We start from the raw sequence: 57,671 nt of genomic DNA, 5'->3' as shown, positions 1-57,671 counted from the left end.
TCTGCTCTTTCTTGGGCACGGTTATATGCAGTACACCGTGCTCGGCACGGGCTTCAACAGCGTCCTCGTCAGCTGTCTCAGGCAGCGTGAACCGGCGCATGAAACGCCCGTAACGTCGTTCGACATGACGCGCCGGGGCGCGTTCGCCCTCGCGTTGAACCGACTTCTCGGCATTGTCGGAGCGCTCGACCCGCTCACCGCTCAAGGTCAGCACGTCATTATTCAAAGTGATTTCGACGTCCTTGGGATCGATTCCCGGCACTTCCACGTCGATTAAGTAAGCATCGTCGTTTTCATGAATATCCACAGCCGGCCGCCACGCACCCCCGGACAGGGGCGACCCCATTGGCAGTGTGCCGGTTGCATCGCCAAACACGCGGTTCATCTCATCATTGAACTGCGCCAGCAGACTACGCGGTTCATAGCGTTCCAGTGCCATGTTCCACCTCCTGATGTTTGCCGTATTTGTCTCTCGTTTACCTATATAAGAATGACATTATTCATTTCAACATTTGTTTTACTGTTTTCCTGATTACACGCCGAAGCTGAGTTGTGTTGCCCACCCAGAACGTTATCGCGCGTGTTCGCATCGACATATCCGGAATGACACGCAATCGGCGCGCAGCACGCGCGAGGAAGACCGATATGGGTACCGAAACCGCATTGCTGCCTGGTCTTACCCTTTACGCGTCAATCTCACGGTCGCATGCCAAGCCGAAACGGCTGTCGATCACGACGGGCCCGGACAGGTGACAGGCCCTAGTCAAGCCGGGTCGGCGGCCAACGACATGGTCAAACTCGGCCTACGACCTGTTCGCGCTGCTCACGTGCGAAACGCGATGAACGTGCGCCCAAAAAGCGGGGCGCGAGGCCCCGCCCGTCGTCGATCAGTGCTTACTGATCCGAGGCGACTTCGATGCGACGCGGCTGGCTCTGGGCTTTTTTGGGCACCGTGATCTTCAATACGCCGTTATCCGCGCGTGCGTCGATCGCGTCTTCGTCGGCCGTATCGGGCAGCGTGAAGCGCCGGACAAAACGGCCATAGCGACGCTCGACCAAGCGCGCCGGCTCGCGACGGGAGGCCGACTCAGCGTTCGATTCATTGTCCTGCGCGCTGTCGTAGTGATACGAGCGTTCACCGCTCAAGGTCAGCACGCCGTTGCGCAGGGTAATCTCAATATCCTTCGGATTGATGCCCGGTAATTCGGCGTCAATCACGTACGACTGTTCGTTTTCATGGATATCGATGGCCGGGCGCCAGTTGCCGCCGGAAACGGCCGGTACATCGTCGGCCTGACCATAGAACATCCGGTTGATTTCGTCATTGAACTGCTGCAGCAGAGTCGACGGTTCATAACGTTGAATAGCCATGATTGCCTCCTTATTGCTTGTTCAGGAAAGCCTCCTTCGCCAGAACGGAGATTGGGTATGTCAGTTAACGTTTCAACAGTTGCTTGATCGTTTTTTTGGCCTGAGGTGCACCGCTACAGAGGTCATACAGCCGTATCGGTTCCAACTACCGATGAGGCATACTGCGGCGCTCGCCAGCGACCCGGGTAGCCGCCCTAGCTGGCATGGATCGCGCGGCTCATACGCGGCAGACTGTCGCTGAATTCATCGTTTATCATGCGCGGCTGGCCTTTGGGGCCGCCGGTTTCACGCCACGGAGACGAACGCTGTGTCCACGCCCGAGTTTTGCATCCGCCCGACGACGACGCCGGTTGTCACCCATGTACGCGACGAGATTCTGGACAACCCGGGATTCGGGCAGCATTTCACCGACCACATGGCGCACGTCCGTTGGACCGGGGCCAGCGGCTGGCACGGTGCCGAACTCCGGCCTTACGGGCCGTTGACGATGGATCCGGCCTCGCCGGTGCTGCATTACGCGCAGGAGATCTTCGAAGGGCTGAAGGCCTATCGTCACGCTGACGGATCCGTCTGGAGCTTTCGCCCAACGCGCAACGCGGCACGCTTTCGCCGGTCCGCCCGCCGGCTGGCCCTGCCGGAACTCGACGACCAAACATTCGTCGAATCGATCCGCGTCCTTGTCCAACAAGACAGTGCCTGGGTGCCCACCCCGCGCGACGAACGCGAGGAATGCAGCCTCTATATCCGGCCGTTCATGATCGCGAACGGCCGTTTTCTGGGCGTGAAGCCGGCCGCGGAAGTGGATTACTACGTTATCGCCTCGCCTGCCGCGTCCTACTTCAAGGGCGCCGGCAAGCCGATCTCCATCTGGCTGTCGTCGCATTACAATCGCGCCGCCCCCGGCGGCACGGGCGCGGCCAAGTGCGGCGGCAATTACGCCGCCTCGCTGGTCGCCCAGCAGGAAGCGATCGACCACGGCTGCGAGCAGGTCGCGTTTCTCGATGCCGCGGAAAACAAGTGGGTCGAGGAACTGGGCGGGATGAACCTGTTCTTCGTCTACCGCGACGGCCGTCTGGTCACGCCCGCCCTGACCGGCACCATTCTCGAGGGCGTGACGCGCGATTCGGTGCTCACGCTGGCCAGGGAAATCGGCCTGCAGCCCGAAGAGCGCGCCATCAGCATCGACGAATGGCGTGAGGGGGTGAACAGCGGTGAGATCAGCGAGGTCTTCGCCTGCGGCACCGCCGCCGTGATCACGACCATCGGCGCGTTGATGAGCGAACAAGACACCATCGGCGACCCCGAGCGCGGCAACGGCGAAGTCGCCCAGCGGCTGCGCAAGGCCCTGCTTGACCTGCAGTACGGCCGCACCGAGGACAAATACGACTGGCTCACGCGTCTGGCCTGATCGCGCCATCGCCCCGGTCGTCGACCGCCGGGGCGATCTCATCATCCCGCGCGAGGGCCGGCACGGTGTCGTTCGCGCGATGGGTGTCGAGGCCTCGTTGCGTATCCCGCAAGGCGCGGCGACGCAGCGTATCCGATCACGCGGCGACAGACCGCCGCAGGTCGAAGCCGAGCGTCATCCCATGGCCGTGATCCATGGCAGCCGGGATCGGCCGAGCGCACCGTTCACGCTCGCCACATCGCGCTTCTTGCCACGGCGGTCGGCCGGAATTCGTATCCGGCGCCACAGTCGTTTCGGCTCAATATTACGAAAATAAAACGAAAAATAAACGGAACGCGCACACATTACCCCCCAGTATTGCGCACCCAGCACGCTCGGGAGGACCGTCATGACCCATGCGAAGCGCGATACGTCACGCCCGTCGCCCCGTCGCAGCGCCGGCAAGGGCACGCATCGAATCTATCCCGACGAGAACTCGATGCAGAACGCCGATCTCATCACGCGTCTGCGGGCGCGCCGGCTGACGCCGCGGGTACTATTGGCCTACGTCGCCGCGGTGGGGCTGTTGCTGTTCGCCGCGCCCTGGCCGCCAACGTTTGCGTTGGGCAGCGTGATCGTGGGTCTCGGGCTGCTGTTGCGCATCTGGACCTTCGGCCATCTGCGCAAGAACCAGAACGTCATCACGACCGGGCCGTATGCGCACACGCGCAATCCGGCGTACGTGGGCTCGGCGCTCGTCATGACCGGCCTGTTCATCGCGGCCGGCAACCCCTACGACTATCAGGGGCTCGCCATCTGGATGGCCGGGATCGCGGGGCTGTATGTGTTTTTCAGGCACTACATGCCGCGCAAGTATCGTCGCGAGTACGGCAAGCTACGCGAGCTGTTCGGGCCCGCCGTGGATGAACACGCGGCCCACGTGCCGAATTTCTTCCCCCGGCTGACGCCCTGGCGCAGTGGCGACACCCAGCGTTTCTCCTGGGCCTGCGTGCGCGCGAACCACGAGCTGATCTGGCCGGTGGCCGGAATCGTGGCGCTGATCATCATCGGGCTCGGCTGAAGCCGGAAGTCGCAGCGCCGAAAGCCGCCCTGGCCGAACGGCCGACAGGGGCGCGGCCCTTGCCCCGTAGGTTCGGCGCCGCCGGATCCCGGCGACCGTTAGGGGCAACGCCCCGCGGTCGGTCTCGCGATCATGTTCGGTGTGCTGGCCGCGCCGCCGATGACGAACCGGTTCACCCGTTCCTGTACTGGGCGACGCCGCGCATCGGCGTTGATCTCGATCAACAGCGCCATGGCGCGACGGCGATAACGTCGATGTCGGATTTTGTCTCTCCAGAGGATGACGACATGACGCAGATGATGAACGCCGCTGTGGTGCGCACCTTCGGCCAGCCGCTAACGCTCGACGAAATTCCGATTCCGGAACCCGGCCCGAACGAGGTGCTGGTCAAGATCATGGCCAGCGGCATCTGCCATACCGATCTGCACGCGGCCAACGGCGACTGGCCGGTCAAGCCCACGCCCCCGTTCGTGCCGGGCCATGAAGGCGCCGGCATCGTCGCTCGCGTGGGCCCGGGCGTGACGCATCTCAAGGAAGGCGACGCCGTTGGCATTGCCTGGCTGCACGACGCCTGCGGACGCTGTGAACACTGCATCACCGGCTGGGAGACGCTGTGCGAAACCCAGAACATGAGCGGCTACACGGTCAACGGCAGCTTCGCCGAATACGCCATCGGCCACGCCGACTACGTCGCGCGCCTGCCGGACAACGTCGATTTTCTTTCCATCGCCCCCGTTCTCTGCGCCGGCATCACCACCTACAAGGGCCTGAAGGAAACCGAGGCCAAACCGGGCGAATGGGTGGCCATCTCCGGCGTTGGCGGGCTCGGCCATGTCGCGATCCAGTACGCCAAGGCGATGGGGCTGCACGTGGTCGCGCTCGACGTGACCGCCGACAAGCTCGCCCTGGCGCGCGATCTGGGCGCGGATGTTGCGGTCGATGCCACCGAGGCCACGGCCGTCGAGCAGGTCATCGATGAAACCGGCGGCGGCGCGCATGGCGTGCTGGTGACCGCGGTGTCGGTGCCGGCCTTCAACCAGGCCTTGTCGCTGGTCCGGCGGCGCGGCACCATTGCCCTGAACGGTCTGCCGCCGGGCGAGTTCAACACGCCGATTTTCGACGTCGTGCTCAAGCGTCTCACGATTCGCGGCTCAATCGTCGGCACCCGCAAGGACATGGCCGAGGCACTGTCCTTCGCGGCGGATGGCCACGTGCGCCCGCATATCCATGAAACGCGACTGGAAAGCATCAACGATGTGTTCGCCGACCTTGCCGCCGGCACGGTCGATGGGCGTATGGTCATTCGCATGTAGCACAGGGCTCCCATCCTGAAACCCAGCCAGGAGGATGCGATATGCGCGCCATGGTTCTCGATGCGCCCGGCCGGCCGCTCCGCCTCGACCACGCACGCGCCCGGCCCGAACCCGGTGCCGGCGAGTTGCTGATCCGGGTGCATGCCTGCGGGGTCTGCCGCACCGACCTGCATGTCGTCGACGGCGAGTTGCCCGAGCCCGCCGCCGCACTCGTGCCCGGACACGAAATCGTCGGCACGGTCGCGGCTGTTGGCGATGGCGTGGCCGACATCGGCATCGGCACCCGTGTCGGCGTGCCCTGGCTCGGCTGGACCTGCGGCGAGTGTACGTTCTGTTTGAGCGGGCGGGAGAATCTTTGCGACCGCGCGCGCTTCACCGGCTATCAGATCGATGGCGGGTACGCCGATTATGTCGTCGCCAACGCCGGCTTCTGCTTCCCCATTCCGGCGGTATTCAGCGACCAGGCCGCTGCGCCGCTGCTCTGCGCCGGGCTGATCGGCTATCGGGCCTGGCGTATGGCCGACAAGGCCCGGAATATCGGCTTCTACGGCTTCGGCGCGGCGGCCCATATCGCGATCCAGGTGGCGCAGTTTCATGGTCAGAACGTCTATGCCTTTACCCGCCCGGGCGACGCCGCGGGCCAGGATTTTGCCCGCGGGCTCGGTGCCGTCTGGGCCGGCGACTCGGAAACACAGCCGCCCGAAAAACTCGACGCCGCGCTGATCTTTGCCCCGGTCGGCGCCCTCGTACCCGCCGCGCTCGCCGCGACCAACAAGGGCGGCGTAGTGGTCTGCGCCGGCATCCACATGAGCGACATCCCGAGCTTCGCCTATCGCCTGCTCTGGGAGGAGCGCACGCTGCGCTCGGTCGCCAACCTGACACGCCGCGACGGCGAGGAATTCTTCGAACTCGCGGGCCGGATCCCGATCCAGACCACGACCACGGCCTATGACCTGACGCAGGCGAACGAGGCCTTGAACGCGCTGCGAGACGGGCGGCTCGAAGGCGCCGCCGTCCTGCTCACCAATGGCCACGACGCCCAGGATCCACGCGCGGAGGAATCGCGATCATGACCACGGACGATAGCCTCGACCACCATGACGGCCTCGACGCCCGCGCGACACAGCAGCAGGTGATCGATGCCCTCTGCTCGCCGGCATGCTATGCGCACCCCGTGGATACGGTGGTGCGCATAGACACCCATATTTCGACACTGCTGCTGGCCGGCGACTATGTCTACAAGATCAAGAAGGCACTGAAACTGGCGTTCGTGGACTACAGCACGCTGGCGCGGCGGCGCGCCTGCTGCGAGGCCGAAATTCGGCTGAATCGGCGGTTCGCGCCCGACCTCTATCTCGGCTGCGTGGCGATACGCGACGGCGACGACGGGCCCGGCTTTCGCGGTGACGGGCCGGTGCTCGAATATGCGGTCCAGATGGCGCGATTCGCCCCGGAAGCCCAGGGCGACGCCTGTGCGCGAGCCGGACGGATCACCGCTGAAGCCGTGGACGGTCTCGCCGCCACCATTGCCCGCTACCACGAAAACGCCCCGACCGGCCCGCCCGAAACCCGCTACGGCAGCGCGGACTCGATCATGGCCGCCGCGCGGGCCAACCTCGACGAGCTCGCCGCGCTGCTCGATCCGGCCGCCGACCCCGCATTCGCGTCATTGAACACCTGGCTGCGCGACTCCTTCGCCGACGCGGCGCCCGAACTCGCGCACCGCCGGGCCGACGGTTTCGTGCGCGAATGCCATGGCGACATGCATCTGGCCAACCTGATCTTCCGGGCCGGGCGCTGGGAGGCCTTCGACTGCGTCGAGTTCGACCCCGCATTGCGCTGGCTCGACGTCATGGACGACATGGCGTTCACGCTCATGGATCTGCATGCCCACGGTCTGGCCGAAGCCAGGCATCGGTTTCTCAACCACTATCTCGAGATCACCGGCGATTACGACGGGCTGGCCGTGTTGCGTCCCTACCTCGTACATCGCGCGCTGGTGCGCGCGAAGGTAGCGCGACTCACCAGCGACAGCCCCGATCACGATCAGCCACGCTATCTCGACACCGGGCATGCACTGTCGATGGAGCGGCCGCGGCTCGTCATCACCCACGGCGTCTCCGGTTCCGGCAAGAGCTGGGCGGCGCAACGCGTGGCCGAGCATTTCGGCTACATCCGCATTCGCTCGGACATCGAGCGCAAGCGCATGCACGGGATTTGCCCGCTCACCCACCCGGCCGACGCGCCCGGCCACGGCCTGTACGACGCGCAGACCTCGGCGGCCACCTACCAGCGCCTGTTCGCACTCGCACAGGCGGCGCTGCGCGGTGGATGGCCGGTCATTCTCGACGCCACCTTTCTCGATCGCGATCAACGACAGGCCGCGCGCGATGTCGCCCACGAAGCGGGCTGCCCGTTTCATATCCTCGACATGGATGTGTCGCCGGAAACCGCGCGTCGCCGTATACAGGCCCGCGGCACGTCGGATGCCTCCGATGCCGATGCGCGCATTCTGGACCATCAACTCGCCAACTATCGCCCGCTGGCGCGGCACGAGCGCGAAGACGCCCTGTGTACCTCGGGCGCATTCAGCGAATTGAGCGCGCTATTCGAGTCGCTCGAAGCCCGGGCCAGCGCTTGATCGACGCCGGCAGCTCAAGCGTCGCCGTCGGCTGCGATCAGGCGCTCGCAGTGACGTGCGATCTGCTGTTCCTCGTCGGTCGGGATCACCCAGGCGCGCACCGCACTGTCGTGGGTGCTGATCCGCAACGCATCGGCGGCATTCGCGGCGCGATCGATTGCCACGCCCAGCCAAGCCAGCGCAGCGAGGATTCGGTCGCGGATCGGCCCCGCATGCTCGCCGATCCCGCCCGTGAACACCAGCGCATCGACACCGCCGAGCGCTGCCGCCATGGCACCGATCTCGCACACGCAGCGATGAACGAACAACGCAACCGCTTCGGCCGCTTGCGGTGTGTCGCTGGCCAATAGCGCTCGCATGTCGTCGCTCAAGCCCGACACACCCAGCAGGCCCGAACGGTTATAAAGCATATCGTCGATATCGCCCACTGACTGCCCCGCCTGCTGCAGCAAGTACAGCAGAACGCCGGCATCCAGCGCGCCGCAGCGCGTGCCCATCGGCAGACCGTCGAGCGTACTGAAGCCCATCGACGTGGCCACACTGCGGCCAGCGTCCAGCGCGCACAGGCTCGCGCCGTGCCCCAGATGCGCCACGATCACGCGTCCCCGGGCCGCCGCCGGATCGATCGCGTGCAGACGGCCGACGATGTATTCGTATGACAGACCGTGAAAACCGTAGCGCCGGACCCCCTGCTCGAACCAGTGTCGCGGCAATGCGAATCGTTGCGCCACCATCGGCTGGCTGCGATGAAACGCGGTATCGAAGCACGCAACCTGTGCCAGCCGGGGATGAAGGCGCGCGATGGTGCGGATACCGGCCAGGTTATGCGGTTGGTGCTGGGGCGCCAGCGGCACCAGCGTTTCCAGCGCGGCCAAGCTGGCGGAATCGATGCGCACCGGCGCGGCAAAGCGCGTTCCGCCATGCACCACGCGGTGGCCGACCGCCGTCAGGGCCGCCCCACCGGCGCTGTCTTCGCATGTGGCCAGCACCCGTTCGAGCGCCGCGGGGAGACGTTCGGGGCCATCGGGCAGATCCGTTTCCCGGCGCAACCGTCCCTGGGCATCGCACAAGTGCAGGCGGGCGGGAGTGTCGTGATAGTCGACGAATGCGCGCAGATGACGCACCAGCGCCCCGCCGCGGACACGGCCGAACAGCGCCATCTTCAGCGACGACGAGCCCGCATTGACGACCAGATAGCTCACGCGCGACTGCCGGCGGTACCGCGCCGACGACACACCGGGGCGGCCATTCGCGCCGCCCATTGACGCACGTCAACGCCCGGCGAATGCACACGGCCTATCGTTGGATTTTCGCACCAGGTAGAGCGTCCCATGCAATCACTTCCTCATCATTATAACGTCCATGCCCGGGGTTCGGCGGAAGGCGAGATTCGCCTCGGCGCCGATGGGCTGCCCGAACTCGCGGCCACCGCGCCGCCGGAATTCGATGGCCCGGCCGGCTACTGGTCGCCCGAGACCCTGTTGATGGCCGCCGTGGCCGGCTGTTTCGTGCTCACGTTCCGCAGCGTTGCGCGCGCCTCCAGGCTCGATTGGGCGCGCGTCGAGTGCGACGTCCACGGCGTGCTCGAACGCCACGAGGGCCGCAACCATTTTTCGCGCCTCACCGTGAACCCGCATGTGGTGGTCCGCAACGCGGCCGACGAGCGCCTGGCGCGTCAGTGTCTGGACAAGGCCGAAACAGCCTGTCTGGTCACCAATTCGCTGACCGCCGACATCCAGCTCGAGCCGCGTATCGAGGTGATCGAAAACGCCTGATCGGCCACAGTACCCACATCCGCGGGCGCCCATCACGCCGCGCGATCCGGCGCGGCGTGATCAGCCAATACCTTGATCGCCTGGACCATCCGGGTCAGCACCGCGCTACCGCGAGTCGAATCACCAAGTCACCTTTCGGGCCGGTACAGAAATCACGATCGATCATGCCGCGTACCCGCGGTGAGACCTTGATTTCAGTCAAGTCATGCCGTGCCCGATCGCCCCCGCCGGCGCGACGCGCCAACGGAGGCCGCACGCGTGGCGATTCCAGCGACTCAGACGATTAGGGGCGACCGATGCCGGGACTGATTACCACGTGGCCTCCAGTGCGACCGCCGGTGCCTGAACGCGGTGTTGTGGCGCCCGCACCCCGCGGGGATCAATCGCCCCGGGCCGGGCGCCCCGACACGCCGTCATCGATTGCGTGTGGCGCCGACGATAAAAAATCATGGATTGCGATAGTATCGGAGTTGCGGTGCGGAAAAGTTTTGATCCAGATCACAAGTCCATTTCCCAGAACGCCTACATTCGACACATATTCATCGTCTCGCAGGGCTCAGGCCCAGGAGAAGTCAGATGTCGATTCCCCGAATGGCTACGGTCTCCGATCGCCCCACCACGGCCGAGCCGAGCCGCCCCTGGCCGCGGCCGACGGGGCGCACCACGGCCGCGCACGGCAAGTGTGTGGCCTGCATCTTCAAGCCGCACTGCCTGCCCGCCGATCTCGACGACAACAGCCTCAGCACCTTCGAGCACCAGATATGGCGGTACTCGCGCCCGGTGAAAGCGGGCCAGACGCTCGTTCATCAGGGCGATGCAATCGATTCGCTCTATGCTTTGCGGGTCGGCTCACTGAAGGCCTATATCGATGAGGCCGACGGCACCGAGCGGGTCATGGCCTTCCGGTTCCCCGGTGCCATCATCGGCCTTGCCGAACCGTACCAGAAGCAATGGGCGCGCAGCTTTGCGGCCCTCGAGGACAGCTGGCTGTGCCGCATCCCCTTGAACGCAATACACGATTCGCTGCAGCGCCAGTTGATTCGGCTGATGAGCGACTGTCTGCGGCGTGAGTACGAGTCGCACCTCACCCTGGCGCTGACCAGCGGCAGCCGAAGAGTGGTGTCGTTCCTGCTGGAGCTGAGCGCCATATTCAAGGCGTTGGGCCAGTCGCCGGTACATCTGCGCCTGCCCATGACCTATCTCGATGCCGCCAGCTATCTGGGCATGCGACATGAGTCGCTCTCGCGCACGCTTTCCCAACTACAGAAACAGGGCCTGATCCGGAAAAGCGGCAAGGAGATTCATATCGACGATCTGCCCGGGTTGAACCGCCTCAAGAACGACGATGCCCTCGTGCCCGCCGCCGACCGCTTCATCACAAAGCCGAAGCCTGCCGGCGGTTCATCCGGGGCCGACCCGGGCCGCGCCAATACCCGGCGACGTCGCATCGTCTGATATCCGGCGCACGCGACCCCCGGGCTCAGGAGTCGTCGTCGTCCGTCCGTTCCAACAGACGGTGGCCATTGAAGGCATTCACCCATGGCGGTTGCGCTTGGTTGTCGCCTTCCGGGTCGAGTCCCTGCAGCCGCTCGGCAAATGCCTGCAGCAGGGCCTCGCTCTGCGGCAGCGCCTCCAGCAGGTAATGCCCCGTGCGGCCATGCGCAGCGAACAGCCTGATCAGTGCGGCGAGTTCGCGGCACGACGACTCGGCCCGCCTCGCCGACACATACGCCTGCAGACGCTGCCGGCGCTGCAGGATGTGCTGTTGCTGGCGCCGCAGACGCAGCCATCGATGCCGATGAACGGGTGACGCCGTGGACGGCTGCGGTTCAAGCAACGCCGTTTCGGCCGACAAGTAGGCGTCCGCCCGGACGCTGAATACCCGGAGACGCTCGCCCGCGCGCGGCCATTCCGACGCTTCGATCGCCGTCTGCATCTCCTTGAGCAGCGACACGCAGTAATGATTACCAAGCATCGCCAGAACTGAAAAAGAGGTCATCGATGGATTTCATCATGGAACATTCGATTATTTTTGCGCTCCGGGACGCGGATCTCATTGACTTCGCTCAATAATCGGTCGTCTATGCCCGTATTTCGGACACTCGATCAACGGTCGCAGGTAATCGGCACATCCGGCATCCCGTCAAGCGCGTAGCCCCCGCCCGCAAGCATACGCGCCCGCAGCCAACGGTCGCGCAAGACGCTACACCGGCGGCGCCGCTTAGTACGTCTCGGACCAGCCCTCGGTGGCGCATCGTGTCAGGCGTGCCGGATCCGTAAGGGTCACGTTTTTGACTCGCACGGTGAGCATTCCCGCCGTCTGCAAACGGCGAAAGGCGCGGGATACGGTTTCCTGGGTCAAACCCAGATAGTTGGCAATCTCGGCACGCGACATCGGCAGCCGCAGCACGGTCGCGGCGCGACCATTGCGGCCCAGCCGACAGCTGAAACTCAGCAGCAGGATGGCAAGGCGTTCTATCGAGCGTCGCTGGTTGACGACCAGCAAGAGCTGCTCGTGTTGTGCCAGGGCACGACCGACCAGATCCACGAACGCATCGCGCAAGGCTGGTGCCTGGTGCATCGCTTCCTGCAGGCGGTGCAGCGGGAGGACGCGGACCCGGCTGGCGGTCACCGCGCTGGCCATACAGACGTGTTCACGTCGGGGCAGCGCATCCAGCCCTACCAGCTCGGTGGGAAAATGAAATCCGGTGATTTGTTCGCGCCCTTCATTATCGACAATGACGGTTTTGAGCAGCCCGTACGTGACGCAGTACAAGGCGTGCATGCCGTGGCCCTGGCGGAACAGCGTTTCGCCGCGGACCAATTGACGCTCGCGCCACACTTCGTCGCCCAGCTGAGGCAGCGCAAGCGGGGACAGCGAATGCGGCAGGCAGAGCTCATGGATGCTGGCGTTGCGGCTGTAATGCAGCAAGTCGGCAACGCGCAAACCCGGGTCGGATGCATGCTCGGTCATGCCTCAGCACGCCACTAGCGTGGGCACCATCATGTTGCGCATCAGCGCCCGGCTCGTGGCGCCGACCACCAGTTTGCGCAGCCTGGCGTGTCCGTATGCCCCCATGCAGAGCAGATCCCCGCCCTTGTCCGCGACCACGGAAAGCAGTACCTCACTGACTTCCAACGCACCCGCCGCAACCGTCGTGATCGAGGCCTCGACCCGATGGCGCGCGAGATACGATCCGATGTCATCGCCGGTCACGGGGGCGACGGTTCCGGGCCGGCGCGGTGTTTCGGTCACGATGACGATATCAACGGCTCGGGCATGAACCAGCAGGGGCAATGCCGCACAGACCATGCGCGCCGATTCAGCTGATGCATTCCATGCCAGCACTACGCGGCTGCCCACGCGGGAAAACCGATCCGCACGCGGGACAACCAGCACGGGACGCCCGGACAGCAGCGCGATGTTTACCGGCGCGTCGTAGCCGGCATACCGCGGGCTGTCGTTCGGATCGAACTGCCGGGTCAGGATGAGATCCGAGTAAAGCCCTTCCTGCGCGATGGTATCGATCCACGACCCGGTTGCGGAAAACCGGCGCCAGGCCACATCCGGATATTGCTGCGCCAGCGCCTCGAACTCATCCATCGCCGCGACGCCACGGGCCGCGGCACGGCTCGGGTTGTTGACGTCGGGCGCGCCGGGATTCACGGCCGTAACCTGGGCGTGATGCTCACGCGCCAGCAACAGCGCATATTCACATACGGCCGCCCGTTCGCGGCGACTGCTCACGTCCAGCAGAATATGGGTGTAATTCATCATCGTCCCGCCCTCGATTCCGGGGCCGCGTCACAGGCCCCGCATTCATCCGCAGGCGTCGACCGCGAGCGGATCTCATGAAAAATAGCGAACAGGGCCGCACCACTCGCCCGTCGGCACGCAACACGCCCGCGACCTGCGATATCCCGGCCCGCCGGGGTCAAGATTAAACGGACCCGGTCAGGCATGCACGCCGGGCCGGGCACGATGGCCCGCCACGTCCCCCGGCCTTCCACGCATGCGCTGTAACGCCGCCGTAACTAGACTGAACGAGCCGCCGAATCAGGACGTTGACCCCGGTCAACTGCGGCGGTCACGCCGAACGGGCAACCGCGCCCATGCCCGCACCGGCCACCCGCCGCCCCGAGCGGTGTAAGCCGGATGGCATAATTGCCGCGTGGCACTTACTAATCCGTTCATAAGTAGAACCTCATATGATAGGTTCTGTGATCATGAGCACGAAGCGCAGCAATGACGGCCGCCATCTGGACGCGCAGTCGAAAGAGGCGATTCGGTTGCGGGCCGTGGATCAAATCGCGCAAGGCGAAAGTCCGGAGGCGATGGCCGAGGCGTTGGGAGTGAATCGCCGGACCGTGTATCGGTGGCTGGAACGCGCCCATCACGGGGGGCGAGAGGCGCTCTACAATCGCGCGAAATCGGGTCGGCCGACCAAGTTCACTGCAGCCGACCTACAGTGGCTGTCCGGCGCCTTGCGGGACAGTGACCCGCGTCAGTATCGCTTTGCGTTTGCTTTGTGGACGCGCGACATCGTGCGGGAATTGCTGCGTCGCGAGCGTGGGGTACGGGTTTCGGCCGTGACGGTGGGCCGCGTACTCCGCCGCTTGGGTTTTACGCCGCAGCGCCCGCTACGCCGGGCCTGGCAGCAATCACCCGAGGCGGTCGCCGAATGGAAGCAGACGGTCTATCCGGAGATTCGACGGCGCGCCCAACGCGAGCGTGCGCGGATTTATTTTGCCGATGAATCCGGGGTGCGCTCGGATTATCACGCCGGCACGACCTGGGCGCCGACAGGCGAAACGCCGATTGTTGAAGCCACCGGAGCGCGCTTTTCGATCAACCTCGTGTCGGCGATCAGTCCCGGCGGCTCGCTGCGTTTCCAGCTCGTCGAGGGCACGGTCACGGCCGAGGTCTTTGCCGGATTCATCCAGCGCCTGGCCGCCGATACGGCGGCGGACGAAAAAGTCTTTCTCATCGTCGATGGCCATCCCACGCATCGCGCCAAGCGCGTCCGACGGACGCTGGAGGCCCTCGACGGCCGCGTCGAGTTGTTCTTCCTGCCGGGCTATTCGCCCGAGCTCAATCCGGATGAGCAGGTGTGGGGGTATGTGAAGAGTCGGCTGGGTCGCGGTGCTATCGCGAGCAAGGACGAACTCAAGATGCAGGCGCGATCGCTCCTGCATTCCCTGCAAAAACTGCCCGACAAGGTCGCTGCGTTTTTCCGTCACCCCGAATGCCAATACGCAAGGTGACGTGGCTTTACTTTTGAACGGGTTAGTATGACATAAGTCATAAAAAACGACGCGGGCGTGGTTAACATCGGTGTCCTAGATCAACCACTTCGGCTCCAAGCATGCACGCGTCGACCCGGAAGCCGACATGTCGCCGGCGCCGCGCGGGCCGGATCGAACGGCCGTCGGCGCGCACCCGCTAGTGGCCCACCCTCGTCGAAACGCCAATTGCCATGCGTGCGCGTTCAAGTCGGGCTGCCTGCCGGCCGAGCTCGAGGGCCAGCACCTGGCCCGCTTTGAACAGGCAGTCGGGCGCCCACAGCACCCGCTGCGCGCCGGCCAGATACTGGTGCGCCAGGGGGACCCGATCGATACCCTGTATACCCTGCGCGCCGGAGCCATGAAGGCTTTTTTCGACGCCGCCGATGGTACCGAGCGCGTGATGGCCTTTCGCTTCCCGGGGGCGATCATCGGCCTGGCCGAGGCCTATCAAACGCACTGGTCGCGAAGTCTTTCCGCCCTGGAAGACTCACGGCTGTGTCACATCCCGCTGCATGCGATCGACAATGTCCTTCAGCGCCAGTTGATGCATTTGATGAGCGAGTGCCTGCGGCGTGAATACGAGGCGCATCTCACGCTTGCCCTGAACAGCAGCGCGCGAAAAGTCATTGCATTTCTGCTCGGTCTGAGCGCGGTATTCAGCGCCCGCGGGCAATCGGCCGTTGATCTGCGGCTGCCCATGACCTACCTCGATATCGCCAGCCATCTCGGCATGCGTCATGAATCCCTTTCACGCACGCTCTCGCAACTCGAACAACAGGGCCTTATTCAAAAAAGCGGCAGAACCATCCGTCTGAGCGACATCGACCGGCTGCGCCGGATCAAACACGATATGGAAGCACCGTGATCAGGATGGCGATGCGCTCCAGCGATACCCGCCGCCCGGGGGCTTTTTTAGTTGTACTTGTGCCAATAGTAGGAGCGCTCGCCGCCGGGGCTGGCCTCGATCCGCGTACCGGCACGGCCCACAAGCAATAGATCCGCATCGTTGAGGCGCCCGATCGCCGCGAAGCCACCGGTCTCGCGAACAAACGTCTGGGCTGCCGCGATCTTCGGCGCCATGGAACCATCCGCAAACGCAATATCGTCAAGCGCGTCGGCGCCGACGCGGCGCAGGCGGCGGGCCTGCGGGGTGCCGAAATCGGTCTGGACCGCATCGATATCCGTGAGCATCAATAACGCGTCGGCTTTAAGCTGCCGGGCAAGCAGGGCGCTGGTCGCATCCTTGTCGATGACCGCCTCGACGCCGCCGTAGCGATCATCCTCACGTCGCACGACCGGGATCCCCCCGCCGCCGGCGCAGATCGGGATCATGCGATGCCTGAGCAGCAGGCCGACCGCGTCCAGCTCCAGAATGCGCCGCGGCGCCGGCGACGGGACCACCCGCCGATACGACGCCCCATCGGCGGCAATGCGCCAGCCGTGCCGGACGGACAAGGCGTCTGCCTCGTCGCGGCTATAGACCGGACCAATCGGCTTAGAGGGCGTTGCGAATGCGGCGTCATGCCGATCCACTTCCACCTGGGTCAGCAACGTCACCACGCGACGATTCAGCGGCAGTACGTTGGCCAGTTCCTGCTCCAGCAGATAGCCGATCATGCCCTCGGATTCGGCCCCCAGGACATCGAGCGGATACGCCTCGCCCGCCTTGTAGGCGTCGTTTTGCAACGCCAGCAGTCCGACCTGGGGCCCGTTGCCATGCGCGATCACCAGCTCGTGACCGGCGGCCACGATGGGCAGCAGCGCTTCGGCCGCCACCCGGGCATTCTCGCGTTGATTTTCGGCACTCAACGGCTGCCCGCGCCGCAGTAGCGCATTCCCGCCGAGTGCGGCCACGACCCGCATCTCAACGCCCCAGCGTGGCGATCATGATCGCCTTGATTGTATGCAACCGGTTCTCGGCCTGATCGAATACGATGGACTGCCCGGATTCGAAGACCTCGTCGGTGATCTCCATCGCCTCGAGACCGTGGGTCTGAAAGATCTTCTCGCCGTAGGTGGTCTCGCGATTATGGAATGCCGGCAGGCAGTGCATGACGCCTACGGCCTGGTTGGCGGTCAGATCGAGCATCCGGCGATTGATCTGGTACGGCTGCAGCAACTCGATCCGCGCGGCCCAGGCCTGTTCCGGCTCGCCCATCGAAACCCATACATCGGTGTAGAGAAAATCCACGCCGGCCACGGCCTCGCTCACGTCATCGCTGACCCGAATGCGCGCGCCGGTGTGCTCGGCGAGCTCGCGGCAGTATGCCAGGTGCTCGGCGGCCGGCTGGCGCGCGGCCGGTGCCGCGATATGACAACCCATGCCGAGCTTGGCGGCGCACACCATGAGCGAGATGGCGACGTTGTTGTGGCCGTCGCCGACGAAGCAGAAGGTGATGTCCTTGAGCGGCTTGTCGCTGTGCTCGCGCATGGTCAGGAAATCGGCGAGCACCTGGGTCGGATGGAAGTCGGCGGTCAGCCCGTTCCACACCGGCACGCCGGCATACGCTGCCAGTTCCTCGACGACGTTCTGGCCGAAACCGCGGTACTCGATGGCATCGAACATGCGCCCGAGTACCCGCGCGGTGTCCTTGATGCTTTCCTTGACGCCCATATGCGACCCGCTCGGGCCAAGATAGGTCACATGCGCGCCCTGGTCGTGGGCCGCGACCTCGAAAGCGCAACGCGTACGGGTGCTGTCCTTTTCGAACAGCAACGCGATATTGCGACCGAGCAGCCGCGGCTGCTCGGTGCCGGCGGCCTTGGCCGCCTTCAACTCGCGCGACAGATCGAGCAGATAGCCGATCTCGGCCGGGCTGAAATCCTTGAGGGTGAGAAAACTGCGGTTGCAGAGATTGAAGGGCATGATCGGATTCCTTGGGAACAGGCGTACTAGACAGGATCGCGCTCGAGCGGGCAGCTCATGCAGTGCGCCCCGCCCCGCCCGCGCGACAGCTCGAAGCCGGGGATGGTGATCACCTCGACGCCGGCCTTGCGCAGCTGGGTATTGCTGTAGACATTGCGGTCGTAGGCGACGACCACGCCGGGCGCGATGGCAAGTACGTTGTTACCGTCGTCCCATTGCTCGCGTTCGGCTTCGTATTCGTCGCCGCCGGTGGCGATCACGCGCAGCGTCCTGACCCCGAGCGCATCCGTCACCGCGTCGAGGAAGCTGGCCTCGGGGCGCAGATCGAGCGTGCCTTCGCGCTCGCCGGGGCGCAGGCTCCAGGTCCGGAACGACTCCACGGCGGCGGGAAACATCGTCGCCGCATCGCGGTCGAGCAATGTGAATACCGTATCCAGGTGCATGGCCGCACGCGCCTTGGGGAACGCGGCAGCGATCACGCGCTCGGCCCCGCCGCGGGCGAACAGATTCAGCGCCAGCGCTTCGACCGCCTGGGGCGTCGTGCGCTCGCCCATACCGACGAGCACTGTGCCCTGGCCGATGGGCATCACGTCGCCGCCCTCGATGGTCTGGCCGTCGTAGCTGCGTGCCTCGTCACCAAACCAGAACTGGAACGGCTGATCGCGGAACAGTGGGTGGAAGCGATAGATCGCCTGGTAATTGAGTGTTTCGCGGCGCCGCGCCGGCTTGGCCATCGGGTTCACCGAGACCCCGCCGTAGATCCAGCAGGAAGTATCGCGCGTAAACAGATGATTAGGCAGCGGCGGTAGGATGAAGTCGTGGCCATCCATGACTTCGGTCGTCAGGCCCGTACCGCTAAACGGGCTCTCGGCGCGGGCGAGACCGCCGATGAGCAAGTCAGTCAGTTCCCGGGCCGGCAGCTCGGCGAGATAGGCCCGCACTTCGGCGCACAGCGCCACGCCGATATTGCCGGGCGTAATCGCGCGCTCGAGCAACCAATGCCGGGCCTCCGCATCCTCGAGGGTCTCGGTGAGCAGGTGCTGGAGATAAAACACTTCGACGTCGCGCTCACGCAGCGAATCCACGAACACATCGTGCTCCTCGCGGGCGCGTTTGACCCAGAGCACATCGTCGAACAACAGGGCTTCGCGGTTACCCGGCGTCAGCCGGCGCAAACTCAGATCGGGACGATGGACCAGCACGCGCCGCAGCGTGCCGACTTCGGAATGGGTGCCCAACTGGCTCATGATCTAACTCCTCGGAACGGACAAACGTCGACGCGCACGGCGGCCCGCCGTATCGATGCCGGGTAGACGGCGCCCACCGACGCCGACGCGGCTCATTCGTGCACCACATAGGTGTACAGCCGCGTGCGGCCATCGTCTTCGGCAACCGCATAAAGTCCCTGGATTTCGTTGGCGAAACCGGGGAAACGATTGGCCGCGGCCTCGAACACACGGAAATAATCGAGCATCGGGCGGGCGGCTTCGTCATAGCGCTCGCCGGGCACGATCACGCCGATGCCCGGCGGATAGACCAGCGCGAGCGTGGCCGCGATACGGCCCTCGATCTCGTCGATCGGCAGAAAATCGACGTCGTTTGCAATCAGGCGGTCGGTCGCCTGCTTGGGCGTGAGCGCGATCTCGGGAAAATGGGCAACACGGAACTGTTCACGTTGCAGGCTGGCGGTATCGGCATCGCGATAGAACGCATGCATTTCGGCGCACAAATCGCGCAAGCCGAGACCGGCGTAGCGTGCGCCGTGCACCGCCACGAATGCCGGAATCACCGCGTCCAGCGGCGCATTGGCATCATGCAGCCGTTTGAAGGCGACCAGCGCACTCAACAACGTACCGGCCTTGCTCGCCTCCAGGCCCGGCGTCAGCAGGAACAACAGACTGTTGAGATCGTTCTTCTCGGGCACGATGCCCTGCTCGCGCAGATACTGCGCCACCACCGGGGCAGCAATACCGTGCTCGGCGTAGGCGCCGGTGGCCGGATTCAATCCCGGCGTGAGCAAGGTGAGCTTGTTCGGATCGGTCATCGCATAGCCCGGCACGAGATGGCCGAAGCCGTGCCAGTCCGCCCCGGGGGCGAGCGCCCAGCAGGCCGGGTCGCTGGCCAGCCGATCGGTGTCGATGTCCTCCCAGGCCGTTTCGCCGTCAATGGCTTCCTCGGTACCCGACTGCGACAACCGCAGCCGATCCGGCACGAAGGGATCGAAGAACCAGCGTTTCGTCCGATCGGATTCGGTTGCCTCGTAGTGGCGCTTGAGCTGACGGATCTTCTTGCGTAGCTCGATGCCCAGGTGAATGGTTTCGTCCCAGAGCACCTGACCGGAACGCCCCTTCATCATCTGCGCGCCGACATCCAGCGAGGCGAACAAGGGATAGTAGGGCGACGTCGAGGCATGCAGCATGTACATCTCGTTGAAGCGCCGATGCTCGATGCAGCGTTTCTGGCCCGCGATATGCGCGTCGCGCACATGAATCTGCGACGCCTGCGAGAACCCGGCGAGCTGCTTGTGGGTCGACTGCGTGGCGATGATGCCGGGCTGCTTGTCGCCCAGGGATTCCAGCCCCATCGCGAAATGACCCGCAAACAGCGGGTGGAATTTCATGAAACCGGCCCAGGCTTCGTCGAAAAGAATGTAGTCGCAAAGCGGGCCCAGTTTTTCCAGGATCATCTGCGCGTTGTAGATGCTGCCGTCGTAACTGCATTGTTCGATCACGGCGACGCGGAACGGCCGCTCGCGATCGGCGATCGAGGCATCGGCGACCAGCGGATTGCGGCGAATCGACTCGCGGATGCGGTTTTCATCCAGTGCGTCGTGATCGATCGGCCCGATCAGGCCGTAGCCGTTGCGCTGGGTCGGCAGATAGACCGGAATGCCGCCGACCAACACCAGCGCGCCGTGGTGGGCCGACTTGTGGTTGTTGCGATCGAACAGCACCAGATCGTCGCGGCCGACCAGGGCGCTGAGCACGATCTTGTTCGACGTCGAGGTGCCGTTGAGCACGAAGTAGGTACGGTCGGCCCCGAAGATCTTCGCTGCCTCGCGCTGGGCTGCCAGCGCCGGGCCTTCGTGGGTGAGTAGATCGCCGAGTTCGACCACCGAGTTGTCCAGGTCGTTGCGGAAGATCGCTTCGCCGAAATGTTCGACGAACACCCGCCCGATGTGGCTTTTGCTGTAGAACACCCCGCCGTTGTGCCCCGGGCAGGTCCAGACCTGGTTACCCTGTGCCGCGTAATCGACCATCGCGCCAAAGAACGGCGTCTTGAGCGATTCCGCATAGCTATGCAGGTGGCGCGCCAGGTTCTCGGCAATGAACCCCGGCGAATCCTCGGACAGGAAGATATAGCCGGTTACCCGATCGAGCGTGGCCTCCGAAATCGCGGCCAACTGCATGCGCTCTGTCAGCAGAAAAATCGGGCATTCGAGCCCCCGTTCGCGCACCCAGGCCACCAGGGCGTCCGTATGCTCGGTATCGCCCTGCTCATCCCACTGCAGGACGAGACAGCCGAATGAGGCGTTGCTGCGGATGAGAAAACGCGTTTCCTCAACCGAGGCCGCCCGATCCACCTCATAACCGAGTTCCTGGATCGCGTCCACGATCCGTTGCAGGTGGCGTCGTTCGGCTGTGTCTCGGCCGCCGTCGGCGCCGTAGAACAGAAACTGGAACAGATGATCGTAGGACATCGGGGCGGCCTCAATGGCAGACATGGAATTGCGGATCAGTGAGGGCGCGGCCGTACTCAGCCGATGCCGACTGTGCCGGTGACGATCAACGCCAGCGCGACCACGGCCACCCCCACCAGGCCGATGCTGGCTGCCTTCTCGCGGCGATTGAACACGGGCATATCCGGGGTATTGTGACGACGGGTGTACCAGTACACCGGGATGCCGAGGGCGAAGATGATGGTCGACAACAGAATGAACTGCGGGCCGGCCGCGTACAGCATCCACACGGCGTAGACCGTGCCGAGGATGCCGCTGATCAGCGCCGGGCGCCGATGTTCGTGACCGTGGGCCTCGGCAAAAGCCGGCGTACGCGCATAGCGCCACAGATAGGCGGTGCTCGCCAAATAGGGCGGCAACACCATCACGCCGGTGATCGCCACCAGCCACAGCCACGCGTTATGCGCAAACAGCACCACGAACATCGTGGCCTGCATTACCGCCGAGGAAAGCCACAGCGACGGCGCCGGCGAATGATGCCGGTTCTCATGCCCCAGCGCCGCCGGGAACACACCATCCTTGGCGCCCTCGAACGGCAGTTCGGCCACCATGATGGTCCAGGCCAGCCAGCAGCTCAGCAGCGAAACCAGCACGGAAAGAATCATGGCGAAGGCTCCCCAGTTGCCCACGGCCTGCTTGAGCACATAAGCGGTTGAGGGGCCCTTCAGAGCGGCCAGTTCCGGCTGCGACAACAGCGCGAACGGCAGTACCGACACCAGAAAATACAGAAGCAGGCAAAGGATGAGCCCAATGAAGGTCGCCCGGCCGACCTCCTCTTTGTTCTGGGCACGGCCGGAGACCACAACGGCGCCCTCGATACCGATGAACACCCAGAGCGTGACCATCATCGTGCTCTTGACCTGTGTCAGCAGGTTGCCGAGATGTAGCTGGCGTCCCCAGATGTCGCTGGAAAACTGGGCATTATTAAAGAATACGACCAGGATCACGATAAAGGCGATGATCGGCACGATCTTGGTCGCTGTCGCGATCGCGTTGAGGAACGCCGCGCGCTTGACACCCAACAACACCACGAAGTGCATGGCCCAGATCAAAAGCGACCCACCGATAATCGCCGGCCAGCCGGTGGCCACGTTCGGAAAGTAGTAGCCGAATGTCTGCATCACGAGCACGGCAAAGGCCACGTTGCCAAAGGCCGCGCTGAGCCAGTAGCCCCAGGCCATCTGAAAGCCGGCGAAACGCCCGAAACCTTCGCGCGCGTAGGTATAAATACCGGCCTCCAGGTCCGGGCGCTTGTCGGCCAGGGTGCGGAAGGTATTGGCAAGGAAGAACATGCCGACGCCAGTCACAACCCAGGCGATGACCACCGCCATCAGCGACGCCCCGACCGCCATGTTCTGCGGCAGGTTAAATACCCCGCCACCAATCATGGCGCCCACTACCATGCCGACCAGGCTGATCAGGCCGACCTTGCGGCCGATCGGCTGTTCCGCCGCGACCACTTTATCCTCGACTATCGCACTCATGCGTCCAACCTCCGCGTGGCCGTTTTCGGCCTCGAAAATTTGTTAACCCCCAGCAAACCGGGCCACCGATGAGAAGACCCGGTTCGAAAACAAAGATAGAGGGCTTTGCCGGTCGCCGAATTGACCGCCGTCAACTCCGAGGCGGAAAGTCGCTCAATCCATGCAAATACACGGCACGCTATAGCGTGGGCCGTCATCGGACTCGGCGATCGAAAGGCCGTGCACTTCGCCGGCGAAGCCCGGAAACCCCACTTCGGTTGCTCGACAGAATTCCAGATAGGTCTCGATCGCGCGCTCCGCACTGCCAAAGCGCTCGCCCGGCATGATGAGTGGGATGCCCGGGGGATACGGCACCAGCATCACGGCGGCGATCCGCCCTTCGAGGGCATCGATCGGCACGTTGTCCACACGTCGACGCACGAGTGCGTCGTAGGCCTCGGCCGGCGTCGTCGCCGCATCCGGAATGGTGGTGTAGATATCCTGCATCAGACGCAGGGCGCCGCGGCGCGCAATCAACTCGTGCATGCGCTGACAGAGATCGCGCAACCCGAGCCCGGCGTAGACCGATTCGTGCTTGGCATACAGCGCGGGAAACACCTGCGCGACCGGCGCGTTGGTATCGAACAGCGCCTTGAACTCGAATAGCTCGGCGAGCAGGCTGCCCCACTTGCCACGGGTGACCCCGATCGAAAACAACACTAGGAAGGAGTACAGGCCGGTCTTTTCGACCACCAGGCCGCGACTCCAGAGAAACCGCGCCACCACGGCCGCCGGTATGCCCCACCCGCCCGACACACCATCCGCACCGATGCCGGGGGTGAGAATCGTGAGCTTGATCGGATCCAGCATCACATGGCCGCTGGCCAGAACATCGAAACCGTGCCAGTCCTCGCCGTGACGCACCCACCAGTCCGCCGGTGCCAGCGTTTGCGCCGGGTTGCCAGCCGCCGTCGGCCCCGGCTCGGCCATCGCCGCGGGCGATTGCCATAGTTGAAACCACCAGTCCTGGCCGCTCAGCTCCCCGGCGACCTGAGCGAAGCGTTCGCGAAACGCCAGGGCTTCGTTGAGCATGTCGTCGATCAACGCCTGACCTCCGGGACCGCGCATCATGCGCGAAGCCACGTCCAGCGACGCGATGATGCCGTACTGCGGCGAGGTGGAGGTATGCATCATGAACGCTTCATTGAAGCGCTCGGCATCATGCGGGTGTTCGTCGGTCTCGCGCACATGCACCATCGACGCCTGCGAGAACGCGGCCAGCAGCTTGTGCGTGGATTGCGTGGCGAACGTGGCCGGCTGGCCCGGGCGCGCGGCGCCATCGGCCATGCCGAAGCGCCCGGCATAGAAGGGATGAAAACGGGCGTAGGCGAACCACGCTTCATCGAAATGCAGCACATCCACGGTCCCAGCCAGCGTCTCGCGCAGGGCATCGACGTCGTAACAGAGCCCGTCATAGGTCGAATTGGTGATTACCGCGAGCCGGGCGTGCGTCTGGCCGGCCGGCACCAGCGGGTGCGCCGCCAGGCGCTCGGCGATTCGCTCGGCGGTGAGTTCCGCACGCGGGATGGGGCCGATGATGCCGTAGGCGTTGCGGGTCGTCGGCAGATAGATCGGTATCGCGCCGGTCATGACGATCGCGTGCAGGATGGACTTGTGGCAGTTGCGATCGACCAGCACCACGTCGCCGCGCGCGACGTTGGCATGCCAGACGATCTTGTTGGCAGTGGACGTACCGTTGGTGACGAAATAGGTGCGATCGGCGCCGAAGGTCTCCGCCGCCTCGCGTTCGGCATCGCCGACCACGCCGGAGTGCTCGAGCAGCGAACCCAACTCCGGCACCGATACCGACAGGTCCGAACGCAGCACGTTCTCACCGAAATATTCGAAAAACGCCCGGCCTACGGGCGACTTGAGAAACGCCACCCCGCCGCTGTGGCCGGGCGTGTGCCAGGAGTACTTGTACTGTTCGCCGTAGCGCACGAGCTCGGCAAAGAACGGCGGCAACAGCCGGTCCAGATATTCGCTGGCCGCTTCCTCGATATGTCCGGCGATGAAGGTCGGCGTATCCTCGAGCTTCCAGAAATACCCGCGCACATGGCGCAGCGCCTCGATGCTGATCGACTTGAGCGCAACCTTGTCGGTGCACAGAAAGATCGGGACCTCGGCATTGCGTGCGCGCACGCGCTCGATCAGCGTCTCGAGCGGTCCGCTCGATGCCACGCCGTCAATATCGCCATTGATGACGACCGTGCTTACTTCCGGATGCGCCTGGATCAGAGCGGCACCATCGGCCGCACTGGCCGCATGCAGCACCGTGTGCAACCCCTCTTCGAGACGAGTTTTCAGGGCATGCACCATCTGACCGCCGGCCCCGGTCTCCCGCCACTCGGGATCAATGATCAGGATCGGGAAATGCTGTCTCCAACTCATGACGAACCACTCGTATTTGATCCGGATCGGGCCCCGTATTCCGGCAGACTGCGGGTTGGCCATCCGCCGTGCGGTTCGATCGGCTTTGCATCGATCCGCGACGGGCAACCGGCACCACAGGCGGCATGTCCGGATCCGGGGCAACCGGCGTGCGCGCAGACGATCGGTTGCACCGGTCGCCTCGCGTACCCGAAGCCGTTTCGGATTTGCCGCCCATACCCGCGTTGCTGCCGGCCTTGGTGAGGCCCGGATGGCTGCGAGAGTCCCTAACCTAGACCGGGCGCGGCGAGGGACTGTTGACCTCGGTCAAACGGGGCGTGGACAAGGCCGCGCGCTCGGACCGCCTGGCGATGACGAGGCGCGGCGCGGGCAAACCCGCGATGCGGCGAACGGCACGGCGCCATTCCGGCGCGGTGCGCGGCCATATCGACGACTCGCGGGGCCGGTTCGTAGTTTGCGCGCGCTCGAGCGGCGCCCGGGCCGTGCCGCGCTTATTTCGCCGCGCCGCGGCGCAATGACTTGGCCGGCGAGCGCCTCGGTTCGGCGAGATCCATCTCCAGCCGATCGAGATCGGCCGCTTCCAGCGTCTCGTGTTCGAGCAGTTCCTGTGCCCCTCGCTCGAGCACGGCGCGATTTTTTTCCAGCGCGGTGTAAACGCGTTCGAACACGTCATGGATGATCGTGCGCACGGCGCGGTCGATGGCATCAGCGGTGTGTTCGCTGAACAGTCGCTGGCCCTGGCCGGGATAGCCGGGGCCGAGATAGCTCGGCCGCTCGTTGTCGTAGGTCACATAACCGAGTTGTTCGTCCATGCCGTAACGCGCGACCATACTGCGCGCGAGATCGGTCGCCTTGGACAGATCATCGGCCGCGCCGGTCGACAGATGCTCGAAGATCAGTTTTTCCGCCGCCCGCCCCCCGAGCAGTACGGCAATCTTGTTCTCCAGTTCCTCGCGCGTCATGAGAAAGCGGTCCTCGATGGGCCGCTGCAGGGTGTAGCCCAACGCGCCGATCCCGCGCGGGATGATCGAGACCTTGTGCACCGGGTCCACGCCGGGCAGCAATCGCGCCATGAGCGCGTGGCCCATCTCGTGGTGGGCCACGATCTCGCGCTCACGCGCGTTCAGGATGCGATTCTTCTTCTCGAGCCCCGCCACAATGCGCTCGATGGCGTTGTTGAAATCGGCCATGGTGACGCTCTCGGCGCGGCGCCGAGTGGCCAGCAGTGCCGCTTCGTTGACCAGATTGGCCAGATCCGCGCCGGTAAAACCGGTGGTGAGGGCCGCCACCTGCTCCAGCGCAACATCCTCGGCGAGCCGAATTTTCTTCGCATGCACCTCAAGGATTTGAATACGCCCGGCCTTGTCGGGTCGATCCACCAGAACCTGGCGGTCGAAACGCCCGGCGCGCAATAACGCCGGATCGAGGACCTCCGGCCGGTTGGTGGCCGCCAGCAGCACCAGGCCCCCGCTCGGGTCGAAACCATCGAGTTCGACCAGCAGTTGATTGAGCGTCTGTTCGCGTTCGTCGTTGCCGCCCTGATTGAACACACCACGGGCACGGCCCAGCGCGTCCAGCTCATCGATGAAGATGATGGCCGGCGCCTTGGCCCGCGCCTGCTGGAACAGATCGCGCACGCGCGCGGCACCCACGCCGACGAACATCTCGACGAATTCGGAGCCGCTGATCGAGAAGAACGGCACCTCCGCCTCGCCGGCCACGGCGCGCGCCAGCAGGGTCTTGCCCGTCCCGGGCGGGCCGACCAGCAGCACGCCCTTGGGGATATGCGCCCCGAGCGTGCCGTAGCGCTTGGGATCCTTGAGAAAATCGATCAGTTCGACCAGTTCCTCCTTGGCCTCGTCCACGCCGGCGACATCATCGAACGCGACCTTGGTATCGGTCTCGACATAAATCTTGGCCCGGCTCTTGCCGACCTGCATGAAACCACCGGCGCCGGCGTTACCGCCCCCCATCCGCCGCATGAGAAAGACCCAGACGGCAAGAAACAAACCCATCGGCAGAATCCACGACAACAGCGCGCCGATCCAGCTCGTATCGGGCGCACCGCGATAGGTCACCCCGGCCTTGTCCAGTTCAGCGCGGATGTCAGGAGGCACCCGCAGGGTCGTGAACCGGCGCTTGCCGTTCTGCGGCTGCTTGAATTCGCCACTGATCGATCGCTGACCGACCACCACGCTCTTGATATGGCCTTGCGTCAGCTCGTGCTGGAACGCGCTGTAGGGCAGTTTGGCCGGCTGCGATCCGCCGGTCGAAAACTGCACCATCGCGATCAACACCAGAACGGGGATCAGCACCGACCAGATATAAGGGTAGAAATTCTTGTTTATATTCATTAAATGCCAGTCCCCGTGATCGATTCGATCGGCCCCGCAGCGCGGGCCGCACCCGACCCGACGTTGCGCTGACCGCGCATGGTCTTCATGCCGTCGTGATCGGCCCCGATTGATTGGCCCCGCCAGGCGAGACGCTGTCCTGCCGGGCGAACCGGATCTCGACCGCGCCGTCCTCGCGCGTGACCTCGAACCCCTCGCACGAGGCATCCACGGGCAGACTGAGACTTCGTGCGAAGTGGCGCTGGTGGCCGGCATGCGACGCGCCACCGCGATGTTCACCGTGCCAGAGACGCGGCCGTTCGCCGGTCAGCAACAGCACGCCATTGTCCACCGACAACCCGATATCGCGGGCCGCGACCCCCGGCAGCTCGATGCGAATCAGGTAGTGCCGGGCGAACCCGCGAATATCCACGCCCAGCATCCAGTCGTCGCCATCCGCCGGCAACGCTCGCGTGACCGCGCCTGTGTCGACGCGATGCCCCGGTGCACGAGGGGTCCGATTCATGCCTGCCTCCGACCGAATACCGCCCGGCGATCGCCGTGCCAATCATTGCATCCTGCACGGCTTGCGACCGCCATGGCTTGATCCGGGTCAATGACACCGCAACCCGCCCGCGGCCGATTGGGGCGACAGTCGATCGCCAACGTCGGTGCGTGCCTACGGCGCCGGCCAGCGCCAGTCGCGGACTTCCGGCATGTCTTCACCGTGGTGCCGGATGTACTGGCGGTGCTGAATCAGCTTGTCGCCCAGCAACCGCTTGAGCCGTGCCGCGCGGGCGTGCGGGCGCGGCAACTGGTCGATGGCATCGATTGCCAGGTGAAAGCGATCGAGTTCGTTGAGCACGGTCATGTCGAACGGCGTGGTGATGGTGCCCTCCTCCTGGTAGCCATGAACGCGCATCCACCGGTTATGCCGCTGATAGGTCAGGCGATGAATCAGCCACGGGTAGCCGTGGAACGCGAACACGACCGGCCGGTCCGTGGTGAACAGATCGTCGAAATCGGCATCGCTCAGGCCATGCGGGTGTTCGCTGGCCGGCTGCAGCTTCATCAGATCGACCACGTTCACCACACGGACGGCGAGTTCCGGCAGATGCTCGCGCAGGATCGAGACGGCCGCCAGCGTCTCGAGCGTGGGCACGTCGCCACAGCAGGCCATCACCAGATCCGGCTCGGCGTCGGCCTCGTTGCCGGCCCATTCCCACACCCCGATGCCCCGGCTGCAGTGCACGATGGCCTCGCCGGCCGCCAGCCATTGCGGTGCCGGGTGCTTGCCGGCGATCACCACATTCACATAGTGGCGGCTGCGCAGACAGTGATCCATCACCGACAATAAACAGTTGCTATCCGGCGGAAGATAGACCCGCACGACTTCGGCCTTCTTGTTCACCACATGATCGATGAAGCCCGGATCCTGGTGCGAGAAGCCATTGTGGTCCTGCCGCCACACATGCGAGGCGATCAGGTAGTTGAGCGATGCCAGACGCGGCCGCCACGGCAGCCGCGCGGTGACCTTCAACCATTTCGCATGCTGGTTGAACATCGAGTCGATAATGTGGATGAAGGCCTCGTAGCAGTTGAACAGGCCGTGGCGGCCGGTCAGCAGGTAGCCTTCGAGCCAGCCCTGGCATTGATGCTCGCTGAGCACCTCCATCACCCGTCCGTCCGGGGCGAGCCATGCATCGTCGTCCCGTATGGCGCCGAGCCACTGCCGCCGGGTCGCCTCGAACACCGCTTCGAGACCATTCGACAACGTTTCGTCGGGGCCGAAGATCCGGAAATTGCGGCGCGCTTCGTTCAGGCGGATCACGTCGCGCAGGAACGGGCCGAGCGCATGGGTATCGCCGATCCCCGGCGTGCCGGGCGCCGGTACATCGACCGCATAGCCGCGGAAATCCGGCATCCGCAGATCGCGTAGCAACAGTCCGCCATTGGCGTGCGGATTGGCCCCCATGCGACGGCCGCCCACCGGCGCCAACTCGGCCAATTCCGGGCGCAGCCTGCCGCCCTCGTCGAACAGCTCGTCCGGGCGATAGCTTTGCAGCCAGGCTTCGAGCTGCGCCAGATGCGCCGGATTGCAGCGCGGATCGGAGATCGGCACCTGATGGGCGCGGAACGTGCCCTCCACGGGTCGACCGTCGACCCGGGCCGGCCCGGTCCACCCTTTGGGCGAGCGCAGCACGAGCATCGGCCAGCGCGGACGTGCGCCGTGGCCGCCCGCCGCGGCCCGCTCGCGGGCGTCGCGCTGGGCGGCGTGGATCTGTTCGATGGCCGCGTCCAGCGCCGTGGCCATGGCCTCATGCATGAGCGCCGGTTCATGGCCGGCGACCACGATCGGCGTCCAGCCGTAGCCGCGCAGCAGCTGATCCAGTTCATCGTCGCCGATGCGCGCCAGAATCGTGGGATTGGCGATTTTGTAGCCGTTAAGATGCAGGATCGGCAACACGGCGCCGTCGGTCGCCGGGTTCAGAAACTTGTTGCCATGCCAGGCCGTCGCCAGCGGCCCGGTCTCGGCCTCGCCATCGCCGATCACGCAGGCGGCAATGAGCGCCGGGTTATCGTAGACGGCGCCGAAGGCATGGCTGAGTGAATAACCCAGCTCGCCACCTTCATGGATCGAGCCGGGGCACTCCGGCGATGCGTGGCTTGGCACGCCGCCGGGAAAAGAGAACTGGACGAACAATTGCCGCAGGCCCGCCTCGTCCCAGCCTACGTTCGGATAGATCTCGCTGTACGTGCCTTCGAGATAGGTGTTCGCGTACACCGCCGGCCCGCCATGCCCCGGGCCGGACAGATAGATCATGTCGAGATCGTGCGCCTTGATCACCCGATTCAGGTGCGCATAGATAAAATTCTGGCCGGGCGTCGTTCCCCAGTGGCCCAGCAGCATGCGCTTGATATCGCCCGGCTCGAGCGGCCGGCGCAGCAATGGATTGTCGAACAGATACATCTGCCCGACCGAGAGATAATTCGCGGCGCGCCAGTAGGCGTCGATGCGCTGCAACAGATCCGCGTCAAGCGTGGTCATCCCGTCTTTCCTTGCCGGGCGCGCGGAACGAATCCGGCGCCGCGCCGACCGGCGTCGCCGTCATTGCGTGTCTTGCCACGGGGGCCGCGAACGCGGGGCAATCGAAATCCCGCGGGCAGCACCCGCCCCACAGGGTATGGTCATCGCCTGCCCAAGCGCGTCAGCGGCCTTCAACGGCCGCCTCTCAAGGCGGGGCATCGAGCGCGTGTCCGCGCAGGGCCGTCACGACGGCGATCCGGTGCCCACGCGAACGCCACGGCTGCTATCGCTTCCATGCCGCGCGTCGCGCGCGACACTGCGGTCGCCACGGGCAATCGTATTCTTCGCACATGTTGCGTTCGTCGGTGCCGAAACAGGGAATCCCGCCGCGGCGAACCTGCTCGGCCCAGATCGCCCAGCGCCGGTGGGCGGCATCCGGCTCGCCGTGCAATACGGCGATTCGATCGTCGTAGACCTGTTGAAACTGCGTCGTTCGTGGCATGCCCATACTCCTCGCACGCGGCGGGCGCAAAAACCGGCACCCGCGAAAATCGAAGCTCCGCATCAAAGCTACGCCGGGGCTCCAAGAGGGGTTTTGAGCGAGATCAAAAACGCCGGCGCCAATAACGCAATCGATCAGCGCCCCGGGCCGGCGCGCTCGTAGATTTCGAGGTAGCGCGCGGCACTGGCCTGCCAGCTGAAATCCCGGGCCATGCCGGCGCGCTGCAGGCGCCGCCATTGATGCGGCCGGGCGAACCACGCGAGCGCCCGGTCCAGCGCGTGAATATAGGCATCTTCCGTGGCCGGCTGAAATACGAAGCCGGTGGCGTGGCCGGCCGCGAGCGTCGTGTCGTCGGTGTCGGTGACGCTGTCGGCCAGACCGCCGCAACGATGCACCAGCGGCGGCGTGCCGTAACGCTGGCTGTACATCTGATTCAGACCGCAGGGCTCGAACCGTGACGGCATGAGAAACAGATCGGCCCCGGCCTCGATGCGATGCGCCAGCCCTTCGTCGAACTCGAGCCGGACGGCCACCGCCTCCGGGTGCAGGGCGGCCATATCCCGCAGTTGCGCCTCGAGTGCCGGGTCGCCGCGCCCTAGCAATGCGAGTTGACCGCCACGTTCGAGCAACCGCGGCAACCCGGCCGTCACCAGGTCGATTCCCTTCTGCGCCACGAGCCGGGAGATCACGCCGCACAACGGTGCGTCGGCCCGTTCGGCCAAGCCCAGTTCGCGCTGGAGGGCGGCCTTGCAGATCGCTTTGCCGCCCAGGTCGTCGACGTCGAAACTCGCGGGCAAATGCCGATCGTCGGCCGGGTTCCAGACATCCACATCCAACCCGTTCAGGACGCCGGACAGGCGATCGCCGCGGGCCTGAAGCAGACCGTCCAGACCCTGGCCCGATTGCGGCGTCCGGATCTCATCGGCATAAGTCGGGCTCACCGTGGTCACGCTGTCCGCGAATGCCAGCCCTCCCTTGATGAACGCGAGTTGACCATAGAACTCAAGCGCATCCGGGTGCCAGAGCCAGGCCGGCAAGTCCAGCCGTTCCCGGGTCCGGGGCTCGAACAGGCCGCGATACGCCAGGTTATGGATCGTGAATACAGTTGTTGCGGGAATGCGCTCGAGCATGGCATGCACCGGCGCCAGTCCGGTTTGCCAATCGTTGCAGTGCAGCACATCGGCCTGCCAGGCCAGCCCCGCGCGCCCGCCGGCCAGCCGTGCCGCGATGTGCGAGAACGTCCCGAAACGATAGGCATTGTCGGGCCAATCCTGCATCTGTTGATCGTGGTACGGATTGCCGCGCCGGTCGCCGAAGCCCGGCAGGTCGACCAGCCAGGTTTGCAGTCCGCTCGAATCGGCGGGCGCCGTCAACAGCCGCGCCCCGGCAACCGGGGCACGGAACGCCGACACCGGGGTCCAGCCGGCGTGTTGCGCCAGAATATCGCCATAGGCCGGGAGCAGCAGACGCACGTCGTGGCCGGCCGCGGCGAGTGCCTGCGGCAGGCTACCGGCCACATCCGCCAGCCCGCCAGTCTTGATCCAGGGGACCGCCTCGCTGGCGACGAACAGTATGCGCCAGCGCGCGCCGCGCCGGTTTGGCGCCGCCGTCACGAGCGCCGATCCCGCTGCAGAATCAGCCCACCCAGGGGCGGCAGGGTCAGCACCACAGAGTGCGTTTGGCCCATGCAAGCAACGGGTTCGCTGATCACGCCGCCCAGGTTACCCACATCGCCGCCGCCGTAGATGGCCGCGTCGGAGTTGAAACACTCCCGATAGCGGCCGGCCTCGGGCACCCCGAGCCGATATCCGGGGCGCGCCTCGGGGGTGAAATTCAGCACCACCAGGACTTCCCGATCACCATCGCAACGGCGATAGGCGATGATCGAGTGCACCGCGTCGTCACAATCGAGCCAGGCAAAGCCGTCGGGCTGGAAATCACGACGATGCAGGGCCGGCTCCGCGCTGTACAGACGCCCCAGATCGCCGACCAGGGTCGCGATGCCCCGCCGCTCGGGTTCGTCAAGCAGAAAATGCGGCAGGGCAAGCTGGTCGTTCCATTCCCAGGGATTGGCCATCTCGGCGCCCATGAACAGCAGTTTCTTGCCCGGGTAGGTGAACTGATAGGTGTAAAGCAGCCGCAGGTTCGCGCGTTTCTGCCACGGGTCGCCGGCCATCTTGCCGTAAAGCGCGCCTTTTTCGTGCACTACTTCGTCGTGCGACAGCGGGAGCACGAAATTCTCGTTAAAGGCGTACAGCAGACCGAACGTGAGCTCCTTGTGGTGATAGGCGCGGTGAACGGGCGCCCGGTGCAGATAATCCAGCGTGTCGTGCATCCAGCCCATGTTCCATTTCATGGAAAACCCGAGCCCGCCAGCCTCGGGCGGGCGCGACACGCCCGGCCAGCTGGTGGATTCCTCGGCGATGGTGACACTGCCGGGACATTCGCCATGGGTCAGGATATTGAGGCTGCGCAGGAATTCGATGGCCTCGATATCCTCGTTGCCGCCGTGCTGGTTGCGCCGCCAGCGATCGGGCGCGCGGGCATAGTCGAGATACAGCATCGACGCCACCCCGTCGACACGCAGGCCATCGAAGTGAAACTCCTGCAGCCAGTACAACGCACTCGACAACAGGAAACTGCGCACCTCGGGCCGCCCGTAATCGAATTGCAATGTGCCCCACTCCGGGTGTTCGCCGCGCAGCGGGTCGGCATGCTCGTACAGGGGGCTGCCGTCGAAGCGAGCCAGACCGAAGTCGTCGCGCGGGAAATGGCCCGGCACCCAGTCCAGATACACGCCGATGCCGGCTTGATGGCATCGGTCGACGAAGTAGCGCAGGTCGTCCGGTTCGCCGTAGCGGCTGGTGGGCGCGAAATAACCCGTCGGCTGGTAGCCCCAGGACGCATCGAAGGGGTGTTCGGTCAGGGGCATGATCTCGATATGCGTCATGCCGAGATCGCGCACATACGGCAACAAGCGGTCGGCGAGCTGCCGATAATCGAGAAACCGGCCGTCGGGCTCACGCTGCCAGCAGCCCAGATGCACTTCATAGATCGCGATCGGCGCCGTTTGCCAGTCGCGACGCGCGGCCATCCAGTCCTGGTCGCCCCAGACATGCCGCGATGGCCCGGTCACGATCGCCGCAGTCGCCGGACGTCGTTCGAATCGCCGGCCATAGGGATCGGTCTTGGCGCGTACGCGATCCTCGGTATCGCGGATCTCGAACTTGTATAGCGCGCCTTCGGCCAGCCCGGGGACGAAAAGCTCCCATACGCCACTTCGGCTATGAATACGCATGGGATGCGCGTGACCATCCCAGCGATTGAAGTCGCCGATCACACTCACGCGCGCGGCCCGCGGCGCCCAGACGGCAAAACGCGTGCCTTCGATGCCCTGATCGGTTGCGAGATGCGCGCCGAGCAAGCGCCAGGCCTGCGTATGCTCACCCGCGTTGAAGCGCGCCAGATCGGCCGCGTGCAATAGCGAGGCGAAGGCATAGGCGTCGTGCTGCTCATGCCGGTGGCCGTATTCGTCGACCCAACGCAGCCGGTAGTCGTCCGGCAACCGGCCATCGGCGCCGCGCCAGACGAACAGTGCGGAATCGCCATGGCGCTCCATCGGCTCGTTCAAGGGCATGAGCCAGGCCTGCTGAGCATGCGGCAGGAAGGCGCGAACCAGTTCGCCCTCCGCGTCCACGTGCCGCCCGAGCAGTCGATGCGGATCGTGCAGGCGCGCATCCAGCAGCCGGATCAGTGGTTCGTCCTGTGCGTCAGTCACAACGTTTGCGCCCCGGGTCGAATTGTGCATCCCACTTTGCAAGATAGTCCCTCGCACGATTTTGCGCGAGATCAACCCGGCGGGCCCATTTTGGACTAATCTCGATGTTGCGGGCTCATCGGAGGGTAAGGCGGTCATGACTGCAGAAAAACAACCGGCGCATGCGAATCGTTTCATCAGTCTGGTTACACGCGACACCCTCGCCATGGTGCTGGCCGGCGGCCGCGGTACCCGGCTCGGCGGCCTGACCCGACGCCGGGCCAAGCCCGCCGTGCCCTTCGGCGGCGAGTTCCGGATCATCGATTTCGTTCTGTCGAACTGTATCAATTCCGGCATCCGGCGCGTTTCGGTGCTCACCCAATACATGGCGCATCCATTGATCCGCCACATGCATCAGGCCTGGGGCTTTCTGCGCGGCGAGTTCGGTGAGTTCGTCGAAGTGGTGCCGGCCCAGCAACGCATGGGCGAAGCCTGGTATCTCGGCACCGCCGACGCGGTCTACCAGAATCTGGACATCATCGCCGAACACGAGCCGCAGTTCGTGCTGGTGTTGGGCGGCGACCATGTCTACAAGATGGATTACGGCCCGATGCTGGGCTTCCACGTCAGCCACGATGCCGACGTCACGGTCGGCTGCGTCGATGTGACGCTGGCCGAAGCCCGCGGGTTCGGCGTGATGTCGATCGATGACGAACAACGCGTCGTCGCCTTCGACGAAAAACCCGCCGAGCCGACCTCGATGCCCGGCCAGCCCGATCGCGCTCTTGCCTCCATGGGCATTTATGTTTTCAGCACCCGCTACCTCATCGAAATGCTCGAGGCCGATGCCCGCGATCCGGACTCGAGCCGCGATTTCGGCAAGGATATTCTGCCGCGCGCGGTGACCGAAGCCCATGGCGTGTATGCCTATCACTTCAACAAGAACGCCGAGGCCGGCACCGGCTACTGGCGCGACGTCGGCACCCTGGACGGCTATTGGCGCGCCAATCTCGAACTGATCAACGTAACGCCGGAACTCAATCTCTACGACAGCGACTGGCCGATCTGGACCTATCAGGAACAGGTGCCGCCGGCCAAGTTCGTGTTCGACGATCACGGGCGGCGCGGCGAAGCCGTCAACTCCATGGTCGCCGGGGGCTGCATCGTCTCCGGCGCGACCGTACGCCGTTCGCTGTTGTTCTCCAGCGTGCTGGTCGCCGAACGCAGCGTGATCGAGGATTCGGTGATTCTGCCCGACGTGGTCGTCGGCGCCGACTGCCGGATCTGCAACGCCGTGATCGACAGCGACTGCCATATTCCGGACGGCACTCGGATCGGCATCGACGAGACCGCCGATTTCCGTCGTTTTGAAGTCACCGACGAAGGCATTGTGCTGGTGACCCGGGAGGCGCTCCTCAATGACTGAAGCCGCACTGTCACCGCTTCAGATCGTGTTGTGCTGGCACATGCACCAGCCGGATTATTTCGATCCGACCAGCGGACGATTCCAGGATCCCTGGACTTACCTGCATGCCACCAAGGATTACGTGGACATGGTCGCGCATCTGGAAGCGCACCCCGATGTTCGCGCGGTGGTGAATTTTTCGCCGGTTCTGCTGGAGCAGATCGAGGCGTACGCCACCGACCTCGCCGCCGTCGCGGTCGGCGGCGGGCCGATTCACGATCCCCTGCTGGCCGCGCTCCAGCAACCGCTGATTCCCAACGAACGCGAAGAGCGGCTGATGCTGCTCCGGGCCTGTCTGCGCGGCGCGGAAAACCCGTTGTTCGCGCATTTCCCCGTGTATCAGAAACTGGTCGATACGGCGCGTCACATGCTCGCCCAGCCGGATGAGATCAGTTATCTGCACGATCAGTTCTTCGTCGATCTGCTGGTCTGGTACCACCTCGGCTGGATCGGCGAAACGGTGCGGCGCACGGATCAGCGCGTACAGGATTTGCTGGCGCATCAACGCCACTACAGCATGCTGCAATGCCGCACGCTGGTCGCGGTGATCAGTGAACTGATCACGAACGTGGTGGACCGGTACCGGGCGCTCGCCGATGCCGGCCGCATCGAGCTGTCGATCACGCCGTACAGCCACCCTATTCTGCCGCTGCTGCTGGACCTCAACAGCGCGCGCGCCGCCTGGCCGGAATGCCCGATGCCGCTGAGCGCCGCCTACCCGGAAGGCGAAACCCGGGCGCGCTGGCAGCTCGCCCGGGCGCGTGAAACCTTCGAACGGTTCTTCGGCAAACCACCAGTCGGCTGCTGGCCGGCCGAAGGCGGCGTCTGCCGGCGCAGTGTGGCACTGGCAGGCGAGGCCGGCTTCGACTGGGTGGCCAGCGGCCAGGCCGTGCTTCGCCATAGCCTCGGCGCCGACGAACCGGGCGCGGAGGCGCTCTATCGCGCCTACCGCCTGGACCCGGACGGACCGGCTTGCTTCTTTCGCGATGATGCATTGGCCGACGCCATCGGTTTCGTCTATCGCGACTGGCATGCCGACGACGCCGTGGCCGATCTCGTTGAGCGCCTGGAGACGATCGACGCCGGGCGAACGGATGACGGTCCCATGGTGGTGCCGATCATTCTCGACGGTGAAAACGCCTGGGAATACTACCCTGACAACGGCTACCATTTTCTCGATGCGCTCTACACCGCGCTGGCGGCCCACGAGCGCCTTGCCACCACCACCTTTTCGGGCTATCTGGCTGAACATGGCGAGGCCACCACCCGCTTGCCGCGACTCGTCGCCGGCAGCTGGGTCTACGGCACGTTCTCGACCTGGATCGGGGACAGCGAGAAAAATCGGGCGTGGGACATGCTGGCGGCCGCCAAGCATGTGTTCGACCAGTCAGCGCCGGCGCTGGACGAGGCCACTCGCGCGGCGGCGGAGCGCCAACTCTCGCTGTGCGAGGCCTCGGACTGGTTCTGGTGGTTCGGCGGCGACAGTGCGGCCGATACGGTGACCCACTTCGAACGGCTGTTCCGGGTACATCTGGCGGCGCTGTATCAACTCCTGGGTCGCGATCCACCGGATACGCTGGCGCATGTGTTCACGCATGGCGTAAGCCGGGGCCACGTGGATACCATGCGTCGCGCCCACTGACGATCATGCGGCAAGCGCTCGATGTACGACGCAGCGGCGTCCTGCTGCACCCGACCTCGCTGCCCGGGCCCGGCGCACAGGGCCGCCTGGGCGCCGAGGCCGTGCGGTTCTGCGATTTTCTCTGCGCTGCGGGCTTCAGCGTGTGGCAGACGCTGCCACTGAACCCGCGCGATGAGACGGGCAGCCCCTATCGCAGTGCCTCGGTATTCGCGATCGACCCGACGCTGATCGACCCCGCCGATGCATGCGCGGCCGGCGATCCGGCCCATCTGTCCTCGTTTGTCGCCGCACAGCATTACTGGCTGCCGAATTATGCCCTTTACATGGCGCTGCGACAGGAACACCGCCGGCCCTGGTATGAGTGGCCGCCCGGCCTGCGCAATCGCGAACCCCGGGCGCTTGAGGCGGCCGGCAAGCGCCATGCCGAGCGCATTCACGCCATCTACCGGCGCCAGTATCGCTGCCACCGCGCCTGGTCGCAGCTCCGTGAACAGGCGCACCAGCGCGGCATCCGGCTATTCGGCGATCTGTCGTTTTTCGTCGCCTACGATAGCGCCGACGTCTGGGCGCAGCGTCCACTGTTCCAGCTCGACGACCAGGGCCGCATGACCGCCAATACCGGCGTGCCGCCGGATTATTTTTCCGCTGGCGGGCAGCTCTGGGGCATGCCGCATTACGACTGGACGGCGATGCGGGCAAACGGCTGGCAGTGGTGGATCGAACGCCTGCGGCGCCAACTGGCCCTGTTCGATCTCGTGCGGCTGGATCATTTCCGCGGTCTGGTCGCCGCCTGGCAGGTGCCGATCGACAGCCCGGACGCGGCCACCGGCCAGTGGGCGCCCGGCCCGGGCGCGGCGCTGCTCGCGGGTCTGACCGCGGCGCTCGGCCCGCTGCCGCTGGTGGCCGAAGATCTGGGCCAGATCACCGCGGACGTCGACCAGTTACGTCATCGTGCCGGCCTGGCGGGCATGCGGGTGATGCAGTTCGCATTCGGCGGCGGAGCCGACAATGTGCACTTATCGCACAACCACGTCCCGCAGACCGTCGTCTACAGCGGAACGCACGACAACAATACGCTGGTCGGCTGGTGGACCGAGGACTGCAGCGACGCGGTTCAACAGCACGCCCGGGATTATCTGGGCGGCCCGGCGGACGTACCCGCGGCGCTGCGACGTGAAGTGCTGGCTTCGGTTGCACAACTGGCCATATTGCCGATGCAGGATCTGCTGGGCCTGGGCGCCGGGGCCCGCATGAATCGTCCCGGCACCGCGGTCGGAAACTGGTCGTGGCAACTCGATCAGGTGCCGGACGACGGCCATACGAGCGCCGAATATCGATCGCTCAACCAGCTGTACGGTCGCCTGGTGCCCGGCTAGGGCCTTAGAGCCAGCGCATCAGGCCGGTCTCGAACGGATGCGCCAGCATCGGATGACAAGGATAGGCTCGCACCTGATACTCATAGAGCCCCGGCACCTCGATGGGTTCGGCCAGTCGATAGATCGCGGTCCCGTTGTCGCCGTTTTCGGGCACCAGGCGACAGCAGATCGCCGACTCGGTCTCGCCGTCGTCGCGGACGCGGGTCATCACGCATTCAAGCTGCAGGTCATCGGCCCCCAGGCCCTGAAGTTCGACCGCGACATGCAATTCCAGCGTATCCCCGCTGTCGATCTGCTCGGCACGCCCATTGCTGCGACTGAGCGTCACGCCCGGCCAGGCCTGCGCTACGCGTTGTTTCCAGGCGACCAGATCGGCCGCGGGCTGGCCGTCGTCTTCTGCGAGCCGGCGGCCGTGGCGAGTGGCCGGAAGATACAGGTTTTCGATGTAATCGAGCAGCATGCGCTGGGCATTGAAACGCGGCAGCACGGTATAAATCGCGGCCTTGGCACGCGCTATCCAGCCGGGTGAATAACCCAGGTCGCCACGGTTGAAATAAAGGGGCACCACCTCGTCTTCCAGCAGATCGAGCAGGTCTTCGGCTTCGTAGTGGTCGCGCCGGTCGGGATCGCTGTGGCTGTAGGGCGTGATGCCCCAGCCGTTGTCGCCCTGAAACCCCTCGCCCCACCAGCCGTCGAGGACACTCACATTGAGCGCGCCGTTGAGCGCTGCCTTCTGGCCCGACGTACCACAGGCCTCCATCGGGTATAAAGGCGTATTGAGCCAGACGTCCGCGCCGGCCACGAGCTGGCGGCCCAGCGCCAGGTCATAATCCTCCAGTACGAACAACCGGCCCGCGAATTGCGGCTTTCTCGAATACTCCACGAGCGTGCGGATCAGTGCCTGGCCGGGTTCGTCCGCAGGATGAGCCTTGCCCGCAAACAGCAGGATGACCGGCCGCTCGGCGTCATTGAGCAACGCCGCCAGCCGGTCCGGATCGCGCAGCAGCAACGTCGCCCGCTTGTAGGTGGCGAACCGCCGCGCGAACACCATGACCATGGGATCGCGTCCGAAGGTGGGCCGCAGCACCGCCAGCCGGCGCTCGATATGGGCGTCGCCGACGCCTTGGCGCCGATACTGGCGCGTCAGACACCGGGCGACGTAATCCAGCATATCGGCCTTGATCGACATGCGCTGGAGCCAGAACTGCTGATCGGGGATGGATTCGACCAGATTGCGCCAGAAATGGTGGTCGCACTGCCGAACGCGCCAGCCCGGCGCATGCATGTCAAAGAAATAACTCCATTGCCGCGACAGAAAAGTCTGCACGTGTACCCCGTTGGTCACGTACTGCAACGGCGACTCATCAACCGGCACCTGGGGCCAGATATGGCTCTCCATCCCGGCCGTCACGCCGCGGTGGATACGACTCACCGCGTTCTGATAACGCGACGTGCGCAGCGCCAGCGTGGTCATGTTGAAGGCCGCGTCGTTCTGCTCGCTCTGCCCGAGTGCGAGCAACTCATCAAGATCGAGGTTCATGGCCCTGGCATACGGGCCAAGGTAGGTCGCCGCCAGATCGGGCTCGAACACATCATGCCCGGCCGCTACCGGCGTATGGGTGGTGAAAACGGTCGCACCGGCCACCTGCTCCATAGCGGCCTCGAAGCGCATGCCGGCTTCGATCGCCTCGCGGCAGCGCTCGATCATCAGAAACGCCGCATGCCCTTCATTGACGTGCCACACCGACGGCTTCAGTCCGAGGGCGCGCAGGGCGCGCACGCCACCGACACCGAGGATCAGCTCTTGCTCGATCCGGCGGCGCCGGTCGCCGCCATAGAGTTGAAAAGTGATCGAGCAATCGGACCTGGCATTGTCGGCGACATCGGTATCGAGCAGGTAAAGTGCCAGATGGCCGATCTCGGCCTTCCATATCTGGACCGCCACCTCGCGATCCGGGAACGGCACAGTGATCTGCAGCGGCTCGCCATCATCCCCATCGACCCGCATAATCGGCAGATCGCGCAGATCATGGGGCTGAAATATCGCATTCTGGGTGCCGTCGCGCTCGATCTGCTGCCGGAAATAGCCCTGTCGATACATCAGGCCCACGGCCACGAAAGGCAGCCCCAGCCCGCTGGCCGCCTTGCAATGATCTCCGGCCAGAATACCCAGCCCGCCGGAATAGATGGGCAGACTCTCATGCAGCCCGTACTCGGCGCAGAAATAGGCGATCAAGCCGTCTTCCGCCCCCATCTTTTCCGCCACAAGCGCTGACGGTGTCCGGGTCTGATCCCGGTAAGTGCGGAACAGGCCGAGCACATACTGGTATTCCTCGAGAAACGCCGCGTTTCCGGCCAGCTCGGCCAGGCGCTCCTGCGAAATACGGCGCAGAAAAACCTTGGGATTGTGACCGCATCGCTCCCACAGGGCCGTATCCATGCGCCAGAAAAGACCGCGGATATGACGGTCCCACGCATAGAGCAGGTTCTCGGATAGCGCCTTGAGCTCCGACAACGCATCCGGCAACCGCGCCTGAACTTCCAGAACATACTTCTGACCTGACATGCCGTTACCCTTGCGCACTCCGGAGTGACCGCCAATGGGCCATCCGATAATCGAAACAGACACTCAATATATAGCCTGCGCGAGACAACACATCCCCTTTTTGCAAGATAAATGTGTTCATCCGCGCCCGACATCCCCTCCAGCGCCGGGATCGCCCCGTGCCACCCGACGTGGTGAGGTTCCGCCGGAGCCATCCTCCCGAAGAAATCGTGCCCGGCAAACCGCGGGCGACCGCAACGCCGCACGCTCGCGGCGGCGACAAGCCGTAGCCTGTCAGCCAATCATTTCAGCACGGCGGCGACGCACACTTGATACACGTCAACCCAGCCACAGCCGGTTAGTGCAGCATCGCTCGTGTAATTCGGTCTGGGCCGGAAAAGGTCACAGGCCACTCGGTATCCCCTCGCCGGATTTGTTAAAGCTACGCTCGAAAGTGATATACAGGCGGGGTTGAAATAGTCGGCAACGGGGCCCCTCGGTTTCCGGAAAGTCAACGCCCAGGTGTCTCCGACCACCGCCATCAGTGCTGCTGGGTCGACGAGACCGCGAACGTCCTGAACAACAAATCGCCGAAGAAAACCCAGCCCAAGGCCAAGTCGGCGCAGCAGGCGATCTGGATGGCCGGGACCCGCGCCGATGCCGACACCGCCTTCGATGCCTTTATTGGCGCCTACTGTCGTAGACGGCATTGAGCAGACGCGCGAGTCAGCGATCACTGGAGCGCCGCTAGACCAAGTCCCCGCGTATACCAGAGTTGCCTATAGCTCTTTGGTGAACTGTGATTTCTTTTTACAGGACAACAGCGCAAACCACTGATTATCGTTGTCTGCCAGCAGTCGAGGCGGGAGTGCTCTGGCACCCTGGCGCGGGCGGTGCCAAGCAATCGCGCTGCTCGCTGGCGTCAGCCGGGATGCGCGAAGGCCGAAGCCGGACAAGGGTCTGGCCCATCAGCATGGGTATCGAAAAATTACCGTGGGTGGCGTGGTTCGGGTCTCACGGGAGACACTCCAATAGCCGAGCCACCGGGCATGTCAAAGTTGCAGCTGATGCTGTGCCGATACACGCACCGTGTCGAATAACACAAGTACGATCGCCGGGCATCGTCAATGGAGGGCGTATTGAATAACTCGCTTTTACCCGCAATCATCGTTCAAGGTTTAGCAAAAAGGACCGAAATGACATGGAACCAACCGAACAGACCGGGCGAATAACGGAATTGGACGAGGCGACTTGTCGTCAGTTACTTGCCTCGCATCATTTCGGACGCATCGCAGTCAACAACGATCCGAGTCCGGACGTACTGCCCGTGAATTACACACTGCATAACGATGCCATCTGGTTCCATACCGGCGAAGGAACCAAACAGACTGCTGCCAGCCGCGCCCTGCCGGCAAGCTTCCAGATCGACGGGACCGACCCCAACCGGCATTCTGGCTGGAGTGTTCTCGTACGTGGGCGCCTGGCGCTGGCTGACCGCTACGAACCGACGGATCTACCGGATCCGTGGCCGGGCGGTGATCGTGGTTATATTGTGGCGTTGTCGATCGACGCGCTTACAGGCCGACGTATTCCGCCGCAAACGGGCTGGGTGCTGCCCACGCATGTCTGGAAAGACCGCGACGCCAGTGATTTGATGGGTTAACCCGGCTCACCGGTAAGCACTTAACGCGGCTTTGTTGCCGGATTAATAACATCACGTACCATCGTCCAGGTGGCGCGAGGCAAACCCGTTCACCGGGCCCTCTCGACCGCGCCCTCCGGCTGGTTGCCCCTGTCCCACCCGCGGGAGAGCCTGGTGCTGTTTCTGAGCTTCCTATTCGGCGTGGTCGGCATCGAGGTATCCGCCAGCCATGCGCGCGAGATCCGCAACGTGCGCCCGGATGATTCGATCGCCTTCTTCGCCGCCACCGTGATCGGCTTTGTGTTGACGCTGCTGGGCGGACTCGCCGTGGCCGTGGTGGTGCCCGCGAGCCGCCTGGACATGGTCTCGGGCAGCTTACAGGCATTGCAGGCACTGCTTGCTACTTGGCAACTGGCAGTGCTTGTTCCGGCAGCCGCTGTATTGGTGGCGCTGGGCGCCGCCGGGCAGGTCAATACCTGGGTGGTCGGCCCCGTCAAGGGGTCGTGGGCGGCCGGCTGCGACGGCAACCTGCCCCTTGTCTGCAGTCGGTAAACCGTCGCGGCGTACCGAGCAATCTGCCGATGCTGCAGACGCTTGCCATGAGCGCGGTAGCCCTCGTGTTTCGCGTCGTGCCGTCCGTGGATACCGCTTTTCTGATACGCACCTCCATGGCCGTGGTGATCTACTGCGGAATGTATCTTCTGCTGTTAGCCGCCGCGATCCGGCTACGCTACAGTGAGCCGGACACGCCACGACCGTATCGCGTACCTGGCGGACGGACCTGGGGTCTGTGGTGCGTTGCGGGCACGGGTTTCGCCACCACGACAGTCTGGCTTGTCATCGGCCTGCTGCCGCCGGGCAACGGGTTCGCGACGGCCTTCTATGCCTCGGGCATGCTCGCCGCATTGGCGGTTATGCGGATTCTGCTGCTGCTTTACCGCTGGCGCCGCCCTGCCTGCAGCAGCCATACCGGAGCGGAGTGACGGAAAACATGGTCAAAAAGTTGAAACCCGACGCCGAGCTTGCGCCCACCTACGGCTCGCGAGTCATGTCGCGCCCGGTGCCTAAATACGCCCTCCCCCAGTCCGAGATGCCCCCGCGCACGGCCTACCAGCTCATCCACGATGAGCTCATGCTCGACGGCAACGCCCGGCTGAACCTGGCCTCCTTCGTAACCACTTGGATGGAGCCCGAGGCCGAGCGGCTGATGGCCGAGACCTTCGACAAGAACATGATCGACCGGGACGAGTATCCGCAGACCGCCGAGATCGAGACACGCTGCGTAAACATGATCGCGCGGCTGTTCAATGCACCCAAGGATGCCGACCCCGTAGGTGTCTCCGCCATCGGCTCCAGCGAGGCGGTGATGCTGGCCGGCATGGCGCTGAAGTGGCGCTGGCGAGCCCGGCGGGAGGCCGCGGGCCAGCCAGCCGACCGGCCCAACCTGATTCTGGGCAGCAATGTGCAGGTCGTGTGGGAGAAGTTCTGCCGCTACTGGGAGGTGGAGCCGCGCTATATCCCCATGCGCGAGGGCCGCTACGTGATCACCCCGGAGGAAGTGACCAGCCGCGTCGATGAAAACACTATCGGGGTGGTAGCCATACTGGGCACCACCTTCACCGGCGAGTTCGATCCCATCCAGGCCATCCACGATACCGTCCTGGCCTATAACGCGGCTCACGGCCTGGCCGTGCCGCTGCATATCGACGCGGCCAGCGGCGGCTTCGTCGCCCCGTTCATCCACCCCGAACTGCGCTGGGACTTCCGTCTGCCCAACGTGGTCTCAATCAACACCTCGGGCCACAAGTACGGGCTGGTCTACCCGGGTGTCGGCTGGGTACTGTGGCGTGACAAGGAGCATCTGCCGGACGACTTGGTCTTCCACGTGAATTACCTGGGCGGGGACATGCCCACCTTCACGCTGAACTTCTCGCGCCCAGGCAATCAGGTTATCGGACAGTATTACAATTTCCTGCGCCTGGGCCACGCGGGCTACACCCGCATCATGCATACGCTGCAGGAAACGGCCACCGGACTGGCCGGACGCATCGAAAAACTCGGTCATTTCGAGCTGCTGAGCCGGGGCGACACCATTCCCGTATTCGCGTTCAGGCTCAAGGAAACTTCGAGGTATTCGGTATACGACGTTTCTGAGCGGCTGCGCGTGCGCGGCTGGCAGGTACCGGCCTACACCATGCCGCCCGAGGCCGAATCCGTCGCTGTACTCCGCATCGTGGTACGCGAGGGATTCTCACGCGACATGGCCGATCTGTTGCTCGACGATCTCTGTAAAGCCGTCCACGAACTCGAGACCTCGCCTCCGGAATCTCCCCGGCGCTCTGGCGGGCAATTCCATCACGGCTGATCAATCCGCGCGTGAATCTTGCAGCTATCGCGGACTGTCCCAGACCAATTTTCTGCCGCAGACTTGGCAGAACAATATAGCCAAGTTGAACACCCGAACCAGCAGTCCAGAGCTTGTCATCTCATCAGTCAGCCCTGATGGATTCAGTCCTCGACGCTCTGCGGCCGATCGCGCTTCGGTCATACTCAGTCCGCTCTACACGTGAAGCGGCCGGTTAACGTTCACAATAAGGCGCGCAACGCAGCTGTATGCAAGTACTTGATTAGGCGCGAAACTCAGCTGGGTCAGGAAATCACCCAGCGTCTCCGGATAATCAAGACCATGACAACCGAGGAGAGAAGTCATGGCGACGAATCGCGTCCAGATGCAGCCGGGGTTATCGATGCCCGGGTTCATGCAACGGTATGGCACCGAAGCGCAATGCGAGCAGGCCGTAGCCGCCGACCGTTGGCCGAGTGGCTTTGCTTGCCCGGCGTGTCGTGGCCGGCGGCATACGACGTTCGAGCGCGCCGGTCGCACGCACTGGCAGTGCCAGCGGTGTCGACATCAGACGACGGTGACGTCCGGTACGATCTTCGCCTCGACCAAACTCCCCTTGACGACCTGGTTTCTGGCCATGCATCGGATGACCCAAGCCAAGAACAACGTGTCGGCACTCGAGTTGCGACGCCAGCTCGGGGTGAGTTACCGATCGGCCTGGCAGATCAAGCAGAAACTGATGCAGGTGATGGTCGAGCGTGAATCCAGGCGCCAGTTGTCGGGTCGAGATCGATGACGCCTACCTGGGCGGCGAGCGAGCCGCTGAGCCCGGCCAACACGGCTGGGGATCGCCGAACAAGATTCCGTTCGTCATGGCGGTCTCGACCGTGGACGAGGGCAAGCCGCATCAAGTCGTAATCTGTTGTATGCCCTTCACATCCGAGGCGGTGGCTGACTGGGCCAACGATGCGCTGACGGCAGACACCCAGGTCGTATCGGACGGGCTGCCGGCGTTTCGGGCGCTGCGTGCGGAAGTCGCGAGTCATCTGGCGATCGTCACCGGCTCAGGCCGCGCCTCGGCCAGCCATCCCGAGTTTCGATGGGTCAACATCATGCGGGGCAACCTCAAGAATGCGATTACCGACACCTACCACGCCTTCAAGTTTGCCAAGTACGCATCGCGCTATCTGGCCGACTTCCAGTACCGGTTCAACCGCCGCTATGACTTGCGTTCTATCCTGCCCCGGCTCATCCGCGCCGCAGCCACCACCGCAGCTTGGGCTGAAAACCGGCTCGGGCTGGCTGAGTTTCGCCCCTATTGAAGTGTCCCGAAGGCACGACGACGTGCCCCACGCCACGGCAGATCGACACACCGATGGCCGCTATCCTCGCTTGACTCAGATCAAGATCGCCCCTCGTGGCCATGGTTTAATCAATTCATATCAACCAGGAAGCTTTTGGGGCGGAACCATGACCGGGATCAAGAAACTGCAGGCGACCGCGCTGGCGGTTGCTACGAGCGTGGTTACACCGGCCTGGGCTCAGACTGGGGATGGTTACTACTATGGCCACGGCATGATGTGGAATGGAGGCTGGAGCGGAATGTTTTTCGGTGGACTGATGATGCTTGTCTTCTTCGGCGCCGTGATCATATTGGTGGCATTCAGTGTCCGGTGGCTGACGGGAATGGCCAGTCATCAGAGTCACTCGGACACGGGCCCCAAGCCCGACAAGGCGCTCGATATTCTCAAGGAGCGCTACGCGCGCGGGGAAATAGGCGAGGAGGAATTCCAGGACAAGAAAAAGCATTTGTCCGATTGAAACGCGCCCATCGCGATGGCTTTGATATCGCCCCAGCGCCGCCGGTGATGACCCATGTGTCACATCATCCTGTTTCTGCCATTGCTCGCCTTGCCGGTGTTCTGGCTACTTCCGCTGGTCTGGGCCATACCGCTTTATCTGACCGCATTGGCCGTGTCCGCGTGGCTGTATTGGATCATGCTTCGCGGCATGCAGCGGCCCGTCATGGCCGGGCCGGAATCGCTCCTAAACCGTCATGGCCAGGTCACCCAATGTGACGGCGGGTCCCTGATGGTGCAAATCCACGACGAACTGTGGAAAGCCACTTCGGACGACGATTCATTACACAATGGCGACAAAATCATCGTCATTGGACGTCACGGCCTGGTCGTGCATGTGAGTCGCGATCGCCTTGATCAACCTGCATCCATAGCATGCCGAGGACACATGGGATGACCAGCCTTCAAGTCCGGAATCGATCCGATCCGCTGCGACAGCCGGCGCCATCTCGCCCAACGGCGCTCTACATCTGTCCCATGCATCCGGAGGTCAAGCAGGGCCAGCCCGGTGAGTGCCCCAAATGTGGCATGACGTTGGAGGCCACGACCCCACCCAAACGCCGCACGCAGTACACCTGCCCCATGCACCCCGAGATTATCCAGGACACGCCCGGCGATTGTCCCAAATGCGGGATGACCCTGGAACCCATGACCGTTGCCAGTGATACAGACGACGGCGAGTTCAAGGCCATGAGCCGACGCTTCTGGTTGAGCGTGCCGCTCTCGGCCACGGTGCTGCTGCTGGCCATGGGCGAGATGGTGCCGGGCCTGGGCATTCGCGATTTCCTGGGGGCCGCCTTCGGCTGGATCCAGTTCGCGCTGGCTACACCGGTCGTGCTCTGGTGCGGTGGCTTCGCCTTCCAGCGCGGCTGGAAATCCGTCGTCAATGTCAGTCCGAACATGTGGACGCTCATTGCACTTGGCGTCGGGGCCGCCTACGGCTTTTCCGTCTTTGACCTCCTTCTCCCCGATCTTTTGCCGGCGGCCTTCAAGAGCGCCGGCGGCCACGCTCCGCTGTATTTCGAGGCGGCAGCGGTGATTATTACGCTGATACTTCTCGGACAGGTCCTGGAGACGCGCGCTCGTGGGCAGACGTCAAAAGCATTGAAATCCTTACTGGACCTGGCGCCACCCACAGCCCGCCGGATCGGTCGTGGCGACGACGAAGAGGAAGTTTCCGTGGACGCGCTACAAGCCGACGACCGACTGCGCGTGCGGCCCGGGGAAAAAGTCCCGGTGGACGGCGAAATCATCGAGGGCCACTCGACGCTGGACGAATCCATGATCACCGGCGAGCCCCTCCCACAGGAGAAGGGCGTTGGCGATACGGTCACGGGTGGAACTGTCAATCAGACCGGTAGTTTCGTGATGCGCGCGGCCCGCGTCGGCGAGAATACAGTGCTGGCGCGTATCGTGGACATGGTCGCCCGGGCGCAACGCTCGCGCGCGCCGATCCAGGGCCTAGCAGACAAGGTCGCCGGCCTCTTCGTGCCGGCTGTCGTGGTCGCTGCCATCATTGCCTTTGTGGTCTGGGCGTTGATCGGCCCCGCGCCGGCGCTGGCTTATGCGTTGGTGGCAGCGATCTCCGTGCTGATTATCGCTTGTCCTTGCGCGCTCGGCCTGGCCACGCCCATGTCCGTCATGGTCGGCGTGGGCCGCGGCGCCCGCGAAGGCGTATTGATCCGCGATGCCGAAGCCCTGGAATTGATGGAGCAGGTCGACGTGCTGCTGGTCGACAAGACCGGCACGCTCACCGAAGGCAAACCGAAGCTGGTGGCGATAGAAACCACGTCAGGCTTTCAGGAATCCGACGTACTGCAATGGGTCGCCTCGCTGGAAAACGCCAGCGAACATCCACTGGCCCGCTCGATCGTGGCCGGCGCAGCCGAGCGCGGCATCAAGCCGGGGCGTGTCACAGATTTCGATTCCATCACTGGTAAAGGGGTCCGCGGCACCGTGGACGGACACGCGGTGTTCATCGGCAACGCCCGCTTGATGGAGGACAACGGTATCGACGCCGCGGCGCTGTCCGATGTCGTCGACAAGCGCCGTGCCCGGGGTGAAACCGTGATGCTGGCTGCCGTGGACGGCGCTCTCATAGGCGCGGTCGCCGTCGCCGACCCGATCAAGGAATCCACCCACGAGGCCGTGCGCATTCTGCATGATGCAGGCTTGCGCCTCATCATGCTCACCGGCGACAACGAAAAGACCGCCCAGGCGGTGGCTGAACGATTGAACATTGATGAGGTCCATGCCGGCGCCTTGCCGGAAGACAAGCATGCGCTGGTGGAAAAACTCCAGAGCGAAGGACGCAAGGTGGCCATGGCCGGCGACGGCGTGAACGATGCGCCGGCGCTGGCCAAAGCCGACGTGGGCATCGCCATGGGCACCGGCACCGACGTGGCCATGGAGTCCGCCCGCATCACGCTGGTAAAAGGCGACCTGCGCGGCATCGCCAAGGCGCGCCGGTTGTCCGAACAGAGCATGCGCAATATTCGACAGAATCTGTTCTTTGCATTTATCTACAATGGCGCCGGCGTGCCGGTCGCCGCCGGCGTCCTATATCCACTGATCGGCACCTTGCTGTCGCCGATGCTCGCGGCAGCAGCCATGAGTTTCTCGTCGGTGTCGGTAATCAGCAATGCGCTACGACTGAGCCGAACGAACCTTTGACACCCGGACCCGACCAGCCAGAAACCACGTTCCTGCTCCAGCACTGTGATGACAGGACGTAAATGTTCATGAGCCCGCTCGAGTCAGTCGATCTGCAGATGGATCCGTTGAACCGTCCCGGGTTAACTGGACACTGTTGATATCATGTCACTGTTTCCTTGCGAGTGAGCTGACGACCTGGTCGCTTAACAATGCCAGGGCGCGACTCATCGCCGCGGCGATGTCAGCGCCGCTGGCGGTGGCCGCTTGTACATGGATCGTCGCGCTTTTAGCAATCATCGTACGACGCGTTTTTCCGTCGACCAGACTCCAGTGGGCAACCAGTGTCACCCGATTGTCCGCACCGGCCGAAAACCTCTGGCATGTCACGTCAAGAAAGTGAAAACCCTGCTGCGCACCGGGCGGAATCTGATCGGATGGCATGTACGCCTGCCGTGGGAGCCGGGCTGCCAGATCGGAACCGAGGGTTTGTCGCACCAGACTATCCAGCGGTCCCCCCCATTCCACCACCTGGCTCACATCGAGCCGATTGGCACCAGTACGACGCACCAGGGCCAGCCGGTCCAGACTCGCCGGCAGGGTCACCCGCCCCATCGTGATGGGCGCGATGCCGACCGAGTGAGCGATGTTCGCGGCCTTGGGCGCCTGCGCGTCGAGTTCGATGAATTGCGTCGGTGGACTGCTGGCACAGCCGCTCAATCCCAGCAATAGCCCCAGCACGACAAGCGCTGTGGTGTAGCCGCCCACTCGTGTCCTGTAACGCAAATTCATCGCCCTATTTCGGCACTTCTTCGCGCCATGCGGCGGGCCATTCGCCGCATGGTCTGATACGGCTCGTATCCGCGCCTTGACCGGCACGGGCAATCGCTCGAAACCCGCAACATGAACTGATTCTGGAGCGCACTAGTGCCTCTTCTTGCCGTAGAGCAAAGCTTCCGGATGTTGCTGAAGATAATTCGCCAGGCCGCGCACCGAGCGGGCGGTCTGTGTCAACTCCGATACCAATTGTTGCATGTTTTGCTGATCCCCCAGGGATCCGCCCGCCAGCCGATTGATGGTATTCGCGGTCTGCCTCGCCGACTCGGAAACCTGCCGCAAGCTTTTCAGCGTCGGCCCGACCTGGCCGTTGGCCGCGGTCGTAATGGCCTGCGCGTTGGCAAGCGTCCGATCCAGATGGCGGATGCTCGCAGCGACCTGCGGGGACTCCAGCAATGCCTGAGCGCGCGCGCTCGATTTCAGCACATGCCTGCCGATCGCCTTGAGCGGCACGCCCTTAACCTTGGCATTCAAGGTCTGTGTCAGTTGGCTTACCGACGCGAGGATCGAATTGATACCAGCCGTTTCGACGGCCGGAATACGCGGCGGGTGGGCCGACGTATCCAGTTTGGTCTGCCCGGCGCTGCCGGCCATCACCAGGGACAGTTGCCGGCTGCCGAGGGCAAGGTTGGCCGTGGTCAACTGAACCCGCAACCCCTTCTTGACCAGCGTCGCCAGGACCTGATCGAAACCGGCCGGCTTGTTGGCTGCGGTTTTTTTGATGCCGAAACGATCCGGATAGAGATCGAATGTCACCGGCACCTGCATGGCCTGCTGCTTGGGATCGTAAGTCAGCGAAACACTGCGTACGGTACCGACCCGAATGCCGTCGAGTTTCACCGGCGCACCCGGGCCGATGTCACCGGCCGCCGTCGACGCCAGCCGCGTGGAAAACAATAGATGGCGGCCGGTCATCACCGTGCTGGCCGCGTCGGCGCTGGCGTAGAGATGCGGATCGACCGTGGTAGCACCGGCCGCCGGCTTGCTCGACCCCATCACGTCGAAAGCGATGCCGCCGTGCAGTATTTGGTCGAGCGGCGGGATATCCACATGGACGCCGGAGTCATTCGTTGCGACGCCGAAACTGGATGCCCGCCAGAATCGAACAGTGCCGGCGTCGTGCAAATGACCGGCAAATGACTTTTTGATGAACAACTTTATACGTATGGCGTGGCGCTTGCTGTCGTAGCCGGTCGCCAGTACCTTCCCCGCCTTGAGGCCGTGGTAGACAACCGGCGTGCCATAGTGCAAGCCATTCGCCGACGACGCGTACAGCGTGACCGATCGTCCTGCCTGGTTCGGTGCCGTCGCCGGCGGATGCAAGAGCCCGGTGAAGCGATGGCTTTTATGGCCCGGCCCGGGCTGCATGATGATATTCGGGCCGGACAGCAGCGCGCCCAGCTGTCCGGACAGAATGCTGGGCTGGGTGACCCAGAACTTGGTACCGCTACGCAGGAAATCCGATACGCCGTCCTGTACCCCCACTGTCACCTTCACCGCATGCCTGTCCGGCGTCAGTTCGACGTTCTCGACCTGGCCGACCTGCACGCCCTTGTATTGCAGCGATGAGCCGGTGGAAGAAATGCCGGCCGCTTTCGGAAACATGATCGTGATCGTGGGGCCGGCCAATAACCACGTCCGCACCACCAGATACCCGACGATGATCAGGGCCGCCAGCGGCACCGACCAAATCCAGCCGCGCCAGGGCGTCCGTCGCACCCGCGCCTGGGGCACGTCGACTTCTTTTTCGGCTGTGCCTTTTGTGTCGTCCGGCCCGCTCATGAACGGGCCTCGGCGGCATCCCACATCAAGCGGGTATCAAAGGAGCGCGATGCCAACATGGTCAGCGTGACTACCAGCGCAAAGGGTAGCGCTGCCTTGCCGAGATGCACGTTGGCAATGCCGTGAAAGGAAATCATGGGCACCATCAGGGCGGCGATGAACGGGTCGGTATTGGACCAGCGCCCGATCCGATGAATGATGCGCGCCAGATGCGTGCGCAGCACCAGCGCCCTGTTGGACGGATAACGCACGCTCATGTAAAGCCAACTCAAGCCGATCAGCTTCAGCATCGGAATCAATACGGATGCAGTGAAGATGATCACCGCCAGCTCCCAATACCCGGCGTTCACGAGTTGCCTTATCCCCTGCATGATCGTGTATTGCTGCACGCCGTTCGGCTGTACCGTCGTACTCATCGGATAATAATAGGCCGGAAAGTACAGCACGTAACTCGCGGCGACCAGCGCGGCCGTACGATTCAGGGCGTTGGGTTTGCGCAGATACAGCCGGCGCCGGCAGCGCGGACATCGTTTTTGCTCCATCGACAGCGGTAGAATCAGATTGCACACATCGCAACTGAGAGACGATTCGTTCCGGGGCTCGGGCAAGTCGGGCGCGATCAATCGCCATACCCGATGCCCGGCAAACGAGTGAGGCATCAGAATGAGCAATACGGAGGCCGAGATCAGACACCAGCCGCCGGCTTCTATATGGGATTGCATCTGCACCTGCGTGCGCATGAACACGACCATGCCCGCGAGGACCAGCACATCCGGCATTGCCCACAACCGGATTTGATGTGCGTACCGGAATAACCGGCCTACCCACTTCGGTCTGTAGCCCAGATGCAATGTGGTTAGAACTGTCGTTATCAAACCAACGTACAGGAACGGGAATACGATCGTAAACGCCGCGAACATCAGGGCCAATAGCGGCCAATGCTCGGCCACCAACGCGTGAACGCCGGACGAGATATAGCCGGCCCGCCGGTCGTGGCCGATCGAAACCTGCATCAGCGGCAGCAGATTGGCCGGAAGCAGCAACAATAAAGACGCCCAAGACCATGCCAGGGCGACCGACAGCCCCGACTCGTTGAACTGATCGAGCAAACGGCCGCAACGACGGCACTCCGCGACCGTGTTTTCGACCAGCACGGGGATCGACTGGTCTTCGCCGCAGTCGGGACAAGCAATGGCCATACGCAATCCTCAACAAGCCGGAAGCGCCGCAAGTTCACCGGACACGCGTGGGCTTGAGTTACGTTGTCTGGGCCGCCTCGGCGATCGTGGCGCCGCTCTCGATCGCGTGCGCGCACGACGCCATTTTACAAGCTTAGAGCGGCCATGCTCGGACCACATATCCTGACGTTGCGGGATCGGGCCAGCCAGCGGCGGGCGTTTAAGTCGTAGCGCATGCGGATGGCTGATCCCGGGCACCGGCCCGCTGGCGACGCCGGCGAGCTCGCGGGCATCGTTGCCAAGCTGGGCCGTGACGCCGCCGACGGTCATCGGATGGCCGCCAGGAAATCGCCACGCGCGACGGTGCTCACCAACATCGGAAATGTATTGGGCCTCAACTCGATGGGATGCTTATTGATGCGGATCAAAACGCTTAACCTCCGGTTGCCTAACCTAGAGTTCACCAGTGGTTCGATGGAAACGCGAGATGTCCACGGACAAGCCCACGCGAATACGCAGCGCCGTACAAGCCGATCCGATCAATACCCATGCTGTATTGCCCGGCCAACGCTTGCAGGCTCTGATTGAGCGTACCCGACCGGCCGCACCGCTTGCCACGGCGATTGTGCAACCCGTCGACGCCGTTGCGCTCAATGGCGCGCTTGAGGCGACCGCTCACGGTCTGATCGCGCCGGTGCTGGTCGGCCCATCCGCTCAAATCCGTGCCGTAGCGGAGCAATCCGGTCTCGATCTGGCCGATATACGAATCGTCGATGTCGGCCACGCGCAGGAAGCGGCAACCCGTGCCGTGACGCTGGTGCGGACCGGCGAGGTCGAGGCGCTGATGAAGGGGGCCCTGCATACGGAGGAGTTGATGCACGCGGTCGTTGCCCGCCATGCGGGGCTGCGCACCGAGCAACGGATGAGTCACGTCTTCGTGGTCGATGAACCCACTTATCCCCGGCTGCTGCTGATCACCGATGCTGCGATCAACATCATGCCGGACCTGATGGCAAAGCGTGACATTGTGCAGAACGCCATTGATCTTGCGCGGGCCCTGGGCATTGAAGTGCCGAAAGTCGCAATCGTATGTGCCGTGGAAACGATCAACGCGAAGATGCAAGCCACACTGGATGCCGCGGCCCTGTGCAAGATGGCCGACCGTGGGCAGATCATCGGCGGCACACTCGACGGGCCACTGGCGTTGGACAACGCCGTTTCGCCCGAAGCGGCGACCACAAAACATATTCGATCCGAGGTAGCCGGTCGCGCAGACGTGCTGGTCGTGCCCGACCTCGAGTGCGGCAACATGATCGCCAAACAGCTTGAGTACCTCGGCGATGCCCACCTCGCCGGCATGGTGGTAGGCGCACGTGTCCCGATCATGCTGACCAGCCGCGCCGACAACATGCTTTCCCGCCTGGCTTCCTGTGCGGTGGCCACCCGCTACCGACAGTGGCAGCGCGAAGGCGGGCGCGGCGTATGAGCTATAGCGCTGCTAACTCAACCGGCTGCAGCCCACTGGGCCGGACGCCAGTGGGCACGCACTGCGGCCATTTGCACCCTGACGTTCTCCCGGACCAAGACAAGCATGGCCGTGACGCCGGATCGCATAGCCGCGCGTCGGCTCGTCCCGCTACAGCCGGGTTCGCGGTGACTGTGGCCTCCGCGGCAATCCCCGACACGGGTGAGTCGTTGCCGGGCTCGCCAGGCGTGGATGACATGAACCCGACAACACAACGACCAAACAGAGTCAGGTCATCTTGTCCGGTGCGCATATCGCCGCCGAACGCGTCGAGATCGTCGGGCGTCTACCCGGAAACGGATAACACGACACAGAGGGCATCCCGGCCACGGCCGTCACAAGACCAGGAAGGACAGGATCCCCATGATTGACAAACAATCCGAACGCCAGACCGATGGCGCAAACGCCTTTGCCTCCCTGGATAACGATGCAGCGCTTGCCAAACTCGACAGTTCGAGTGACGGCCTCAGCGAGGATCAGGCGAGCGAACGACTTGATCAGTATGGTGCGAATCAGCTGAGCGAACAGCACACGCCGCTGTGGCGTGTACTGCTGTCCTATTTCTGGGGGCCGATCCCGGGAATGATTGAAATCGCCGCCGTGCTTTCAGCGGTCAACGGGGATTGGGATAGCCTGGCCGTCATCGTCGCCATGCTCATCATCAACGGCGGCATCGGCTTCTGGCAGGAAAAATCCGCGGCCGATGCGTTGGCCTCGCTCAAGGGCCAGCTGGCACTTAAGGCTCGGGCGCTACGCGACGGTACCTGGCGGGAGATTGAGGCAGCCCTGCTGGTGCCGGGTGACATCGTAAGACTGCGGCTCGGCGACGTTGTACCGGCCGACGTGAAGCTACTCGAGGGTGACTATCTATCCATAGACCAATCGGCGCTAACGGGTGAGTCGCTGCCGGCGAATAAAAAAAACGGCGATCTGGCCTACTCCAGCACCCTTATCAAGGAGGGTGAAATGGTCGCCGTGGTCTGTGCCACCGGGGCGCACACCGCCTTCGGCAAGACGGCCAAGTTAGTAGAGAGCGCCGGCGCAACGTCCCATTTCCAGCGCGCGGTACTGCACATCGGCAACCTGTTGATCATCTCCGCCGGCGCCCTTTCGGCCCTGCTGGTCGGCGTCGAGATCGCACGCGGCATGCCGGTGCTGGAACTGTTGTCGTTCGTGTTGATCGTCGTGGTCGCCTCGATCCCGGTGGCGCTGCCCGCGGTACTTTCCGTCACCATGGCACTGGGTGCACTTGCGTTGTCCCGGATGAAAGCGATCGTGGCGCGTCTGGAATCCATCGAAGAGATGGCCGGCGTGGACATGCTGTGCACGGACAAAACCGGCACGCTGACCCAGAATCGTTTGACCCTGGGCGAGCCGACACTGCTGGATGCCGCCGAAGACGACGACATCGTGCTATACGGCGCGCTGGCTTCCCGGGCCGAAAACCGCGATGCCATTGATACGGCCATCATCGAGGCGCTACCTGATGCCTCGGTACTCAAACAGTACCAGCAGACGCGTTTTAAGCCCTTCGACCCGACCCACAAGCGCACCGAGGCCAGCATTCAGACCCAGGACGGCACTGAGTTCCAGGTCAGCAAGGGCGCGCCACAGGTTATTTTCGAACTCTGCGACTTGTCCGGAGAGGCACGAACACGTGCGCAAAAGGTCGTCGACTCGGCCGCCGCCCGGGGCTTTCGCACCCTCGGCGTGGCCACATCGCGCGCCGACGGCGGCTGGCATTGCCTCGGCATTCTGCCGTTGTACGACCCGCCGCGCGAGGATTCCAAACAGACGCTGGCCAATGCCCGAGCGCACGGTATTGCCGTGA

At 64.0% G+C, this 57,671-nt stretch carries 43 protein-coding genes and 2 pseudogenes (2 of these 45 cut by a window edge); 22 read left to right on the top strand and 23 right to left on the bottom strand.

Features of this window, described 5'->3' with window-relative positions; genetic code table 11:
* On the bottom strand, positions 1 to 439 hold the 5' portion of the coding sequence (locus SALB1_RS14685; protein WP_109994529.1) for an Hsp20/alpha crystallin family protein. 47 nt of this gene lie to the left of the window's left edge; the window shows 439 of its 486 coding nt (coding positions 1-439); the start codon lies at positions 437 to 439; its stop codon lies beyond the left edge, outside the window.
* A gap of 455 nt (positions 440 to 894) precedes the next feature.
* On the bottom strand, positions 895 to 1,371 hold the full coding sequence (locus tag SALB1_RS14680; protein WP_109994528.1) for an Hsp20/alpha crystallin family protein: 477 nt from the start codon (positions 1,369 to 1,371) through the stop codon (positions 895 to 897).
* A 307-nt stretch (positions 1,372 to 1,678) separates the two neighbouring features.
* On the opposite strand from SALB1_RS14680, the gene SALB1_RS14675 reads away from it, so the two are divergent.
* Both SALB1_RS14675 and SALB1_RS14665 read left to right on the top strand, forming a co-directional pair.
* Positions 1,679 to 2,779: a branched-chain amino acid aminotransferase gene (locus SALB1_RS14675; protein ID WP_109994527.1), complete on the top strand. Its 1,101-nt coding sequence runs from the start codon at positions 1,679 to 1,681 to the stop codon at positions 2,777 to 2,779.
* Between the two features lie 388 nt (positions 2,780 to 3,167).
* Complete coding sequence (locus SALB1_RS14665) at positions 3,168 to 3,839, top strand: isoprenylcysteine carboxylmethyltransferase family protein (protein WP_109994525.1); 672 nt, start codon at positions 3,168 to 3,170, stop codon at positions 3,837 to 3,839.
* A gap of 98 nt (positions 3,840 to 3,937) precedes the next feature.
* Here the strand turns inward: SALB1_RS14665 and SALB1_RS19605 are convergent, their stop codons facing one another.
* Positions 3,938 to 4,072, bottom strand: coding sequence for a hypothetical protein (locus tag SALB1_RS19605; RefSeq protein ID WP_255414417.1), 135 nt, complete (start codon positions 4,070 to 4,072; stop codon positions 3,938 to 3,940).
* A 54-nt stretch (positions 4,073 to 4,126) separates the two neighbouring features.
* On the opposite strand from SALB1_RS19605, the gene adhP reads away from it, so the two are divergent.
* The 3 genes from adhP to SALB1_RS14650 are packed head-to-tail and all read left to right on the top strand — an operon-like array spanning position 4,127 to position 7,793.
* Positions 4,127 to 5,152 carry an alcohol dehydrogenase AdhP gene (adhP, locus tag SALB1_RS14660; RefSeq protein WP_109994524.1) on the top strand — a complete coding sequence of 342 codons (1,026 nt, stop codon included), beginning with the start codon at positions 4,127 to 4,129 and terminating at the stop codon, positions 5,150 to 5,152.
* A 41-nt stretch (positions 5,153 to 5,193) separates the two neighbouring features.
* The gene (locus SALB1_RS14655) at positions 5,194 to 6,225 is read left to right on the top strand and encodes a zinc-dependent alcohol dehydrogenase family protein (RefSeq protein ID WP_109994523.1); all 1,032 of its coding nucleotides are present in this window, start codon (positions 5,194 to 5,196) and stop codon (positions 6,223 to 6,225) included.
* Positions 6,222 to 7,793, top strand: a complete 1,572-nt coding sequence (locus SALB1_RS14650; protein ID WP_109994522.1) for a bifunctional aminoglycoside phosphotransferase/ATP-binding protein — start codon at positions 6,222 to 6,224, stop codon at positions 7,791 to 7,793. Before SALB1_RS14655 ends, SALB1_RS14650 begins: the two co-directional genes overlap by 4 nt.
* A gap of 14 nt (positions 7,794 to 7,807) precedes the next feature.
* On the opposite strand, the gene SALB1_RS14645 is transcribed toward SALB1_RS14650, so the two are convergent.
* Positions 7,808 to 8,995, bottom strand: a complete 1,188-nt coding sequence (locus SALB1_RS14645; protein WP_255414416.1) for an acetate/propionate family kinase — start codon at positions 8,993 to 8,995, stop codon at positions 7,808 to 7,810.
* Positions 8,996 to 9,124: 129 nt separating this feature from the next.
* On the opposite strand from SALB1_RS14645, the gene SALB1_RS14640 reads away from it, so the two are divergent.
* Together SALB1_RS14640 and SALB1_RS14635 are read left to right on the top strand one after the other, a co-directional pair.
* A complete protein-coding gene (locus tag SALB1_RS14640; protein ID WP_109994520.1) occupies positions 9,125 to 9,568 on the top strand; it encodes an OsmC family protein in 444 nt (147 codons plus the stop codon).
* A gap of 576 nt (positions 9,569 to 10,144) precedes the next feature.
* The gene (locus SALB1_RS14635) at positions 10,145 to 11,023 is read left to right on the top strand and encodes a helix-turn-helix domain-containing protein (protein ID WP_109994519.1); all 879 of its coding nucleotides are present in this window, start codon (positions 10,145 to 10,147) and stop codon (positions 11,021 to 11,023) included.
* A 25-nt stretch (positions 11,024 to 11,048) separates the two neighbouring features.
* Here SALB1_RS14635 and SALB1_RS14630 read toward each other — a convergent pair whose 3' ends face one another.
* The 3 genes from SALB1_RS14630 to SALB1_RS14620 form a co-directional block, all read right to left on the bottom strand.
* Entirely contained in the window at positions 11,049 to 11,522 is a 474-nt protein-coding gene (locus tag SALB1_RS14630) for a hypothetical protein (RefSeq protein ID WP_145961335.1), read from the bottom strand.
* 267 nt (positions 11,523 to 11,789) lie between these two features.
* Positions 11,790 to 12,542 (bottom strand): helix-turn-helix domain-containing protein, encoded by a 753-nt coding sequence (locus SALB1_RS14625; protein WP_109994517.1) that lies wholly within the window; start codon positions 12,540 to 12,542, stop codon positions 11,790 to 11,792.
* A 3-nt stretch (positions 12,543 to 12,545) separates the two neighbouring features.
* Complete coding sequence (locus SALB1_RS14620) at positions 12,546 to 13,343, bottom strand: universal stress protein (protein ID WP_158590758.1); 798 nt, start codon at positions 13,341 to 13,343, stop codon at positions 12,546 to 12,548.
* Between the two features lie 452 nt (positions 13,344 to 13,795).
* Between SALB1_RS14620 and SALB1_RS14615 the strand changes: the two genes are divergently transcribed.
* Complete coding sequence (locus SALB1_RS14615) at positions 13,796 to 14,833, top strand: IS630 family transposase (RefSeq protein WP_109993068.1); 1,038 nt, start codon at positions 13,796 to 13,798, stop codon at positions 14,831 to 14,833.
* A gap of 127 nt (positions 14,834 to 14,960) precedes the next feature.
* Positions 14,961 to 15,719: a Crp/Fnr family transcriptional regulator gene (locus tag SALB1_RS14610; RefSeq protein WP_109994515.1), complete on the top strand. Its 759-nt coding sequence runs from the start codon at positions 14,961 to 14,963 to the stop codon at positions 15,717 to 15,719.
* A 47-nt stretch (positions 15,720 to 15,766) separates the two neighbouring features.
* Here the strand turns inward: SALB1_RS14610 and arcC are convergent, their stop codons facing one another.
* The 12 genes from arcC to glgB all read right to left on the bottom strand — a co-directional run bounded on the left by arcC (position 15,767) and on the right by glgB (position 35,044).
* The gene (arcC, locus tag SALB1_RS14605; RefSeq protein WP_109994514.1) at positions 15,767 to 16,717 is read right to left on the bottom strand and encodes a carbamate kinase; all 951 of its coding nucleotides are present in this window, start codon (positions 16,715 to 16,717) and stop codon (positions 15,767 to 15,769) included.
* Between the two features lies 1 nt (position 16,718).
* Positions 16,719 to 17,720, bottom strand: a complete 1,002-nt coding sequence (argF, locus tag SALB1_RS14600) for an ornithine carbamoyltransferase (protein ID WP_109994513.1) — start codon at positions 17,718 to 17,720, stop codon at positions 16,719 to 16,721.
* Between the two features lie 26 nt (positions 17,721 to 17,746).
* Positions 17,747 to 18,967, bottom strand: coding sequence for an arginine deiminase (gene arcA, locus SALB1_RS14595; protein WP_109994512.1), 1,221 nt, complete (start codon positions 18,965 to 18,967; stop codon positions 17,747 to 17,749).
* A 92-nt stretch (positions 18,968 to 19,059) separates the two neighbouring features.
* Entirely contained in the window at positions 19,060 to 21,420 is a 2,361-nt protein-coding gene (locus SALB1_RS14590) for an Orn/Lys/Arg decarboxylase N-terminal domain-containing protein (RefSeq protein ID WP_109994511.1), read from the bottom strand.
* Positions 21,421 to 21,476: 56 nt separating this feature from the next.
* On the bottom strand, positions 21,477 to 22,943 hold the full coding sequence (locus SALB1_RS14585) for a basic amino acid/polyamine antiporter (protein ID WP_109994510.1): 1,467 nt from the start codon (positions 22,941 to 22,943) through the stop codon (positions 21,477 to 21,479).
* Between the two features lie 153 nt (positions 22,944 to 23,096).
* Positions 23,097 to 25,373, bottom strand: coding sequence for an Orn/Lys/Arg decarboxylase N-terminal domain-containing protein (locus tag SALB1_RS14580; protein ID WP_109995469.1), 2,277 nt, complete (start codon positions 25,371 to 25,373; stop codon positions 23,097 to 23,099).
* 491 nt (positions 25,374 to 25,864) lie between these two features.
* Positions 25,865 to 27,727 carry an ATP-dependent zinc metalloprotease FtsH gene (gene ftsH / locus SALB1_RS14575; RefSeq protein ID WP_109994509.1) on the bottom strand — a complete coding sequence of 621 codons (1,863 nt, stop codon included), beginning with the start codon at positions 27,725 to 27,727 and terminating at the stop codon, positions 25,865 to 25,867.
* Between the two features lie 85 nt (positions 27,728 to 27,812).
* Positions 27,813 to 28,232, bottom strand: coding sequence for an Hsp20/alpha crystallin family protein (locus tag SALB1_RS14570; RefSeq protein ID WP_109994508.1), 420 nt, complete (start codon positions 28,230 to 28,232; stop codon positions 27,813 to 27,815).
* Positions 28,233 to 28,385: 153 nt separating this feature from the next.
* Positions 28,386 to 30,755: a phosphoketolase gene (locus SALB1_RS14565; protein WP_109994507.1), complete on the bottom strand. Its 2,370-nt coding sequence runs from the start codon at positions 30,753 to 30,755 to the stop codon at positions 28,386 to 28,388.
* Positions 30,756 to 31,017: 262 nt separating this feature from the next.
* Positions 31,018 to 31,236 (bottom strand): hypothetical protein, encoded by a 219-nt coding sequence (locus tag SALB1_RS14560; RefSeq protein ID WP_145961334.1) that lies wholly within the window; start codon positions 31,234 to 31,236, stop codon positions 31,018 to 31,020.
* A gap of 134 nt (positions 31,237 to 31,370) precedes the next feature.
* The gene (gene glgA, locus SALB1_RS14555) at positions 31,371 to 32,849 is read right to left on the bottom strand and encodes a glycogen synthase GlgA (protein ID WP_109994505.1); all 1,479 of its coding nucleotides are present in this window, start codon (positions 32,847 to 32,849) and stop codon (positions 31,371 to 31,373) included.
* Complete coding sequence (gene glgB / locus SALB1_RS14550) at positions 32,846 to 35,044, bottom strand: 1,4-alpha-glucan branching protein GlgB (RefSeq protein WP_109994504.1); 2,199 nt, start codon at positions 35,042 to 35,044, stop codon at positions 32,846 to 32,848. The genes glgA and glgB overlap by 4 nt, the downstream gene beginning before the upstream one ends.
* 106 nt (positions 35,045 to 35,150) lie before the next feature.
* On the opposite strand from glgB, the gene glgC reads away from it, so the two are divergent.
* The 3 genes from glgC to malQ are packed head-to-tail and all read left to right on the top strand — an operon-like array spanning position 35,151 to position 39,476.
* Positions 35,151 to 36,419: a glucose-1-phosphate adenylyltransferase gene (glgC, locus tag SALB1_RS14545; RefSeq protein ID WP_109994503.1), complete on the top strand. Its 1,269-nt coding sequence runs from the start codon at positions 35,151 to 35,153 to the stop codon at positions 36,417 to 36,419.
* A complete protein-coding gene (locus SALB1_RS14540) occupies positions 36,412 to 38,100 on the top strand; it encodes a glycoside hydrolase family 57 protein (RefSeq protein ID WP_109994502.1) in 1,689 nt (562 codons plus the stop codon). Before glgC ends, SALB1_RS14540 begins: the two co-directional genes overlap by 8 nt.
* 5 nt (positions 38,101 to 38,105) lie before the next feature.
* Positions 38,106 to 39,476, top strand: coding sequence for a 4-alpha-glucanotransferase (gene malQ, locus SALB1_RS14535; RefSeq protein WP_109994501.1), 1,371 nt, complete (start codon positions 38,106 to 38,108; stop codon positions 39,474 to 39,476).
* Positions 39,477 to 39,480: 4 nt separating this feature from the next.
* Here the strand turns inward: malQ and glgP are convergent, their stop codons facing one another.
* Entirely contained in the window at positions 39,481 to 42,042 is a 2,562-nt protein-coding gene (glgP, locus tag SALB1_RS14530) for an alpha-glucan family phosphorylase (RefSeq protein WP_109995468.1), read from the bottom strand.
* A 1,180-nt stretch (positions 42,043 to 43,222) separates the two neighbouring features.
* On the opposite strand from glgP, the gene SALB1_RS14525 reads away from it, so the two are divergent.
* The 8 genes and pseudogenes from SALB1_RS14525 to SALB1_RS14490 all read left to right on the top strand — a co-directional run bounded on the left by SALB1_RS14525 (position 43,223) and on the right by SALB1_RS14490 (position 50,539).
* Positions 43,223 to 43,684 carry a pyridoxamine 5'-phosphate oxidase family protein gene (locus SALB1_RS14525; RefSeq protein WP_109994500.1) on the top strand — a complete coding sequence of 154 codons (462 nt, stop codon included), beginning with the start codon at positions 43,223 to 43,225 and terminating at the stop codon, positions 43,682 to 43,684.
* Positions 43,685 to 43,753: 69 nt separating this feature from the next.
* Positions 43,754 to 44,215 carry an amino acid permease gene (locus tag SALB1_RS14520; RefSeq protein WP_370453191.1) on the top strand — a complete coding sequence of 154 codons (462 nt, stop codon included), beginning with the start codon at positions 43,754 to 43,756 and terminating at the stop codon, positions 44,213 to 44,215.
* A gap of 29 nt (positions 44,216 to 44,244) precedes the next feature.
* Positions 44,245 to 44,646, top strand: a complete 402-nt coding sequence (locus SALB1_RS14515; RefSeq protein WP_109994498.1) for a hypothetical protein — start codon at positions 44,245 to 44,247, stop codon at positions 44,644 to 44,646.
* A gap of 8 nt (positions 44,647 to 44,654) precedes the next feature.
* On the top strand, positions 44,655 to 46,028 hold the full coding sequence (locus SALB1_RS14510) for a glutamate decarboxylase (RefSeq protein WP_109994497.1): 1,374 nt from the start codon (positions 44,655 to 44,657) through the stop codon (positions 46,026 to 46,028).
* 343 nt (positions 46,029 to 46,371) lie between these two features.
* Positions 46,372 to 47,329: pseudogene (locus SALB1_RS14505) on the top strand (IS1595 family transposase).
* Between the two features lie 148 nt (positions 47,330 to 47,477).
* Positions 47,478 to 47,828 (top strand): SHOCT domain-containing protein, encoded by a 351-nt coding sequence (locus tag SALB1_RS14500; protein WP_109992195.1) that lies wholly within the window; start codon positions 47,478 to 47,480, stop codon positions 47,826 to 47,828.
* Between the two features lie 54 nt (positions 47,829 to 47,882).
* Positions 47,883 to 48,263, top strand: coding sequence for an NfeD family protein (locus SALB1_RS14495; protein WP_109994496.1), 381 nt, complete (start codon positions 47,883 to 47,885; stop codon positions 48,261 to 48,263).
* An 80-nt stretch (positions 48,264 to 48,343) separates the two neighbouring features.
* A complete protein-coding gene (locus SALB1_RS14490; protein ID WP_222843037.1) occupies positions 48,344 to 50,539 on the top strand; it encodes a copper-translocating P-type ATPase in 2,196 nt (731 codons plus the stop codon).
* A gap of 147 nt (positions 50,540 to 50,686) precedes the next feature.
* Here SALB1_RS14490 and SALB1_RS14485 read toward each other — a convergent pair whose 3' ends face one another.
* The 3 genes from SALB1_RS14485 to SALB1_RS14475 form a co-directional block, all read right to left on the bottom strand.
* Positions 50,687 to 51,310, bottom strand: a complete 624-nt coding sequence (locus tag SALB1_RS14485) for a membrane integrity-associated transporter subunit PqiC (RefSeq protein WP_109994495.1) — start codon at positions 51,308 to 51,310, stop codon at positions 50,687 to 50,689.
* Between the two features lie 132 nt (positions 51,311 to 51,442).
* Positions 51,443 to 53,137, bottom strand: a complete 1,695-nt coding sequence (locus SALB1_RS14480) for an intermembrane transport protein PqiB (protein ID WP_109994494.1) — start codon at positions 53,135 to 53,137, stop codon at positions 51,443 to 51,445.
* The gene (locus SALB1_RS14475) at positions 53,134 to 54,336 is read right to left on the bottom strand and encodes a paraquat-inducible protein A (protein WP_109994493.1); all 1,203 of its coding nucleotides are present in this window, start codon (positions 54,334 to 54,336) and stop codon (positions 53,134 to 53,136) included. Before SALB1_RS14475 ends, SALB1_RS14480 begins: the two co-directional genes overlap by 4 nt.
* Before the next feature lie 544 nt (positions 54,337 to 54,880).
* On the opposite strand from SALB1_RS14475, the pseudogene SALB1_RS14470 reads away from it, so the two are divergent.
* A pseudogene (locus tag SALB1_RS14470) lies at positions 54,881 to 55,801 on the top strand (bifunctional enoyl-CoA hydratase/phosphate acetyltransferase); the annotation flags it as partial.
* 402 nt (positions 55,802 to 56,203) lie between these two features.
* Positions 56,204 to 57,671: the 5' portion of a plasma-membrane proton-efflux P-type ATPase gene (locus SALB1_RS14465; RefSeq protein ID WP_109994491.1), read on the top strand. Its footprint extends 1,067 nt past the window's final position; the window shows 1,468 of its 2,535 coding nt (coding positions 1-1,468); the start codon lies at positions 56,204 to 56,206; its stop codon lies off the right edge, out of view.

This window comes from Salinisphaera sp. LB1 (assembly GCF_003177035.1).
Taxonomy (GTDB): Bacteria; Pseudomonadota; Gammaproteobacteria; order Nevskiales; family Salinisphaeraceae; genus Salinisphaera.
Note: the sequence above shows the minus strand (reverse complement) of the source record. Positions and strands in the feature narration are given on the sequence as shown.

Excerpts from the sequence above, each read along its gene's own strand:
- SALB1_RS14680 (WP_109994528.1), bottom strand. The coding sequence starts at position 1,371 with ATGGCTATTCAACGTTATGAACCGTCGACTCTGCTGCAGCAGTTCAAT.
- SALB1_RS14665 (WP_109994525.1), top strand. The coding sequence starts at position 3,168 with ATGACCCATGCGAAGCGCGATACGTCACGCCCGTCGCCCCGTCGCAGC.
- SALB1_RS19605 (WP_255414417.1), bottom strand. The coding sequence starts at position 4,072 with ATGGCGCTGTTGATCGAGATCAACGCCGATGCGCGGCGTCGCCCAGTA.
- adhP (WP_109994524.1), top strand. The coding sequence starts at position 4,127 with ATGACGCAGATGATGAACGCCGCTGTGGTGCGCACCTTCGGCCAGCCG.
- SALB1_RS14655 (WP_109994523.1), top strand. The coding sequence starts at position 5,194 with ATGCGCGCCATGGTTCTCGATGCGCCCGGCCGGCCGCTCCGCCTCGAC.
- SALB1_RS14650 (WP_109994522.1), top strand. The coding sequence starts at position 6,222 with ATGACCACGGACGATAGCCTCGACCACCATGACGGCCTCGACGCCCGC.
- SALB1_RS14640 (WP_109994520.1), top strand. The coding sequence starts at position 9,125 with ATGCAATCACTTCCTCATCATTATAACGTCCATGCCCGGGGTTCGGCG.
- SALB1_RS14635 (WP_109994519.1), top strand. The coding sequence starts at position 10,145 with ATGTCGATTCCCCGAATGGCTACGGTCTCCGATCGCCCCACCACGGCC.
- SALB1_RS14625 (WP_109994517.1), bottom strand. The coding sequence starts at position 12,542 with ATGACCGAGCATGCATCCGACCCGGGTTTGCGCGTTGCCGACTTGCTG.
- SALB1_RS14620 (WP_158590758.1), bottom strand. The coding sequence starts at position 13,343 with ATGAATTACACCCATATTCTGCTGGACGTGAGCAGTCGCCGCGAACGG.
- SALB1_RS14615 (WP_109993068.1), top strand. The coding sequence starts at position 13,796 with ATGAGCACGAAGCGCAGCAATGACGGCCGCCATCTGGACGCGCAGTCG.
- SALB1_RS14610 (WP_109994515.1), top strand. The coding sequence starts at position 14,961 with ATGTCGCCGGCGCCGCGCGGGCCGGATCGAACGGCCGTCGGCGCGCAC.
- arcC (WP_109994514.1), bottom strand. The coding sequence starts at position 16,717 with ATGCGGGTCGTGGCCGCACTCGGCGGGAATGCGCTACTGCGGCGCGGG.
- argF (WP_109994513.1), bottom strand. The coding sequence starts at position 17,720 with ATGCCCTTCAATCTCTGCAACCGCAGTTTTCTCACCCTCAAGGATTTC.
- arcA (WP_109994512.1), bottom strand. The coding sequence starts at position 18,967 with ATGAGCCAGTTGGGCACCCATTCCGAAGTCGGCACGCTGCGGCGCGTG.
- SALB1_RS14590 (WP_109994511.1), bottom strand. The coding sequence starts at position 21,420 with ATGTCCTACGATCATCTGTTCCAGTTTCTGTTCTACGGCGCCGACGGC.
- SALB1_RS14585 (WP_109994510.1), bottom strand. The coding sequence starts at position 22,943 with ATGAGTGCGATAGTCGAGGATAAAGTGGTCGCGGCGGAACAGCCGATC.
- SALB1_RS14580 (WP_109995469.1), bottom strand. The coding sequence starts at position 25,373 with ATGAGTTGGAGACAGCATTTCCCGATCCTGATCATTGATCCCGAGTGG.
- ftsH (WP_109994509.1), bottom strand. The coding sequence starts at position 27,727 with ATGAATATAAACAAGAATTTCTACCCTTATATCTGGTCGGTGCTGATC.
- SALB1_RS14570 (WP_109994508.1), bottom strand. The coding sequence starts at position 28,232 with ATGAATCGGACCCCTCGTGCACCGGGGCATCGCGTCGACACAGGCGCG.
- SALB1_RS14565 (WP_109994507.1), bottom strand. The coding sequence starts at position 30,755 with ATGACCACGCTTGACGCGGATCTGTTGCAGCGCATCGACGCCTACTGG.
- SALB1_RS14560 (WP_145961334.1), bottom strand. The coding sequence starts at position 31,236 with ATGCCACGAACGACGCAGTTTCAACAGGTCTACGACGATCGAATCGCC.
- glgB (WP_109994504.1), bottom strand. The coding sequence starts at position 35,044 with ATGCACAATTCGACCCGGGGCGCAAACGTTGTGACTGACGCACAGGAC.
- glgC (WP_109994503.1), top strand. The coding sequence starts at position 35,151 with ATGACTGCAGAAAAACAACCGGCGCATGCGAATCGTTTCATCAGTCTG.
- SALB1_RS14540 (WP_109994502.1), top strand. The coding sequence starts at position 36,412 with ATGACTGAAGCCGCACTGTCACCGCTTCAGATCGTGTTGTGCTGGCAC.
- malQ (WP_109994501.1), top strand. The coding sequence starts at position 38,106 with ATGCGGCAAGCGCTCGATGTACGACGCAGCGGCGTCCTGCTGCACCCG.
- glgP (WP_109995468.1), bottom strand. The coding sequence starts at position 42,042 with ATGTCAGGTCAGAAGTATGTTCTGGAAGTTCAGGCGCGGTTGCCGGAT.
- SALB1_RS14525 (WP_109994500.1), top strand. The coding sequence starts at position 43,223 with ATGGAACCAACCGAACAGACCGGGCGAATAACGGAATTGGACGAGGCG.
- SALB1_RS14515 (WP_109994498.1), top strand. The coding sequence starts at position 44,245 with ATGCTGCAGACGCTTGCCATGAGCGCGGTAGCCCTCGTGTTTCGCGTC.
- SALB1_RS14510 (WP_109994497.1), top strand. The coding sequence starts at position 44,655 with ATGGTCAAAAAGTTGAAACCCGACGCCGAGCTTGCGCCCACCTACGGC.
- SALB1_RS14500 (WP_109992195.1), top strand. The coding sequence starts at position 47,478 with ATGACCGGGATCAAGAAACTGCAGGCGACCGCGCTGGCGGTTGCTACG.
- SALB1_RS14495 (WP_109994496.1), top strand. The coding sequence starts at position 47,883 with ATGTGTCACATCATCCTGTTTCTGCCATTGCTCGCCTTGCCGGTGTTC.
- SALB1_RS14490 (WP_222843037.1), top strand. The coding sequence starts at position 48,344 with ATGCATCCGGAGGTCAAGCAGGGCCAGCCCGGTGAGTGCCCCAAATGT.
- SALB1_RS14485 (WP_109994495.1), bottom strand. The coding sequence starts at position 51,310 with ATGAATTTGCGTTACAGGACACGAGTGGGCGGCTACACCACAGCGCTT.
- SALB1_RS14480 (WP_109994494.1), bottom strand. The coding sequence starts at position 53,137 with ATGAGCGGGCCGGACGACACAAAAGGCACAGCCGAAAAAGAAGTCGAC.
- SALB1_RS14475 (WP_109994493.1), bottom strand. The coding sequence starts at position 54,336 with ATGGCCATTGCTTGTCCCGACTGCGGCGAAGACCAGTCGATCCCCGTG.